This window comes from Povalibacter uvarum, assembly GCF_014202975.1.
Taxonomy (GTDB): domain Bacteria; phylum Pseudomonadota; class Gammaproteobacteria; order Steroidobacterales; family Steroidobacteraceae; genus Steroidobacter; species Steroidobacter uvarum.
Window position 1 is genome coordinate 631,494 of sequence record NZ_JACHHZ010000004.1, and the last position, 57,671, is coordinate 689,164.

At 61.5% G+C, this 57,671-nt stretch carries 51 protein-coding genes and 2 pseudogenes (2 of these 53 cut by a window edge); 37 read left to right on the top strand and 16 right to left on the bottom strand.

The features are described 5' to 3' along the window. Window positions 1-483: the 3' portion of a Cd(II)/Pb(II)-responsive transcriptional regulator gene (gene cadR / locus HNQ60_RS28355; protein WP_184334352.1), read on the top strand. The gene continues 3 nt to the left of window position 1, outside the view; only the last 483 of its 486 coding nucleotides appear in the window; its start codon lies off the left edge, out of view; the stop codon is at window positions 481-483. A 4-nt stretch (window positions 484-487) separates the two neighbouring features. Here the strand turns inward: cadR and HNQ60_RS19125 are convergent. After that, window positions 488-1,096, bottom strand: a pseudogene (locus tag HNQ60_RS19125) (class I SAM-dependent methyltransferase); the annotation flags it as partial. A 74-nt stretch (window positions 1,097-1,170) separates the two neighbouring features. Continuing rightward, entirely contained in the window at window positions 1,171-2,112 is a 942-nt protein-coding gene (locus tag HNQ60_RS28140; protein ID WP_184334354.1) for an AraC family transcriptional regulator, read from the bottom strand. A gap of 323 nt (window positions 2,113-2,435) precedes the next feature. On the opposite strand from HNQ60_RS28140, the gene HNQ60_RS19135 reads away from it, so the two are divergent. Next, window positions 2,436-3,218 (top strand): sterol desaturase family protein, encoded by a 783-nt coding sequence (locus HNQ60_RS19135; protein WP_184334355.1) that lies wholly within the window; start codon window positions 2,436-2,438, stop codon window positions 3,216-3,218. 39 nt (window positions 3,219-3,257) lie between these two features. On the opposite strand, the gene HNQ60_RS19140 is transcribed toward HNQ60_RS19135, so the two are convergent. The 8 genes from HNQ60_RS19140 to HNQ60_RS19175 form a co-directional block, all read right to left on the bottom strand. Continuing rightward, complete coding sequence (locus HNQ60_RS19140; RefSeq protein WP_184334356.1) at window positions 3,258-3,860, bottom strand: hypothetical protein; 603 nt, start codon at window positions 3,858-3,860, stop codon at window positions 3,258-3,260. Further along, window positions 3,763-4,488 (bottom strand): carboxymuconolactone decarboxylase family protein, encoded by a 726-nt coding sequence (locus HNQ60_RS19145; RefSeq protein WP_221304295.1) that lies wholly within the window; start codon window positions 4,486-4,488, stop codon window positions 3,763-3,765. Before HNQ60_RS19145 ends, HNQ60_RS19140 begins: the two co-directional genes overlap by 98 nt. Then, the gene (gene mddA, locus HNQ60_RS19150) at window positions 4,488-5,255 is read right to left on the bottom strand and encodes a methanethiol S-methyltransferase (RefSeq protein WP_184334357.1); all 768 of its coding nucleotides are present in this window, start codon (window positions 5,253-5,255) and stop codon (window positions 4,488-4,490) included. The genes HNQ60_RS19145 and mddA overlap by 1 nt, the downstream gene beginning before the upstream one ends. Before the next feature lie 95 nt (window positions 5,256-5,350). Further along, a complete protein-coding gene (locus HNQ60_RS19155; protein WP_184334358.1) occupies window positions 5,351-7,969 on the bottom strand; it encodes an ATP-binding protein in 2,619 nt (872 codons plus the stop codon). Between the two features lie 10 nt (window positions 7,970-7,979). Continuing rightward, the gene (locus HNQ60_RS19160; RefSeq protein WP_184334359.1) at window positions 7,980-9,101 is read right to left on the bottom strand and encodes a cysteine desulfurase family protein; all 1,122 of its coding nucleotides are present in this window, start codon (window positions 9,099-9,101) and stop codon (window positions 7,980-7,982) included. Then, window positions 9,098-10,348: an MFS transporter gene (locus HNQ60_RS19165; protein ID WP_221304296.1), complete on the bottom strand. Its 1,251-nt coding sequence runs from the start codon at window positions 10,346-10,348 to the stop codon at window positions 9,098-9,100. The genes HNQ60_RS19160 and HNQ60_RS19165 overlap by 4 nt, the downstream gene beginning before the upstream one ends. A 2-nt stretch (window positions 10,349-10,350) precedes the next feature. After that, a complete protein-coding gene (locus HNQ60_RS19170; protein WP_184334360.1) occupies window positions 10,351-11,085 on the bottom strand; it encodes an MBL fold metallo-hydrolase in 735 nt (244 codons plus the stop codon). Window positions 11,086-11,088: 3 nt separating this feature from the next. After that, on the bottom strand, window positions 11,089-11,763 hold the full coding sequence (locus tag HNQ60_RS19175; RefSeq protein ID WP_221304298.1) for an ArsR/SmtB family transcription factor: 675 nt from the start codon (window positions 11,761-11,763) through the stop codon (window positions 11,089-11,091). Between the two features lie 185 nt (window positions 11,764-11,948). On the opposite strand from HNQ60_RS19175, the gene cueR reads away from it, so the two are divergent. The 5 genes from cueR (at window position 11,949) to HNQ60_RS19200 (ending at window position 21,769) form a co-directional block, all read left to right on the top strand. Then, a complete protein-coding gene (gene cueR / locus HNQ60_RS19180) occupies window positions 11,949-12,401 on the top strand; it encodes a Cu(I)-responsive transcriptional regulator (RefSeq protein WP_184334446.1) in 453 nt (150 codons plus the stop codon). A 232-nt stretch (window positions 12,402-12,633) separates the two neighbouring features. After that, the gene (locus HNQ60_RS19185; protein WP_246433673.1) at window positions 12,634-14,913 is read left to right on the top strand and encodes a heavy metal translocating P-type ATPase; all 2,280 of its coding nucleotides are present in this window, start codon (window positions 12,634-12,636) and stop codon (window positions 14,911-14,913) included. Window positions 14,914-15,699: 786 nt separating this feature from the next. Next, window positions 15,700-17,073: a TolC family protein gene (locus HNQ60_RS19190; protein WP_184334362.1), complete on the top strand. Its 1,374-nt coding sequence runs from the start codon at window positions 15,700-15,702 to the stop codon at window positions 17,071-17,073. Further along, the gene (locus HNQ60_RS19195) at window positions 17,070-18,605 is read left to right on the top strand and encodes an efflux RND transporter periplasmic adaptor subunit (protein WP_184334363.1); all 1,536 of its coding nucleotides are present in this window, start codon (window positions 17,070-17,072) and stop codon (window positions 18,603-18,605) included. The genes HNQ60_RS19190 and HNQ60_RS19195 overlap by 4 nt, the downstream gene beginning before the upstream one ends. Beyond that, on the top strand, window positions 18,602-21,769 hold the full coding sequence (locus tag HNQ60_RS19200; RefSeq protein ID WP_184334364.1) for an efflux RND transporter permease subunit: 3,168 nt from the start codon (window positions 18,602-18,604) through the stop codon (window positions 21,767-21,769). The genes HNQ60_RS19195 and HNQ60_RS19200 overlap by 4 nt, the downstream gene beginning before the upstream one ends. 109 nt (window positions 21,770-21,878) lie before the next feature. Here the strand turns inward: HNQ60_RS19200 and HNQ60_RS19205 are convergent, their stop codons facing one another. From HNQ60_RS19205 to HNQ60_RS27270, 3 genes are all read right to left on the bottom strand, one after another. After that, complete coding sequence (locus HNQ60_RS19205) at window positions 21,879-22,847, bottom strand: arsenic resistance protein (RefSeq protein ID WP_184334447.1); 969 nt, start codon at window positions 22,845-22,847, stop codon at window positions 21,879-21,881. Further along, on the bottom strand, window positions 22,844-23,269 hold the full coding sequence (locus tag HNQ60_RS19210) for a MerR family transcriptional regulator (protein WP_184334365.1): 426 nt from the start codon (window positions 23,267-23,269) through the stop codon (window positions 22,844-22,846). Before HNQ60_RS19210 ends, HNQ60_RS19205 begins: the two co-directional genes overlap by 4 nt. A 168-nt stretch (window positions 23,270-23,437) precedes the next feature. Next, window positions 23,438-23,695: a hypothetical protein gene (locus tag HNQ60_RS27270; RefSeq protein WP_221304300.1), complete on the bottom strand. Its 258-nt coding sequence runs from the start codon at window positions 23,693-23,695 to the stop codon at window positions 23,438-23,440. On the opposite strand from HNQ60_RS27270, the gene HNQ60_RS19220 reads away from it, so the two are divergent. After that, window positions 23,694-24,110 carry a mercuric transporter MerT family protein gene (locus tag HNQ60_RS19220; protein ID WP_184334367.1) on the top strand — a complete coding sequence of 139 codons (417 nt, stop codon included), beginning with the start codon at window positions 23,694-23,696 and terminating at the stop codon, window positions 24,108-24,110. The genes HNQ60_RS27270 and HNQ60_RS19220 overlap by 2 nt on opposite strands. Before the next feature lie 1,132 nt (window positions 24,111-25,242). Here the strand turns inward: HNQ60_RS19220 and HNQ60_RS19225 are convergent. After that, window positions 25,243-25,473, bottom strand: coding sequence for a hypothetical protein (locus tag HNQ60_RS19225; RefSeq protein ID WP_184334368.1), 231 nt, complete (start codon window positions 25,471-25,473; stop codon window positions 25,243-25,245). On the opposite strand from HNQ60_RS19225, the gene HNQ60_RS19230 reads away from it, so the two are divergent. The 9 genes from HNQ60_RS19230 (at window position 25,472) to HNQ60_RS19270 (ending at window position 37,048) form a co-directional block, all read left to right on the top strand. After that, window positions 25,472-26,743, top strand: coding sequence for an efflux RND transporter periplasmic adaptor subunit (locus HNQ60_RS19230; RefSeq protein ID WP_184334369.1), 1,272 nt, complete (start codon window positions 25,472-25,474; stop codon window positions 26,741-26,743). The two genes, HNQ60_RS19225 and HNQ60_RS19230, sit on opposite strands and share 2 nt — an antisense overlap. A gap of 73 nt (window positions 26,744-26,816) precedes the next feature. Then, window positions 26,817-29,945, top strand: coding sequence for a CusA/CzcA family heavy metal efflux RND transporter (locus HNQ60_RS19235; protein WP_184334370.1), 3,129 nt, complete (start codon window positions 26,817-26,819; stop codon window positions 29,943-29,945). Between the two features lie 70 nt (window positions 29,946-30,015). After that, a complete protein-coding gene (locus HNQ60_RS19240) occupies window positions 30,016-30,297 on the top strand; it encodes an EF-hand domain-containing protein (protein WP_184334448.1) in 282 nt (93 codons plus the stop codon). A gap of 130 nt (window positions 30,298-30,427) precedes the next feature. Beyond that, entirely contained in the window at window positions 30,428-31,030 is a 603-nt protein-coding gene (locus HNQ60_RS19245) for a hypothetical protein (RefSeq protein ID WP_184334371.1), read from the top strand. Window position 31,031: 1 nt separating this feature from the next. Then, entirely contained in the window at window positions 31,032-31,718 is a 687-nt protein-coding gene (locus tag HNQ60_RS19250) for a HupE/UreJ family protein (protein WP_221304301.1), read from the top strand. A 41-nt stretch (window positions 31,719-31,759) separates the two neighbouring features. After that, window positions 31,760-32,824 carry a DMT family transporter gene (locus tag HNQ60_RS19255; RefSeq protein WP_246433674.1) on the top strand — a complete coding sequence of 355 codons (1,065 nt, stop codon included), beginning with the start codon at window positions 31,760-31,762 and terminating at the stop codon, window positions 32,822-32,824. Window positions 32,825-33,028: 204 nt separating this feature from the next. Then, window positions 33,029-34,228 (top strand): MFS transporter, encoded by a 1,200-nt coding sequence (locus tag HNQ60_RS19260; protein ID WP_184334373.1) that lies wholly within the window; start codon window positions 33,029-33,031, stop codon window positions 34,226-34,228. Window positions 34,229-35,702: 1,474 nt separating this feature from the next. Beyond that, on the top strand, window positions 35,703-36,104 hold the full coding sequence (locus tag HNQ60_RS19265) for a type IV toxin-antitoxin system AbiEi family antitoxin domain-containing protein (RefSeq protein ID WP_221304302.1): 402 nt from the start codon (window positions 35,703-35,705) through the stop codon (window positions 36,102-36,104). Continuing rightward, window positions 36,101-37,048 carry a nucleotidyl transferase AbiEii/AbiGii toxin family protein gene (locus HNQ60_RS19270; RefSeq protein WP_184334375.1) on the top strand — a complete coding sequence of 316 codons (948 nt, stop codon included), beginning with the start codon at window positions 36,101-36,103 and terminating at the stop codon, window positions 37,046-37,048. Before HNQ60_RS19265 ends, HNQ60_RS19270 begins: the two co-directional genes overlap by 4 nt. Window positions 37,049-37,134: 86 nt before the next feature. Here HNQ60_RS19270 and HNQ60_RS28360 read toward each other — a convergent pair whose 3' ends face one another. Then, window positions 37,135-37,905 (bottom strand): LuxR family transcriptional regulator, encoded by a 771-nt coding sequence (locus tag HNQ60_RS28360; protein ID WP_184334376.1) that lies wholly within the window; start codon window positions 37,903-37,905, stop codon window positions 37,135-37,137. Window positions 37,906-38,234: 329 nt separating this feature from the next. Next, window positions 38,235-38,372, bottom strand: a complete 138-nt coding sequence (locus HNQ60_RS27645) for a hypothetical protein (RefSeq protein WP_246433675.1) — start codon at window positions 38,370-38,372, stop codon at window positions 38,235-38,237. Between the two features lie 456 nt (window positions 38,373-38,828). Here HNQ60_RS27645 and HNQ60_RS19285 point away from each other — a divergent pair, with 456 nt between their 5' ends. The 20 genes and pseudogenes from HNQ60_RS19285 to HNQ60_RS19380 all read left to right on the top strand — a co-directional run. Beyond that, entirely contained in the window at window positions 38,829-39,497 is a 669-nt protein-coding gene (locus HNQ60_RS19285; RefSeq protein WP_184334378.1) for a hypothetical protein, read from the top strand. A gap of 189 nt (window positions 39,498-39,686) precedes the next feature. Then, window positions 39,687-39,980 carry a TrbC/VirB2 family protein gene (locus HNQ60_RS19290; protein WP_184334379.1) on the top strand — a complete coding sequence of 98 codons (294 nt, stop codon included), beginning with the start codon at window positions 39,687-39,689 and terminating at the stop codon, window positions 39,978-39,980. Between the two features lie 10 nt (window positions 39,981-39,990). Next, window positions 39,991-40,389, top strand: coding sequence for a type IV secretion system protein VirB3 (locus HNQ60_RS19295; RefSeq protein WP_184334380.1), 399 nt, complete (start codon window positions 39,991-39,993; stop codon window positions 40,387-40,389). Further along, complete coding sequence (locus HNQ60_RS19300; protein ID WP_184334381.1) at window positions 40,377-42,821, top strand: VirB4 family type IV secretion/conjugal transfer ATPase; 2,445 nt, start codon at window positions 40,377-40,379, stop codon at window positions 42,819-42,821. Before HNQ60_RS19295 ends, HNQ60_RS19300 begins: the two co-directional genes overlap by 13 nt. A gap of 40 nt (window positions 42,822-42,861) precedes the next feature. Continuing rightward, window positions 42,862-43,575, top strand: a complete 714-nt coding sequence (locus tag HNQ60_RS19305; RefSeq protein ID WP_184334382.1) for a type IV secretion system protein — start codon at window positions 42,862-42,864, stop codon at window positions 43,573-43,575. 1 nt (window position 43,576) lies between these two features. Next, window positions 43,577-43,963 (top strand): EexN family lipoprotein, encoded by a 387-nt coding sequence (locus tag HNQ60_RS19310; protein ID WP_184334383.1) that lies wholly within the window; start codon window positions 43,577-43,579, stop codon window positions 43,961-43,963. Window positions 43,964-43,978: 15 nt separating this feature from the next. Then, window positions 43,979-44,989: a type IV secretion system protein gene (locus tag HNQ60_RS19315; RefSeq protein WP_184334384.1), complete on the top strand. Its 1,011-nt coding sequence runs from the start codon at window positions 43,979-43,981 to the stop codon at window positions 44,987-44,989. A gap of 191 nt (window positions 44,990-45,180) precedes the next feature. Next, window positions 45,181-45,939 (top strand): virB8 family protein, encoded by a 759-nt coding sequence (locus tag HNQ60_RS19320; RefSeq protein WP_184334385.1) that lies wholly within the window; start codon window positions 45,181-45,183, stop codon window positions 45,937-45,939. Window positions 45,940-45,941: 2 nt separating this feature from the next. After that, window positions 45,942-46,760: a TrbG/VirB9 family P-type conjugative transfer protein gene (locus tag HNQ60_RS19325; RefSeq protein WP_246433724.1), complete on the top strand. Its 819-nt coding sequence runs from the start codon at window positions 45,942-45,944 to the stop codon at window positions 46,758-46,760. Between the two features lie 41 nt (window positions 46,761-46,801). Continuing rightward, a complete protein-coding gene (gene virB10 / locus HNQ60_RS19330; RefSeq protein ID WP_184334387.1) occupies window positions 46,802-48,046 on the top strand; it encodes a type IV secretion system protein VirB10 in 1,245 nt (414 codons plus the stop codon). Between the two features lie 127 nt (window positions 48,047-48,173). Next, on the top strand, window positions 48,174-49,124 hold the full coding sequence (virB11, locus tag HNQ60_RS19335; protein WP_322096888.1) for a P-type DNA transfer ATPase VirB11: 951 nt from the start codon (window positions 48,174-48,176) through the stop codon (window positions 49,122-49,124). Further along, entirely contained in the window at window positions 49,081-51,081 is a 2,001-nt protein-coding gene (locus tag HNQ60_RS19340) for a type IV secretory system conjugative DNA transfer family protein (protein WP_184334389.1), read from the top strand. Before virB11 ends, HNQ60_RS19340 begins: the two co-directional genes overlap by 44 nt. Window positions 51,082-51,389: 308 nt before the next feature. Continuing rightward, the gene (locus HNQ60_RS19345) at window positions 51,390-52,451 is read left to right on the top strand and encodes an LPD7 domain-containing protein (RefSeq protein ID WP_184334390.1); all 1,062 of its coding nucleotides are present in this window, start codon (window positions 51,390-51,392) and stop codon (window positions 52,449-52,451) included. A 24-nt stretch (window positions 52,452-52,475) separates the two neighbouring features. Beyond that, window positions 52,476-53,276 carry a hypothetical protein gene (locus HNQ60_RS19350; protein ID WP_184334391.1) on the top strand — a complete coding sequence of 267 codons (801 nt, stop codon included), beginning with the start codon at window positions 52,476-52,478 and terminating at the stop codon, window positions 53,274-53,276. Between the two features lie 667 nt (window positions 53,277-53,943). Continuing rightward, window positions 53,944-54,159, top strand: coding sequence for a hypothetical protein (locus tag HNQ60_RS19355; RefSeq protein WP_184334392.1), 216 nt, complete (start codon window positions 53,944-53,946; stop codon window positions 54,157-54,159). Then, entirely contained in the window at window positions 54,156-54,389 is a 234-nt protein-coding gene (locus HNQ60_RS19360; protein ID WP_184334393.1) for a hypothetical protein, read from the top strand. Before HNQ60_RS19355 ends, HNQ60_RS19360 begins: the two co-directional genes overlap by 4 nt. Before the next feature lie 382 nt (window positions 54,390-54,771). Then, a pseudogene (locus HNQ60_RS19365) lies at window positions 54,772-55,425 on the top strand (DNA methyltransferase); the annotation flags it as partial. Between the two features lie 429 nt (window positions 55,426-55,854). Continuing rightward, entirely contained in the window at window positions 55,855-56,184 is a 330-nt protein-coding gene (locus HNQ60_RS19370; protein ID WP_184334394.1) for a hypothetical protein, read from the top strand. A gap of 518 nt (window positions 56,185-56,702) precedes the next feature. After that, complete coding sequence (locus tag HNQ60_RS19375) at window positions 56,703-56,999, top strand: hypothetical protein (RefSeq protein ID WP_184334395.1); 297 nt, start codon at window positions 56,703-56,705, stop codon at window positions 56,997-56,999. Beyond that, on the top strand, window positions 56,980-57,671 hold the 5' portion of the coding sequence (locus HNQ60_RS19380) for a relaxase/mobilization nuclease domain-containing protein (protein WP_184334396.1). It continues 328 nt past the right edge of the window; the window shows 692 of its 1,020 coding nt (coding positions 1-692); its start codon is at window positions 56,980-56,982; its stop codon lies off the right edge, out of view. The genes HNQ60_RS19375 and HNQ60_RS19380 overlap by 20 nt, the downstream gene beginning before the upstream one ends.

Sequence of the window (57,671 nt, forward strand, 5' to 3'; positions counted from 1 at the left end):
AAAGGCAAGCAGATTGGAGTGCTGGCGCGTGAACTCGATGTGCCCATCGAGACCATTCGCTACTACGAGCGCTGCGGTCTGATGGACAAACCGGAGCGAACGGAAGGCAACTACCGGGTGTACGCAGGCGCCCAGATTGAACAGTTGCGCTTCATCATCAATTGCCGTCACCTCGACATGGAACACGAGGAGATTCGCGGCTTGCTGAAGCTTCGGGCTCAGCCGCCACGCGACTGCGGCGAGGTAAACGCGATCATCGATGGGCACATCGCGCACATCGACCAACGCATCGCCGAGCTGCGTAAGTTGTCCCGGCAACTGCATAAACTGCGCGAGTCGTGCAATGCCGTTAGCTCTCTCGATAGCTGTCGCATCATGGACGTCTTGGGGACAACCTCGACTGTCGAGAAGCGTTCAACTCGTACGGTCGGGCATCCTGCCGGCAAGGCTGCAACGCGTCGTCGCCTTCGTCGGGTTTCGTAGAAGCTGGCCGCGCACGACCTTCGTACATGAATGTCATCGCCTTTGGACCTCTCATGTAGCCCGTGTCGATCTTGGTGATCGTAAATCCACCCTGCTCGATGAGCGCAGGGATCGGGCGATTCAAATGGCAACCGCCGCCGATGCATTTCCATACTGGTGTGAGCCGGTCCTGCCACTTGCGAACGCGCTCCTCAGGCGCTTGCCCATGTTCGACGAACAACAACTGGCCGCCTGGCTTCAGCACACGATGCATCTCTCTCAGCGCTGTCGAGAGATCCGGAATTGAGCACATCGTCCAAGTAGTCACGACCGTGTCGACGCTGTGGTCTTCGAGTGGGATCGATTCGGCGGAAGCCTCGACGAAGTCCGTCGCGATCGACAAGCCCATCGCCGTACGCCGAGCCATCGCAGCCAAGCGCTGAGCAGGTTCCAGCCCAACGATCTCGCGAACTCGCGTTGGATATAGAGCCAAGTTGAGACCCGATCCGACGCCGATCTCGAGCACTCGTCCGGTGGCCGAAGAAAGTGCGCGCTGTCGATACGGCAGCAGATCGCGATTGCGCATCGACAGGTTGATGACATGCGGCAGGACGTGGTTCCCGTAGAAGCTCATGGTTAGATGCTCCGCTGCGAAATGAACCAAACACGGAGCGCCCACGCGTGCACTCGGGTACGCCGGAATAGGTTCTATGTGGGCGTCGCTTCGCTCAGTTGGTCGCGACGGGACCGATATCCTGATGGTGTGACGCTGTATCTCTCCTTGAATGCACGATTGAACGCCACAACCGATCCGAACCCCGCTTCGAGTGCGATCGTCAAGATCGGGATCTCGTCCTGCGCCGGGTCGCTGAGCCGCTGGCGAACTTCCTCGAGCCTGAAAGCATTCACGTACGCTGGAAAGTTCTTGAACCCGAGCCGCCCATTGATGACTTTGCGCAGTTTCTTTTCCGGTATGCCGAGTTTCGCTGCGAGCGGCGCAATCGCGATGCCGGCGTCGCGATAGGCGCCGTTTCGAGTCATGAGATCTTGCAACTTGGCAACCAGTTCCTGCTCTCGATCGCGCACCGAGAGCGGCGCCGGCTGTACCTCTGGCGACGTACTGGGTAGCCAGCCGAACGCCGATCGTGTTGAGGGCGACACGTCGAGCACAACGCAGGCCAATCCGAACAGCAGCGCCGCAAGCAAGATTGCATTCAAGAGCAGCAATCCTTGGCTTGCTGGGGTTGCGCGCAGGAACAGCTCGACGATCAGAACCGCCATGCTATACCCGCCGCAGAGCACGAGGATGACGAGCCGCAATCGCCGGCGCGCCTCGACGAGATCCTGGCGCCAGCCTCGCAGCACGTTCACCAACGCGGCCGCGACGAACCCGAGACCCAGCAGCGAGTGGACCGTCACGATCGCTGTGTGCCAGGTTGGGTCCGAGGTCGCTCCCCCAACGATCGTCACGCCAACCAAGGCAACGGCAGCGGCCAGGGCGAGCGGAGAAAGGGCGAACTCATCATCCATGATCGAGAGGGTCCAACCCCAGAAGAAGAAGGGTACGCCGCTTGCGAGCCACATGGCCGGACTGAGCCACGTTCCCGTGCAGATGCGGAAGGAGCCTGAGCAGCCAAGGTAAGTGGCCACGCCCACACAGAGCGCCGCACCAAATACTCTGCTGCGAACCGTCGCATGACTTGCTCGGAGCAGCGCGACAGCCAGGATCAAAGATGCTGTGGCCGCCACGGTCCGCACGATGAGTTCGATAGCTGTCATAGCGCCTGCATTCTGTCCCGCGTCGATAGCGAGCGCTGGTCGTTTTGCGTGCCGTCTCTGGTCGAATCCGGAAAGTTGAGCACTTCCGCCCGTTCAGAGCAGACGAACCCTGGGTAAGGGGTCATCGTCGGCCGCACCAAGGCCCTTCGGCCTCATCCGGGAGCACGCCTATGGATCTGATCTCTTCTTGTATCTTGGCCCTGGTCGCCCCGTGGCCGTCCATCTTCGCGTTCGATTTTGGACGCTACCTGGTCGCCGCCGCGATTGTCAGCGGCGTCATTGCCGCCATGCCGCAGCGGTTTCTCGATCTGCGTCGCATCCGAGCCCGACTTCCGAAGCTGAAGCAGCGTCGGCGCGAGTTCAGGCATTCGGTGAGCACCGCGCTGGTCTTCTCAATCATCGGCATGGGCATCTACTACGGCGTCGAGTTTGGAATATTTCGTGTCTACTCGGAGATTGCTGAATACGGCTGGCTCTACGGAATGGCGAGCCTTGTCCTGATCGTGGCCGCGCACGATGCGTACTTCTACTGGATGCACAGATGGATGCATCGCCCGTCGATGTTCCGGCGTGTTCACCGCACGCATCACTTGTCCGTGGCGCCTACTCAGTGGGCGGCCTACTCATTCTCCATCCGCGAGGCCCTTGCGCAGGCCGCATTCCTTCCGGCGTATCTATTGATCGTTCCGACGCACGAAATCGTGCTGTTCATGTGGATGGCGCATCAGATCCTGCGCAATGTCGTCGGCCATTGTGGAATCGAGCTCGTGCCCAAAGCATGGCTGGCCACCTGGTGGGGCCGTTGGATCACGACGACCTTGCATCACGACATGCACCACGAGCATGGACGGTGCAACTACGGCCTGTACTTCACGTGGTGGGATCACTGGTGCGGTACCGAGCATCCTGAGTACTCGCGGCGCATGAAGGAATTGATTGCGGTGCTCGACCGGGCTACGGATGTTCAGTCGTGGTGAGGGGAGGGGCGGCGACCGGAAGAGTCGCCGCCCCGTGGGTCACTTCGACGGTCCGTCGTGCGCGTCGCACGACACGTTCGCGTGCCAGTTGACGAACGTGCCGGTCGGGTTGTCCTTCCACGCCCACACGTGCAACGTGTAGAACGCGTCCAGCCCGTAGCGGTTGGGGGCCGAGTAGTAGTGGAATTTCTGGCCGTTCAGCTCGGGCGCCTCGTTGTGGTTCGCGTGCCATGCTTTGGCGTCGACGATGTAGTCCGCGCCAATCAGCCGTGGGCGACCGCCCGGTGTTGGTTCGTAGATCACGATTTCGGGTTGGTAGGCGTCGATCTTGCCGTCCCCGTACAGCGTCAGGTTCACATAGTGCAGGCCCATCGCTCCCGAGGAGTCGCCGCTGACGCAGCCGAACATCAACTCGTAGTGATCGCTCTCGGCGACCTCGACGTCGCGATATTTCGCGGTCACCTGGCGCACGATCTTGACCAGCTCGTTTGTCTTTCGGCGCTCGCCGCCCGAATGCTGCTGAGCCGTTGCAGCTTGCGCGTGCTCATCGTGAGCGAGAGCTGACGAAGGAACGGTTGCGGCGGCCGCGAGCAAGCCGAGCGCGCAGTACGGCAGATGCGATGCAAGTTGTCTGGGTTTCACTGTGAGTCTCCTGTTGTGGGGGAATCCGATGGCCTGACGGTGTTGATGAGCTGCACGGCTGCCGGTCGCCCGTAGGTACCTCGGCGCGTACCGGCGGCGGCGCTGCGGCAACGAGTTCGTGGTCTGGCAGCGTGCCGAGCGAACCACTGACGGTGGAGAAAGCGAGTCGGAATGCCACATGCACGGTTGCCTCGAAGATCTCGCGATCCGACAGCCCGACCATGCGCATCTGCTGTATGTCGGTCGCGTTCGTCGAATTGGGATCGCTGACGATGCGCTCGGCCCAGCGTCTGAGTGCGATCTCGCGCGCCGTCGATGCGGCTGGGTCCATACCTCGCAAGACCTCGGCAACTGCAGATGCACCGCGTAACCCTGCGAGCCTCGTACCCCAAGCGAGAGAACAGTAGGGGTCACCCAGCGCACGCGCCGTGGTACACACGAGCAGCGCAATCTCTCTCGGCGTGAGACTTGTGCCTGCGAGCAGCTGCTGCCGGACGAGCGCGAACGCCTCCGCCACATCGGGACGCCACGCCCATGCGCGTTCCAGGTTCATCACGTAGCCGGTCTGCGCGCGGTCGCGCTCGAGGTACGCCAGCGCGTCCGTGCTGGTTGGTTCGTTCAGAAACATCAGCGCTGTGCTCCGCGCGAAGGCGTCGTCGTGCGTCGAGCCGACCAAAGCCGAGGCATGAGCATCGGTGTGCTGCGGCGATAGGCGACATAGTCGTTGCCGAAGGCATCGACCAGATCGCGCTCTTCGAACCGAATTGCGATGAGGATGTACGCCGTCGTCATGACCGCGAAGACCAGGTGCGCAACTGTCATCGTGGGAGCCGCCCAGAAGATGATCAGCCAGCCGATGTAGAGCGGGTGACGCACGACCCGGTAGAGGCTCGGTGTCCGAAACTGCGGCGGCCGGTAGCTCCTGCCCGTGAAGTGGCGCCAGACCTGCGCGAGACCGAACAGATCGAAGTGATCGATGAGGAAGGTCGTATAGAGAAGCAACAGCCAACCGAACGCGTACAGACCGATGATGGCCGTGCGTCCCGAGCCCTCAGGAACGCTCCATAAGACGCCGCCGATCGGCTCCCAGAAAATGAATAGTGCGATCAGCGCGAGCGAGCTCGCCAGGACGTAAGTGCTGCGTTCCGCCGCTTCAGGAACGATGCGCGTCCACCAGTGCTTGAACGCGGGCCGCGCCATGATGCTGTGCTGAAGCGCGAAGGCCGCAAGCAGGCCGAGGTTGATCGCCAGCGCCTGACCCAGCGGGCGAGTGGGAGCGCCGTCGAGTAAGGTCGGCGTGGCGAACCCGCCGATGAAGCCGATCGCGTAAACGAACACGCCGAGGAACACGGCGTAGCAAAGAACACCGTAGAGAAAGATTCCGATGCGCGACATTGCCGTCTCCTTCGTGACTTCGACCTGCGAGACAGGATGAAGCGTCGGAGGCGGACCCACATCGGACGAGGCGCCTAATTCACATCGAGGGGCGCCTAATTTTCATGCTCGCCGAGCAGACCGCGCTGACGCGCTGCGGTTGCCGCTTCGTGGCGACTGGACGCACCGAACTGCGCGATGATGGCCGACACATGGTGTTGAGTCGTCTTCCGTGAAATGTACAGACGGTCGGCGATCACGGCGTTGCTGAGCCCTTGGCCCAGGAGCGAGAGCACCTGAGCTTGTCTGCGGGTGAGTCCGACCGGGTTCGCGCGCGTCTGCGCACTGGGTCCGCGGGGTATCGACCGCGCGCCGCGCGCTCGCATTCGACGGCGGAGCAGAGCCGCCGCGGGCGTTGCCCCAAGGCGATCGAATAGAGCCAGCGCCTCGACCTGCGCTACGTCATCACCCATCGAAAGAGCAATCGCCTGCTCGTAGGTGCAACCCATAGCTTCCCAGGCTGTGGCCGCGTCACGCCATCGTCCCTCGATGTGCGCGCGATGCGCAGGGCGCAGGCTGCGCATGATTTCAGCCGGGAGGTTGACCGGCTCACCCAGGATTCTCAACCACAATGCCGTATCCGCAAGCGCCCACCGTTGGCCCTGCGCACAGCATGCCGTTTCGAACGCGGCCCCGAGGCGATCGAGTGCATGAGGACGAGGTAGACCGAGCCACAGTGCTTCGGCATCCACCACGGCGAGGGGTGCGCGCCGCATGATGTCTCTTCCAGAAGTCGGCATGGCGCGTAGTTCGTCGAGCACACCATCTTCCGCGACGCCCGTTCTGATGCGCGCGCGCGCGAGGGCAATGATTGCGTTGAAGCGCGGTGTACCGTGCGGATAGGGCCCGCACAACACGAACTCTGCCTCGCACATAGCCTCTTGAATGCGTCCCAGGTCCACGAGTGCAATCGCACGAGTGCCCCGCATGTAGGCTTCGAGCGGCGCGTTATCCCGAGCTGCTGCGACCTTGATGCCCTCATCGAAGTAGTCAGAGAGCGCTTCATAACGGTGGTCGGCGGTCATCATGTAGGCGAGATTGGCGTACATCCGTGGCAACAGGTCGGGCGCACCGCGTTGCCGCGCTTCAGCTATCGCCGAAACCATGTGCGGAACACCGGCTGCCACGTTCGACGAGCATCGTGCAGTCGTGGCATTGGTGAGCGCGTGGAGGTAGATGTCCCAGCGTTCCAGTGCTTCCGCCCGCGCCATTGCTTCGAGCGCTCGCGGAATCGCCAGGTCGTTTCGATCCGCGAGCATGTCCAGCTGCGATTGTGTGCTCAGCGCCATCGCGTACTGCCATGTCTCGCGATGCTCACGCAGGATATCGAGCGCGTCCTGCACTTGCTGCTCGGCCCTTTCAGGGTGACCGAGATGCCAGAAAAGCCGAGCTGAGATTCGCAATGCATTGCCTAATCCGACTACGTCACCGGCGCGCTTGCGTGCGTCAATAGCCTTCGTTACGGCTGCAAGCGACATCTCGAAGCTTCCGCATTCGTCACCTGTCTCGGCCTGCCGCTCCAGCAGATCGGCACGCTCCTGATCGGAAAGCCAGTGTCCATGCTCAACTGCGCGGGCGAGATGCTGAACGCTTTCCCGATGCGCACCCAGCGCATCGGCCTCATCCGCTGCGCGGCGTGAGTAGAGGACAAGATCCTCGGCAGCACCGGCTTCTTGCGCATGATGTACGAGCTCCGCGGCCCGGATGCCCTCCCGCGCTTTAAGCAGATCGAGTGCAGCGGCATGCAGTTCGCGCCGGCGTAACGGAGCCATTGCTTCGTGGACCGAACGCCGCGCCAGCTCATGACGGAACGCGAGTGTCCTTCCAGAGCTGTTGAGCATGCCGGCGCGCATGCATTCCTCGACGCCGGCACACTCCTGGTCGCCGGCAAGCAAGCGCAGCATTTCCTGATCGATCTGGCGGGGGAAGATGGATGCACAATCGAGCGTACGCCGCGCAAGTGCACTCAGGCATAACGAGCGAGCCAAGGTTGCTTCTCGCACACTATGAGGGACTGCCGATCCATCCGTTGCCAGAAATTCCGTGACGTGGAAAGGATTCCCGCCGGTCAGCGCAAAAAGCTCGTGTGCATTGCGGCCAGTAGAGCCAGCCAGCAGAGCGATGGCGTCCGCGGACAGCGGCTCCAGCACGATCCGGTCTCGACAATCGCGCGGCATGTCGACCCACAGTGCGGCGAGGCGCGATTGCGACGCAGGCTCATCGTTCCGAAACGTCACAACAATCAGGATCGGTGCGGTGCGGACGCGGCGGCTGAGATAGCGCAATAGATCCAGGGTGGCGTCGTCTGCCCAGTGAATATCCTCAATCAGCAGCAGCCCGGGCGGGCGGCCAGAAGTCAGCAGGCGCAGCAGAGCCTCGAAGGTCGCGAGCGGACTGGTCGAGGAGAGAGCGAAGCGACCCTCGCTATCACGTGCGATATCACGAAGGGGCCCCAGTGGTTCGGGAGTGGTGAGATGCTCGCACCCGCCTACGTACACGCGTGCATCGCGCCGATGCGCGTCGAGGAATCCGACCGCGAGCGATGTTTTCCCGATCCCAGCCTCGCCCTCTATGGAAACAACCTGTCCGTATCCATTGCGCGCTGATGCGAGCCCCAGCTCGAGTCGAGACCGCGGCGCTTCGCGCTCCAGTAATGTCGTTTGATGGCCACGCATGTCGCATCCCTCATGGTTGCCCCACGATCTCCGTCATGCGGTCGATCGTGGTCTCGATTTCCTCGCGGGTCGTGCCTCGTCCGAGGCTAAAACGTATGGCCCCCATCCCGGCAGCGGCTCCGACGCCCATGGCGCGTAGGACTGGGGACAATTCAACCCGCCCTGAATGACACGCGGAACCTGTCGAGGCCGCCACGCCTTCCAGCGCGGCGAGCACCTCGGCGCCCGCGCGCCCGACGACGGACACATTCAGCGTGTTCGGCAGCCGATATTCGGCGTGACCGTTGAGCACGATTCGGTCGCCTAACCGCTCGCGCAGTGCGTTCCACATTCGATCGCGCAGTTCACGCGCGCGTTGTGTCCACGAGAGGTCCTCAGCCAGCGCACAGGCAGCGCCCAGGCCGGCGGCGAGCATCACGCTCTCCGTCCCCGCACGCCGTCCGCTCTCGTGCCCGTGCCCATGAATCACGGGTTCGAGACCAATGCCCGAGCGCACGTACAGAGCACCCACCCCCTTGGGCCCATAGAGCTTGTGACCTGCGACCGAGAGAAGGTCTGCACCCAGCTCATTCACGCGCGTTCGGATCTTGCCGACGGATTGGGCGGCGTCGGTGTGAAATAACACGCCGCGGCTGCGTGCTATGCGCGCACATTCTTCGATGGGCTGGATCGTGCCGACTTCGTTGTTTGCGTGCATGACGCTGACCAGAATCGTGTCGGGCGTGATGGCAGATTCCAGATCCGTCGGATCGATACGGCCCGTGAAGTCCACCGGCAAGTAGGTCACGCGCGCGCCCAGCCGTTCCAGAAATCTGCACGGCTCAAGGATCGCAGGATGCTCGACAGCGCTTGTGATGATGTGAGCCGCGCGATTCCCCTGCGCGAAGTACAGTCCCTTGAGAGCGAGATTGTTCGATTCGCTGCCGCCGCCCGTGAACACAATTTCCTGAGGCAAGCAGCCGAGGAGGGCGGCGACGTGGCCTCGACTCCGGTCGAGCCGCCGCTTGGCCGAAGCTCCCGCCCAATGTGCGCTCGACGGATTGCCGTAAGCCTCCGTCGCCGCCTGCATCGCCAGTGCGACGCTAGGTTCGACTGGTGTGCTTGCGTTGTAATCGAGATAGATACGAGTCATCGGGTGGTTACCTGCAGTCTTGCCGGAAGTGTCTCGCGCATGCGAAATGCGACTACTACGCCCGATGCGAAGGTCACAGCTGCAACCGCCGCTATGGCCGCCGAAAGTCCCAATGCATCGGCAATCGCACCTGAAAGGATGGCGCCGAACGCGTATCCAAGATCACGCCAGAGCCGATAGACGCCGACGGACGACGCCCGCCAGGACGGGTGCGTCACGTCGCTGATCGCCGCCAGCAGGGTCGGATAGACCATCGCTGTCCCGACTCCGAGAAGAGCGGTTCCGATGAGTGCGTGGGTCATGCCGTTGAAAACGAGAACGAACGCGATACCGACGGCCTGAACCCACATGCCCGAAGCAATGAGCCACTTACGCCCGACACGGTCTGACCACGCGCCGGTCACCAGTTGCACGATGCCCCAAATCGCGGGATACATCGCAGCGAGGATGCCGATCTGCTGGAGGCTCATCTGCTGCGCTGCGAACCACAGCGGAAAGAGTCCCCACGCCATTCCGTCATTGAGATTGTTGACGAGACCGGCTTGGGTCGCGCTCGACAGATTGGGATCCGTGAAGGTAGTACGCCGGAACACTTCTGCTTGAGACGGCGTTTGCTCCAAGCGTTTCGACGTGGAGGCTTCGAGCGCAACGTGGCCACGCGTTTCGCGCACTGCAAGGACGGATAGCAGAAGGCCCAACACCGCGTAGGCAATGCCGAGATAGAAGGGCTCTGGGCGTAACCCGAACCTCTCGGCAATCGTTGCTGTCGCCAAGGCGCTTGCCGCCAAGGCGACATACCCGGCGAACTCGTTCAACCCAAGTGCAAGTCCGCGTTGCTTCGGCCCTGCCAGATCAATCTTCATGATGACGGTCACGGACCAGGTAAGCCCCTGACTGACTCCGAGCAGCACGTTCGCCGCGACGATCCAGTCCCAGGTGGGACCGTGCATCAACAGCAGCGGCACCGGCAGGGCGACAAGCCAGCCGAGCACCAGGATGCGCTTGCGGCCGAATCGATCCGCGAGGCGTCCCGCGAGATAGTTCGTTGCGGCCTTTGTGATTCCGAATGCCACGATGAACGAGAGCAGAGCGGTCCGAGCGGCAATGCCAAACTCTTGCTGAGCGATAGCAGGCAGAATGCTGCGCTCCAGCCCGACCATCCCGCCGACGAACGCGTTCACAAGCACCAGAAGCGAGAACTGCACCCAGTTCTCGCGCAAGCCAAGCCGGATGCTTGTCGCGGCCACTGTTACACCGGAGGACTGCTGCGATTTCGGCGCAAGATGTCCTGCATCTGCGCAGGCTTCGGTGGCACGTCAGAGATGGCTTCGATGAAATCTTCCACTGAAGCGCGCAGGAGCGGATTCCACCGTTTCTCAAAGGCAATCGTGCTGGACGGTTTTCCGCTCATTCCCGCGCCACAGCTCGAGCCCGCGAAATGAGCCGGATAGATCTCGAGATCGTCCGGCAACGTCAGCAGCTTTGTGTGCAGGCTGGCAAAGAGATCCCGCGCGCTTTCACGCGCATGCCCCGGCAGGTCTGGTCTTCCGACCGCGCCGACGAACAGCGTGTCCCCAGTCAGGATGAACCACGGGTCAGGTCCGCGCCGCAAATCCTTTACGAGCAGGCAGATGCTCTCAGGCGAGTGGCCCGGTGTGTGGAGAACAAGGGCACGCGTGTTGCCGAGATCAATCTCCTCGCCATCCTGAAGAGGAGTGATGGGTATGTTTACATCGGCTGACTCATGCAAGCAGTACGAGGCGCCGATTCGGCGCGCGATGTCGGCGCCGCCGGAACGATGGTCGGCGTGCACGTGGGTGTCGATCGCATGCGTGATGCGCATGCCCTTGGCTGTCGCGAATTCGATGTATGCATCCACATCTCGTGCCTGCGGATCGACGACTGCACACTTGCCGAGCGTGGCGCAGCCGAAGACGTAGGAGGCGCAACCGGTATCGAAGTAATAGAAGGGCCGAAAGATCATGGTTCAGTCCTCCGACGCAGATTTCTCGATCTTCCATCCACGCGCGCGCCAATCCATGACGCCTTGTTCCAGCCGCTGCGCACGGAACCCTCGCTTGCGCAACAGTTCGACGGCCTCGATGGCCATGACGCACTGTGGGCCACGGCAATACGCGACGATCTCGCGATTCTTCGGAAGGTCGGCCAGCTGTCGTTTCAACTCACTCAAGGGAACGGATCGCGCGCCGGGAATGTGCCCGGCTCGATATTCCAGCTCTGGCCGGACATCGAGCACAGTGACTTCACCCTTGCGAACGCGCTGCATGAGTTCTTCCCCGGATACGCGCTCGAGTTTGCCGCGAGCCTTCAGGTAGGCCTGCATGATTGCGCCGACTTCGGCGAAGCGGGCTTCGGCCAGCTCACGCATGGCATGGACGAACCTGAGGACGCCCTCATCCGCGAGCCGGTACTCGACAAACAGGCCCTGCTTTTGCGCATCGACCAGCCGGCTGGCCAGAAGGACCTTCAGGTGTTGCGATGCATTAGCGACAGTGAGTGCGGCCTGATCGGCGAGGGCTTCTACGGTGCGAGGGCCCTGGCACAGCAGTTCGAGCAGCTCGATCCGCTTCGGGGCGGCCACAGCCTTGCCGATGCGCGCGAATTGCGTGTAAACGCCGTCCTTCATCTCGCGTGCTTTCACTTGGCAACCTGTATATTCAAGTAGTCGATTGAATACTAGAATATGTCGAGGTCAGATGTCGAGGCCCTCGATGGTTGCTCCCATGAAGGGGTGGGACTCTCGGTGGAGAGTACCTACGCATTACCCGGACTCTTGACCTTCCTACAGTGGCAAGGTTCATCATTGCCCTGCAACCGAGAGGCATCATGTCAGCGAAATCACTTCCGGAACTCGCCGCTGCAAAGCAACAAGGGCTCTACAGCATCGGCCGTGCTGCCGAAGTCTCAGGCGTTACGCCCAAGATGATCCGGCACTACGAGTCTCATGGATTGATCCCGAAGGCCGCTCGAACGTTGGGTGACTACCGGGTCTACAAGGAGTCTGAAGTACACGCGCTACGCTTCATCCGGCGTGCCCGAGGTCTGGGCTTCTCGATGAATGAGATTTCCGGCCTCCTCAGCCTGTGGCGTAACCAACGTCGTGCTAGTGCGGAGGTAAAGCGGCTTGCCACCAGGCACATCACCGAACTCGATGCGAAGATCGAGGAGCTGCGCTCAATGCGCGCCGCGCTCGCCGATCTCGCTTTGAATTGTCATGGGGACGACCGGCCCGAGTGTCCCATCCTCGACGATCTCAGTCGTCTTCCTCCCGTCGAATGAAATCGCAGGTCCGAATATGAAACATCAGCATCACCCGCACTCAGCTACCAACGAGACGAAGCCCGCGTCATGTGGTGCGTCGGCCGCAAAGACCGTATCGCGCGCGGAGCCGCAATCCAACCATTACGCGCACGAGGCGGCACATGCGTGCTGCAGCTCGACGAGCAAGGCCGAACGCGGTGCGCATGCGCCGGATGCTAAGGCGGAGACGACGATCGATCCCGTGTGCGGTATGACGGTCTCCATCGATTCGCCTCATGCGGCCAGTCACGCTGGCAAGGAGTACGCGTTCTGCTCGGCCGGATGCCGCGCAAAGTTCGTGGCTGATCCCGCGCGCTACCTGGACGCGACGAAGAATGATCAAGGACACATGCACCCCCCGCAGAAGACATCGCTCGACGCAGATGTTGCGCCTGGGACCATTTACACGTGCCCGATGCATCCCGAAGTGCAGCAAATGGGACCGGGCACATGCCCGAAATGCGGCATGGCGCTCGAGCCGCTGATGCCCGAGCTCGGTGAGGAAGACAACCCGGAGCTACGGGACTTCCGACGGCGGTTCTGGGCGACGCTGCCACTCACGATCATCGTGACGGTACTCGGGATGTTCGGTCATCGCCTGGGGTGGATGCCTATTGGAACTCAGACGTGGGTCGAACTCGCGCTGTCGGCGCCTATCGTGTTGTGGGCTGGATGGCCGTTCTTCCATCGAGGTGCAATGTCCCTCGTGAATCGTAGTCCGAACATGTGGACGTTGATCGGTCTTGGCACTGCAGCAGCGTTCCTCTACAGCGTCGTCGCCACCGTCGCGCCCGGTCTGTTTCCGGAAAGCTTCATGGCTCACGGACGAATCGGTGTCTATTACGAAGCAGCAGCCGTCATCATCTCGCTCACGCTGCTGGGACAGATCCTCGAGCTCAAGGCCCGCTCGCAAACATCTGCTGCGATCAAGGCCTTGCTGGGTCTGGCGCCAAAAACCGCCAGACGGATTGAGGCGGATGGAGGCGAAAGCGATGTGCTACTGACGCATGTGCACGTGGGCGACACATTGCGCGTCCGCCCGGGAGAAAAGGTGCCTGTCGATGGCGTTGTTATCGAAGGCACCAGCTCGGTGGATGAATCGATGCTCACAGGTGAGCCGGTGCCTGTGACGAAGCGCCCAGGGGACAAGCTGATCGGCGCGACCATCAACACGTCAGGAAGCCTGACAATGCGTTCGGAGCGAGTCGGATCGCAGACCGTCCTCTCGCAAATCGTGCAGATGGTGTCTCAAGCTCAGCGGTCGAAAGCGCCCATGCAGCGCATGGCTGATCGCGTCGCCGGCTATTTCGTCGTGACAGTCGTTGCTGTCGCCGTCGCTGCATTTTTCGCCTGGGGATTGCTCGGAGGCGAGCAGGGCTGGCAATACGGGCTCATCAATGCGGTCGCCGTTCTGATCATTGCCTGTCCTTGTGCGCTCGGGCTGGCGACGCCGATGTCGATCATGGTTGCCACAGGACGTGCTGCGACTCAGGGGATTCTGTTCCGGGATGCCGCCGCCATCGAGAACTTTCGACGCGTAGACACGATCATCGTGGACAAGACTGGAACACTCACCGAAGGCAAGCCGGCCTTCGACAAGGTCATTGCAGTGCACGGAGCATCCGAGTCGGAGGTACTGCGCCTGGCAGCCAGTCTGGATCAGGGCAGTGAGCATCCACTGGCTGCAGCGATCGTGGCCGCCGCGCGAGACAAAGGACTGAAACTGTCGAAGGCGGACACCTTCGAATCCTCCTCGGGAATCGGCGTGCGTGGCACGGTCGAGCATCGCAGTCTCGCGCTTGGGAATACAGCGCTCATGGATCAGGAAGGGGTGGACGTGAGTTCACTGAAGGATGCTGCGGAAACTGAGCGCAGAAATGGCGCGAGCGTCATGTACCTGGCAGTCGACAAGCAGTTGCTCGGTTTGCTCGCAGTCTCCGATCCAATCAAGGCAAGCACTCCCGAGGCGCTCCAGAGTCTGCATGCTGCCGGGATGCGCGTCGTCATGGCGACGGGAGACGGGCTGACAACAGCCCGTGCGGTTGCCGCGCAGCTCAAAATCGATGAGGTTCATGGAGAGGTGAAGCCGGCGGACAAGTTGCGACTCGTGGAGAAGCTGCAGAAATCCGGCAGCATCGTCGCGATGGCAGGAGACGGAATCAACGACGCCCCGGCGCTCGCGAAAGCCGATATTGGGGTGGCGATGGGCACAGGAACGGATGTTGCGATGAGCAGCGCCCAGGTCACGCTCGTCAAGGGCGATCTGCGCGGAATTGCACGGGCACGACTGATCTCGCTCGCGACTATCCAGAACATGCGTCAGAACCTCGGCTTTGCGTTCGTCTACAACGCGCTCGGAGTTCCGCTCGCTGCCGGTCTGCTTTACCCGTTCACCGGCTGGCTGCTGTCGCCCATGATTGCGGCACTCGCGATGAGCCTGTCGTCGTTCTCGGTGATCATGAATGCGCTTCGGTTGCGAGGGCAGACATGACACCCAGAAGCACTTGAGCGCCGAAAGATTCGGCTGCGCGGCGCAGAGATGGCTCCAGTGAGGCGTGTTAGTGGAAATAAAGGCCCATCTGCGGCGTTTGGTTGACAGCCATCCGCCAACCACGTGAGGACCTCCACATGCGACAAGACGCTGGACACCAGATGCAGGGATCGTACAAGGCGTTGCGCATCGAGCTCGCGAGGGAAGAGATTGCACAAATGCAGGCGATTCTGGCGCGTTACTAATCACTGCGATGGGACAGGGCCGGCCCGGATCGGAATGGATCGGAAATGGACGTACGTCACGGCTCGCAGCTGCCCCGGAACAGGCGCTACTTGTATGACGGCGGCCCCGTAGTAACATCCTCGCTCATGAGACGCGTCCTGCTATCGCTGCTGCTCGCCTGGGTGGCCCTCGCACCCGTGGTGGCGAATGCGTGCGCGGTTCAATGTGAAATGCACCCGGGAGCCATGCAGCACCAGCAAGAGGCCCGCGATGGCATGGACTGTCACGGTTCCGAAGCTCCCGACGAAGGATCCGGATCTTCCGGCACTTTCAACGGAATGATGGCTGCAGGATGCTTCCTTGCTGCGACCGCCTCCGTGCCGAGTTCGATCGTGGTGCTCTCAAACGTGGAGCCCGTTTCCGAGCGCCCGACTTCACTTTTCCTGCTCCCGTCCTCAGTCTCTTCCGCACCCCCTGACAAGCCTCCGCGAGCCTGAGTGTTCGTGATCGCGTCGGACTGCCCGGCGCATCGAACATCAGTGCTCAATCTGGAGGCCCAACATGCCCAGTTCATTCGGGCGAGCTGTCGTGCACGACAGCCGCGCCATATATCCATCGACTGCAACGCAACGACTTTCTTTCTTGCGCTGTTGCGTTCGCGCTTACACCGACGCGGCGATCCTGTTTGCCCTTCTGGTCGGCGTTGTCACTTCGCCATTGACGGTCGCTAATGCGGCCGAATCTCCGATACTCGAACTGACTGAGGCGTTGCGACTTGCTGCAGCGGATCAGCCACAGATCGAGACGCTTCATCTGCAAGAGCAGTCCGCGCGAGAAGCCGCAGAGGCCGAGCGTGAGTTACCGGATCCCAAGCTGGCCTTTGGCGTACAGAACCTTCCTGCAACGGGCCCGGATTCCTTTCGTCTGGATCGCGACGAGATGACGATGCTGAGTGTCGGTGTGATGCAGGATGTCGTTACTCGCGAGAAACGGTCGGCGTCATCGGCCCGGATGACGGCCGAGGCTGCAAGGCTCGCGGCTGAAGCCGATGTGAAAGGGCGGGAGATTCGCCGCGATGCCGGATTCGCATGGATCGATGCGTTCGAGGCGCAGCAGCGCGCGAATGCGCTGCGCAAGCTCGTTACCGAGTTGAGTTCCGAGCGTGCGGTGAGCGCCGAGCGACTGGCATCGAGCGGAGAGCGTTCGAGCACCGTCCTGGCGCTCGACATGGAGATCGCACGCACCCGCGATCAGCTCTTCGTCGCCCAACGGGACGAGTCTCGGGCACGTGCGTCGCTCGCGCGGTGGATTGGTGAACATGCCGTACGTCCGCTACCGGAGCACTTGCATCGCGATCTGATTGCTTCGGCGGACCCAGCGAAAGCGAAGCCGGCATCACTGGATGCTCATCCGCTCATCCAATCCACGGAGCATGCAATCGAGGTGACTCTTCGTGAGGCGGATCGCGCACGCGCCGACCGTCGCCCGGATTGGGGATGGCAGCTCATGTACGGGCACCGCCAGGACCTGGCGGACATGGTTTCCCTGCAGGTCACGATAGGTCTGCCGATCAATCGGGCCGACCGCCAGGATCGAAAGCTTGCCGAGAAGCTCGCGATGGCGACTGCAGCGCGAAGCGACCTCGCCGATCGCCGCAGAGAACTAGAAGCACAGCTCGCGAGCGCACGCGCAGACCTCACTGCCAGCATTGCCCGCCTGCGCGAACACCAGGAACGGCTGCTCCCCGCTGCCCGCGCGCGACTGGCCACCGCCGAGGCCGCCTACGCCGGTGGAAGTGGCCAGCTCCCGGACGTTTGGGCCGCCAGGCGAGAGATGGTCGATGTCCTGCTTCATCACGAAATGATCATGGCCGAAGGCGTTCGCGCACTGATGCAGCTCGAATGGCTCGTTGGTACCCCGGAGATGCAGTCATGAATACGCGCGTCGTACTCGGGGGTATTGCAGGGGCCATCATCATCATTGCGGCTACGGTGTATGTTTCGCGCCGAACTGACCACGACTCTCATGCGGCGAGCGGCGAAGTCATCGAGGGTGTAGTGCAAGACGGATCCGGAAGACGAGTGCTGTACTGGCACGACCCGATGGTTCAAGGACAGCGCTTCGACCGGCCAGGTAAATCGCCGTTCATGGACATGCAGCTCGTGCCGAAGTACGCAGAGGAGGGCAGCGACACGGGCGTCCAGATTTCTCCAGCACTGACCCAGAACCTTGGAATTCGGACGGCAGCCGTCGAACGGGCCGAGTTTGGTGACCGCGTCTCTGCACTTGGTCGCATCGAAGCAGATGAGCGGCGTCGCTATGCGATGCCTGCGCGCGTCGAGGGATACGTTGAGCGGCTGTTCGTGCGCGCTGTCGGAGATCCGGTGTCCAAGGGCGAGAAGGTCGCAGAGATCTATTCGCCGGACGTGCTTTCAGCACAGCAGGAATACCTTGCGTTGATGAGCGCATCGGGTCTGCCGAATTCGGAGTCATTGGTGCAGGCCGCGCGGCGGAGATTGGCTTTGTTCGGAATGGATGAGCGCGAGATCGACGCCATCTCGAAGAGCCGCACAGCGCAGGCGCGCTTCGGAGTGTATGCGCCCGCTACTGGTTTCGTGACCGATCTGAATGCGCGTGAAGGAGCGCAGATCGAAGCCGGCGCAAACCTGCTATCGATTGCAGATCTCTCGCAGGTTTGGTTGATAGTGGAAGTTCCCGAGGCCCAGAGCGGGCACTTGCGCGCAGGGGATGATGTGACCGCCACTCTTGGAAACGCACCGAACAGGGAGATCAAGGGGAAGATCGACTTTATCTATCCCGTGCTCGATCCGCAGACGCGTACAGCGCGCGTGCGCATCGTCGTGGCGAATGATTCTGGCGACCTCCGTCCGGGTATGTTGGCGACTGCTCACCTCGATGCGATGTCTCGCGAGACGCTTTCGGTGCCAAGTGAGGCTGTGATCTACACAGGGGAGCGCACGATAGTCATCGTGCGAAACGACAATTCGTTTCGGCCGGTCGAGGTTCGAATCGGCGCCGAGGCGAGAGGGCGGACCGAGGTCCTCAGTGGCCTCGAAGTGGGCGAGCAGGTCGTTGCATCGGGTCAGTTCCTGATCGATTCCGAAGCCAGCCTGAGCGGAGTGCTGGCGCGGCTATCTGACGACGGCACGCAGAACGCGCGGATGTCCGCTCGTGATGAGGCGGCGCAAGTATCTGCCCAACCCACTGACTTGATCTCTGCGACCGGGCGAGTAGTGAGCGTGGACCACGAGGCTGGCCGAGTGACGCTCCAGCACGGTCCCATTCCTCAACTGAACTGGCCAGAAATGACGATGGCCTTCCGGTTGGCGGATCCTCAGCTGGCGCACTCGCTTGGAGTCGGCGATGTCATTCGATTCTCGCTGCGCGCCAAGCCGGAAGACGGCGCATATGTCATCGAGACCGCAACGAAGGAAGCGCAGCGATGATTGCGCAACTCATTCTGTGGTCGGGAAGCAATCGCCTGCTGGTGCTGCTCGGCTGCGCATTGCTGTCCGCCTGGGGCATGTATGCGGTTTCGCAAACACCGGTGGATGCGATTCCGGATCTTTCGGATACGCAAGTGATCATCCGAACGAGTTGGCCGGGGCAGGCCCCGCAGATCGTGGAGGACCAGGTCACCTATCCACTCACGACGACGATGCTATCCGTACCAGGCGTGCGAACCGTACGGGGCTACTCGTTCTTCGGCGACTCATTCGTCTACGTGCTCTTTGATGACAGGACCGATTTGTATTGGGCGCGCTCACGCGTTCTGGAGTACCTCAATCAGGCTGCATCGAGGCTGCCACCCAATGCTCAGCCAACGCTCGGACCCGACGCCACGGGCGTAGGTTGGATTTACGAATATGCGCTCGTCGATCGTACGGGACAACACGACATCGGCGAGTTGCGGGCACTGCAAGATTGGTTTCTGCAGTTCGAGTTGAAGACGATTCCTCATGTCGCGGAGGCGGCGAGCATCGGCGGGATGGTGCGGCAGTTCCAGGTGCAGATCGACCCACAGAAGCTTCGCGCGTACGGCATGCCGCTCGCGCAGGTCGTCAGCGCCATCCAGGCGGCAAACAGTGAAACCGGCGGCGCCGTGATCGAGCTCGGCGAAGCCGAGTTCATGGTCCGGGCGCGCGGCTATCTGCAGTCACTCGAGGATTTCGCGCGGATTCCCTTGATGGCGACGGGCGAGGGCACACCCGTTCTCTTGTCGGATGTCGCTCGCGTGCAGATCGGTCCCGAGATGCGCCGCGGCATCGCCGAATTGAACGGTGAGGGCGAAGTCGTCGGGGGCGTGGTAGTTCTGCGCTCCGGTGAGAATGCGCGAGAAGTGATCGCAGCAGTGAAGCGAAAGCTCTCCGATCTCAGGTCGAGTCTGCCGAAAGGCGTCGAGGTCGTGACGGTCTATGACCGCTCACAGTTGATCGACCGAGCTGTACAGACGCTGTGGAGCCGGCTGATAGAGGAGTTCGTCGTCGTAGCGCTCGTCTGCGCCTTGTTCCTTTGGCACCTGCGTTCGGCATTGGTGGCCGTCGTTGCGCTGCCGCTCGGTGTGCTCACTGCGTTTATCGTCATGTATTACCAGGGGATCAACGCCAACATCATGTCGTTGGGGGGCATCGCGATTGCGATTGGTGCGATGGTCGACGCGGCGATCGTGATGATCGAGAACGCTCACAAACACTTGGAGCAGTGGCGCAAGCTACACGGGGCAGAGGCACAAGGAGAGCACCGCAGTCGGATCGTACTCGAGGCTGCAACGCAGGTGGGTCCTGCACTGTTCGTATCGCTCCTGATCATCACGTTGTCATTTGTGCCTGTATTCACGCTGCAAGCGCAGGAAGGCAGGCTGTTCGGGCCGCTCGCATACACGAAGACCTACGCGATGGCTGCGGCCGCGGGTCTGTCAGTAACGCTCGTTCCTGTTCTGATGACGCTGTTCATTCGGGGACGAATTCGAGATGAAGAGGAAAACCCGGTCAATCGAGGTCTGATGCGAGTCTATCGGCCGTTGCTCGAGCGTGTACTCAATGCGCCGATCGCTACGCTCATCATCGCCGGAATCGTCACTGTCACTACGTTGTGGCCGTTGTCGCGTCTCGGATCGGAGTTCATGCCGCCATTCGACGAGGGTGACTTGCTCTACATGCCGACCGCGTTGCCGGGCATTGCGCCGTCGAAAGTCGCCGAAGTGGTGCAACTCACCGATCGGCTTATCAAGACAGTTCCCGAAGTCGCCACGGTCTTTGGCAAAGCCGGACGAGCTGAAAGTGCAACCGACCCAGCGCCGTTGGAAATGCTCGAAACCACCATCCAGTTAAAGCCGCGTTCCGAGTGGCGCGAAGGAATGACACCCGAGCGGCTCATCGAGGAGTTTGACCGCGCGCTGGATATTCCAGGACTGGCCAACATCTGGGTGCAGCCGATTCGAAATCGGATCGACATGCTGGCAACGGGTATCAAGAGCCCGGTCGGTATCAAGATCTCCGGGAACGACCTGGCGGTACTCGAGAAGCTCGGCCAACGCATCGAGCAGGCCGTAAAGAGCGTTCCTGGGGCTTCCTCCGTGATCGCTGATCGAGTGACCGGTGGTCGATACATCGATGTGAAGATTGATCGGCTGGCTGCCGCACGCTATGGGCTCAGCATCGAGCAAGTACAGCAACTCGTCGCGTTCGGTGTGGGCGGTGAAAACATAGGGGAAGTCATTGACGGTCGCGCACGCTATCCGATCAACGTGCGATTTCCACGAGAGCTGCGGGATTCACCGCGCGACTTGGCCGCGCTGCCGTTGGTGACGCCGGCGGGCGCAGCGATATCTCTTGGAGCCGTGGCGGATGTCTCGATCGTGGATGGACCGCCCATGATCAAGAGCGAGAATGCGCGACTCTCCCTGTGGGTGTATGTGGACATCCGAGGACGCGATCTCGGCGGATTCGTGGAATCCGCGAGGCAAGCGGTCGCCGAACAGGTCGAAATGCCGGCCGGCTACTCGCTGGTGTGGTCTGGACAGTTCGAGTACCTCGAGCGTGCCACCGAGCGCCTGAAATGGGTTGTGCCGGCGACGGTCGCAATCATCTTCCTGCTGCTGTTCCTCATCTTTCGAAAGGTCATTCCGGCACTGCTTATTCTGGGAACGTTGCCTTTCGCGCTGGTGGGCGCGATCTGGTTCATGTTCCTGCTCGGTCACAACATGTCGATTGCAAGCGCTGTCGGAATGATTGCGCTTGCGGGGCTAGCCGCCGAGTTCGGGGTGGTCATGCTGGTCTATCTGAACAGTGCGATCGAGCGCCACGCCGCGGCAGGGGAGGCGTTGACCGAGGAGCGCCAGCGCGAAGCAATCGTGGAGGGTGCAGTGCTTCGGCTCCGCCCCAAAAGCATGACGGTTGCTGTGATTCTCGCGGGCTTGTTGCCCGCGATGATCGGCGGTGGCACTGGCTCGGAGATCATGAGCCGAATTGCAGCACCAATGGTCGGTGGCATGATCACCGCGCCATTGCTTTCGCTTTTCGTGCTGCCCGCTGCGTACGCCGCAATGCGCCGCAAGGGGCGGTTCCGACTGGATGGTGGCGCCGCTGACTCAGATTCGGGAACTCGTTAGGTGAGGAGCGGCCCCCCCTGCATAGGCGAATTGACTTCTGCGTCCCTTCCTCTAGCCCTCGTCCGGCTCTTCCTGATCGGAATCGCCATCCTCACACGGCAGCTTCATCTCACGTTTCAGCGTGGCGCCAGATCATCGCGGGAATCGCCCTCAGGTAGATCAGCTCCGCCACCAATTCGACCAACGTCTGCGCGATAACAGTTGCTGCAGCCAGGGTCCTCAAATCGGGCGGCAGCGCCAGGGCGAGCGGCAACACGACGAGCGAGTTACGCGTGGCGGAGCTGAAGGCCACGGCTCGAGCGGCCGCTGCAGGGAGAGCGAAAATCCGAGCGGCCAACGCACCGGCCGCAGGCGCAAGTACTACGAACAACGCGTAGATGGGAAGCACGGCCATCAACTTGGTTGCGTCTCGCGAGATCGAAGGCACTTGAGAAGCGATCACCAGCATCAGCACTGCAGCCATGGCCGGAACCGGCAGCCACAGCCAGATGTCACGCCAGGCGCGAACCGCGCGCGACCGGGCGGTCAGCGCTTCGGTCGCAACTGCCAGGATCAATGGCACCGCGATGAGGAACAGAAATGCCTCGATGAAGGGCGCGAAGGAGATCGAGAGAGCCTCATCACTGCCCAGCATCAAAGACAAATAGAGCGGCAAGAGTGCGAACTGAAGCAACAACAAAATGGGTGTCGCCGACAAGACCAGTCGGGAATCGCCTTTGCCCAGGTGAGTAAAGACAACCACGTAGTCTATGCACGGCGTGAGCAGCACAAGGAGCGCGCCGATCATTATTGCCTTGTCATCCGCGAGTTGAGCCGTCAGCGCCCAGACCACCAGCGGTATCAGAACGAAGTTCGCCAGGAGCAAGGCGGAAATGAAGCGTCGATTGCCCAACGCAGCGCGGAGACTCAGGAAGGGGATCTGCAGAAACATCACGTACATGAGCACCGCGATGGCGGGGGTGATTAGGACATCGAAACCGCGTGCAGTGCCCGGCGCAGCCACTCCCGCTATCGCTGCAAAGGCCACCGATCCGAAGTAAATCGCAATCTGATGCCGCTCAAGCCAAGCCCGCGTCACGAGCATCTCGATCCTCGGCACCCATCGTTCGCGTGGGAAACACTGCTCGGAGAGAGGGAGCATTCCTCGATGCGCACACAACCGCACTTGAGGCTTAGTTCGAGTGCAGAACGCATCCGCTGGATACGTTCTGCTTGCTCATCGAGCTCACGCAGCTTCGTATGCGCGAGGCGCTGCCAGCGCGTGCTCAAGGGCGTGTCTGTGCCGAAGCCGCGGAACAGAGTCTTGATCTCTTCGAGCGTAAATCCTGCTTGCTGCGCGAATCGCAGGATATCGATCCGGCGGATCACGTCGGGGTCATAGCTACGTCGACCTGCAACGCGGGCTGGTGCAGGCAAGATGCCCGCTTCCTCGTAATACCGAAGAGCCGACGTGCGAATCCCGGTGCGCTTCGCGACTTGGCCGATCGACAGGGGTTTCATCGAAACTCCTTGACTTCAAGTTGACTTGAATATGTACGCTGAGACACATGAAAGCAACATCGGGGTGAGGCTATGACTGCGGCGAAAACCACTTCTATTCCCATCGCTTGTGTGCCGGCAGCGATTCCCGCCGGTGAGCGCAGGGCTCACTTTGCATTGGCTGAACGCCTATTCGGCGAGCTGGCGCTTGGACGATTGCCCCTGGATGACGGATACCAGTTCCGCTTCCCCGCGACTGCGTTGTCGATAGTGACGAAATTCCTCACGAACGAGCGGTTGTGTTGTCCGTTCATGCGCTTTGCTTTGGAAATCGAGCCCGGAACCGATGCGATCGTGCTCAGAATGACTGGCCCGATCGGAACACGCGAGATCCTCGATGCCGAACTGAATCTCGACCACTGCAAATCCACCGGGTGTGGCTGCCATGTCTCGTGAACTCGCGCCCGACGCTGCCACGACAGTAGCCTTAGGCCGTTGCGGTGCGACCCGCTCGGCGGCTCGTTGGACCACTCTGGGTGGGATTCTGGCCGCGCTGGGCGTGTGTTCCGCCTGCTGCCTATTGCCCGCCGTTCTCATTGCTCTGGGTCTAACAGGCACCTGGGTCGGGTGGCTCGACAGCTTGGCGCCGTACAAGCTCTATTTCCTGGCCGGCACCATCGTCTTGCTCGGTGCCAGCTTCTATCTGATCTATCTGCGACGAAGCACTTGCACTGTCAGTCCCGCTTGTTCGACCTGCCGCCCGAGTCCCACAGTACGAATTGGTTTGTGGATCGGCGTATTGCTCGTTGTCGCAGGGCTCATCTTCGAAGCAATCGAACCGCTGTTAGAAGGCGCACCGTGAATCGGCAGCCCAACGCGCGAGGCATCGCAGGTCTGCTTGCAATTATCACTGCCTGTGCAGCCTGCTGTGCGCTTCCGCTTCTCGGCGTCGTGGGACTAGGAACTGGTATCGCGGCCGGTATTACGCCGACTAAAGTGGCCACAGTGTTCGCCATCACGAGCGTCGTTCTACTCATTGGCCTCGCAGCACTCAAGGTTCGAAGTCGCATGAAGCAGTCCGGGTGCTCGACCCAGTGTGCGGCCGATCGGTCGTGCTGCGAGGAGGGTGAAGAAGCAAAGAACGATCGGACTTGAAGATGGAGCCATCAAGGAAACGCTGCAGCTCCTGCGATACCTTCAGATAGGCGACAACTGATTGCGGCAGGAGGCCAGGACAATCTGACGCGAAGGCTTGGTGCACTGCAGCCATTCTCGTTGGTTGCGTTGCTCGGAACGCTGATGCTGCTCTTCGGTTTCTAGCGTGTGCCGATTCTCGCGCAACCGGCGGCGACCGCGGACGGGAACCCTGTCGCACGGCGGCATTGGCATATTTCCAGACTGCTGCGTACACTCATTACAATGTCCCCTCGTGCGACCATCGTGTGGCTCTTACTGCTCGGCATCGTGCTGACGCCATTCGGCACGTTGCATGCTCACGTCGCGACTGACCATCATGAAGGCGTTCTGCATGGAGGGCACCTGCACGGGGGCCATTCACACGAGTCGGCGGCCGATTCGCATGAACGCAGCGAAGGTCAGGTCGTCGATGTGCAGCTGGTTGCTTCCGGACCCGCGCAAGCGACTGACCGCAGCCACATCGATTTTCGTACCGATTGTTGGCCGCCGCTTGTTGTAGTCAGCCTGCTACTGTGGGACGCACCCCCTGCTCGGCTGAGTCTGCGACCGCCAACCGCCAATGCTCCGCCGATTTCCCGCCTCGAGCATTGGAAACCGCCCCTGCGCGGTCCACCCGCATAGCTCCATCGCCCTGTGAGTGTGCTCTCGGCCGTTGATACGGCCGATGGGCATTTGCCTGCTCATGCGCTCGGGAATCTCCGTGCGCCAGGATGGAGTTGCCAATGTCTCGCCTGTTTCTCTGCATGGCATGCCGATGTGCATGCGTATTGCTGTTTGCCCATACATCACTCGTCCATTCACAGGCATCCGAGCCACAGCTCGGGTTCGACGATGCCATTGCACGCAGCGTCGAACGTAGTCTCGATCTGAAGGTCTTCAAGTTCGATCTTGACGCGCAGCAAGCGCGCAGCCAGCAGGCGCGGGCACAGCCGGCCGTAGATGTCAGCCTGCTGCACATCGAAATTGAAAGGCTGACCGGCATCTCGCTCGGCAATCCCCTGGAACGATAAATCAGTGAGCGGACTCATGAACAAGCAACTGTTGTTGATCGCCCTGGTGGCGCTGAGCGCTTGCGGGTCGCGCGACGAATCAGGCGCAAAGGGCGGTGAGCATGCTGCCGTGGCGGCCGAAGCGGCCGAAGCGGCCGAAGCGGCCGAAGCGGCCGAAGCGGCTGTCCGGAAAGGCCCACACAACGGCCGTCTTCTGGCCGATGGTCCCTTTGCGTTGGAACTCGCCATTTTCGAAAGCGGCGTACCGCCCGAATACCATGCGTGGCCAACACTCGACAGCAAACCGGTGTCGCTGGCGGACGTGGAGCTCATCGTCGAGCTTACCCGGCTGGGCAACAAGGTCGATCGGTTCGAGTTCGCGCCGCAGGCGGACTATCTGCGAGGCAATGGCGTCGTCCGCGAGCCGCACTCCTTCGTCGTCAAGGTCACCGCCACGCATGCCGGCAAGACGTATCAGTGGAGCTTCGACAGCTTCGAGGGGCGCACCGCGATTGCCGCGGATATTGCGCAGAGCGCGGGGATCGAGACAGAGGTTGCCGGTCCGGCGAAGCTGGTCGACACGCTAACTTTGTACGGCAACATTGCGCCCGATCAGGCGCGTCAACGGCAGGTGAGCGCGCGCTATCCGGGTCTGATCCGCACCGTGCATAAGAAGCTGGGCGACCAGGTTCGTGCCGGCGAACCTTTGGTCGCCATCGAGAGCAACGAAAGCCTGCAGACATACACGGTGACCGCACCGGTGAATGGCATCGTCACGGCGCGCGATGCCAATCCCGGGGAGCAGTCGGGGGATCGCACGCTATTCACGATCGTCGATCCTTCTTCGGTCTGGGCGGAGCTGTCCGTCTTTACGCGCGACCGCGCACGCGTTCGTCCTGGCGCAGTGGTACGAGTCCGGGGTGCGGACTCCAGTACCGAAGTGCTGGGGAAGATCGAGCGCGTCGACGTTCAGGCCAGCGCCAATCAGGCCGTGATCGCACGTGCGACGCTCGACAACTCGAGCGGACTGTTCATCCCCGGCGGCTTTGTCACTGCGGAAGTCTCTGTTGGCGAACGTGAAGTGCCGCTGGCCGTCAGGACCAGCGGGCTGCAGCCGTTCCGCGACTTTACTGTCGTGTTCGAGAAGGTCGATGACACTTATGAAGTGCGCATGCTTGAGCTGGGCGAGCAGCGAGGCGAATGGGTTGAGGTGCTCGGCGGCCTGTCGCCGGGCGCGAGCTACGTGACCGAGAACAGTTATCTGATCAAGGCGGACGTCGAGAAGTCGGGCGCCTCACATGATCACTGATGACGCTCGAGGCTGATCGAACCGTCTTCTCGCGCCCCATTCAACACTCCGTGAACACAGCAAGGGCAACGCCGTGATCGAACGCATTCTCAAATTCGCCATCGAGCGACGCTGGCTGGTGCTGCTGGCAACGCTGGCGATCGCTGCGCTGGGCGTGTGGAACTTCACACGCCTGCCCATCGACGCCGTGCCGGACATCACCAATGTCCAGGTCATCGTCAACGTCGAGGCACCGGGCTATACACCGCTCGAAGCTGAGCAGCGCATTACCGTGCCGCTGGAAACGGCAATGGCGGGTCTTCCCCGGCTGTCCTACACCAGATCGCTGTCGCGCTATGGCCTGGCGCAAGTCACTGTGATCTTTGAGGACGGAACCGATATCTACTTCGCCCGTCAGGTGGTCGCCGAACGCATGCTCGCCGTTCGTGGCGATTTGCCGGAAGGACGTGAGCCGGTACTCGGCCCGATCGCGACCGGATTGGGCGAGATCTTTATGCTCACCGTCGACGCCGAGCCAGGCGCGAAGAACGTCGATGGCTCCGCCATCACGCCGATCGATCTGCGCACGGTGCACGACTGGATCATCCGGCCGCAGTTGCTGCGGGTGCCCGGTGTCGTCGAGGTCAACCCGATCGGTGGCTACAAGAAGGAAATTCTGATTGCGCCCGACCCAGCCAAGCTGCTCGCCTATGGGATCGCCCACCGAGATCTCATCGACGCGGTCGAAGCGAACAACAGCAATCGCGGGGCCGGATACATCGAACACAACGGCGCTCAATGGCTGCTACGCGTGCCGGGCCAGATCAATGAGATCGACAGACTCGGCAACATAGTCATTCGCCAGCGCAACGGCATACCGCTACGGATAAGCGATGTCGCAAGCGTGACGCTGGGAAAGGAGCTGCGCACCGGCGCGGCGACGCAGAACGGCCGCGAAGTCGTGATGAGTACGGTCTTCATGCTCATCGGCGAAAACAGCCGTGAAGTTTCCCACGCTGTCGCAGCGAAGCTCGAAGAGATCAAGCCGACGCTGCCGGCCGGTATCACTGCCACGGCGGTCTACGATCGCACACGCCTGGTCGACAAAACGCTGGCGACGGTGGAGAAGAATTTGGTCGAAGGTGCGCTGCTGGTCGTCGTAGTGCTGTTCGTGCTGCTGGGAAATATCCGTGCAGCGCTCCTCACCGCGGCCGTCATCCCGCTCACGATGCTGATGACGATCACGGGCATGGTGCACAGCGGCGTCACCGCGAACCTGATGAGCCTGGGAGCGCTCGATTTCGGTCTGATCGTCGATGGCGCGGTCATCATCGTCGAGAACTGCCTGCGCCGCCTGTCCGAATCGTCGCGGGACAACCGCGCACTGCCGCTTTCCGAGCGGCTGTCGGTGGTGTTCGATGCGACGCAAGAGGTGATTCGCCCGGCGCTGTTCGGCGTGTTCATCATCACCGCTGTGTATTTGCCCATCCTCGCCTTGACTGGCGTGGAGGGAAAGATGTTTCACCCGATGGCGATCACCGTGATCATCGCGCTGCTGAGCGCAATGCTGCTCTCGCTGACGCTGGTACCGGCGGGTGTAGCTTTCCTGTTCCGGAATCCAAAGCCGGAGAAGCACAACGTCGTGATGAGCATCGCGCATGCTGCGTATCAACCGGTGCTTGCATTCGCGCTGCGGTGGCGTTGGTCGGTGGTGCTTGGCGCTGCCGTGCTTGCGGTGCTTTGTGGATTGCTTGCGACCCGCCTCGGATCTGAGTTCATTCCGAACCTCGATGAAGGCGACATCGCCATGCACGCTCTGAGGATTCCCGGCACTTCCCTCGAACAGGCGATCCGGCAGCAACAGATGCTCGAGGCGAGGGTAAAGGAGCTGCCCGAAGTGGAGCGGGTGTTCGCCAAGATCGGTACAGCCGAGGTTGCGACTGAGGCGGCGCCGCCGAGCGTGGCCGACAACTTCATCATCATGAAGCCCCGCGATCAGTGGCCGGACCCGAACAAGCCCAAGGCTCAGTTCGTTGCGGAGCTGGAAGCGAAAGTTTCTCCGGTGCCCGGCAACCGTTACGAGTTTCTGCAACCGATCCAGATGCGTTTCAACGAGCTGATCGCTGGCGTGCGTGCCGAACTGGCCGTCAAAGTGTTCGGCGACGACTTCGATACGCTCGTTGCACTGGGCGCGCAGCTGCAGGCCGCGGTAGCTGGGGTCGACGGTGCTGCCGACGTCGCGGTCGAGCAGGCTACCGGCCTGCCAGTACTGAGCGTGGAGCCGAAGTACGAAACGCTGGGGCGTCTTGGTCTCAATGTCAGCGATCTGCAGGATCTGGTAGCGACTGCCGTTGGAGGCACGGTCGCGGGCAAGTTCTTCGAGGGTGACCGTCGGTCCGACATCGTGATTCGACTGCCGGAGTCGATGCGCGGCGATACCGCTGCGCTGACACGCCTGCCGGTGCCGCTCGGTGAAGGTGGCTATGTGCCGCTGGGCGAAGTTGCGGAGCTGCGGCTTGAAACAGGTTTGAATCAGATCAATCGCGAGAACGGAAAGCGGCGCGTGGTCGTCTCTGCCAATGTGCGCGGGCGCGACCTTGGTTCGTTCGTAGAGGACGTCAAGCAGGCAATCGGCACGCAGGTCGAAATCCCGGCAGGCTACTGGCTGGAGTTCGGCGGCACATTCCAGCAACTGGAGTCGGCGTCGCGACGCCTTGCCGTGGTGGTGCCGATTACGTTGCTGATCATCGCGGGCTTGCTGTTCGCGGCGCTGGGATCGGTCCGCGACGCGGCGGTGATCTTCTCCGGTGTGCCGCTCGCGTTGACGGGCGGGGTGTTGGCGCTATGGCTCAGGGATATTCCTTTCTCGATCTCAGCCGGCGTTGGCTTCATCGCGTTGTCCGGTATCGCGGTGCTTAACGGCCTGGTCATGGTGAGTTTCATTCGTGACCTGTATCGCAATGGCATCCCGCTGGAAGACGCGATCACCCAGGGTGCGCTCACCCGTCTGCGTCCGGTATTGATGACGGCACTGGTCGCCGCGCTGGGCTTCGTGCCAATGGCCTTCAATACAGGCATCGGCAGTGAGGTGCAGCGTCCGCTGGCGACCGTGGTGATCGGAGGGATCGTGTCTTCCACGCTGCTCACGCTGCTCGTACTTCCCGCGCTGTATCGGTTGTCGCACCGCCCTGGCCGAACCGTCGCCGCTGCGCCGGCTGCCTGACGATATGACTTTCAAGCATCCACTTTTCCGCGTTCCTGTTCCCGTCTCACAACTGTAAAGGAGTCTCGACATGACCGTGATTCGATTCTATTCGGCCGCTGTCCTTGCCTTGGTCGTTAGTTCGGCTTCCGCGCATGAAGGCATGCACGGTCCAGGCGCCGAGTTCGATGCCAACGAAGATGGAAAGCTGTCGGTCGCGGAGTACACCGCTTACTTGCAATCCAGCAAGCAGGACGTTGCCGCGGCAGCCGAGAAGTTTGCCAAGCTCGATCGCGACAAGGATGGCTTCCTTACCAGCAGCGAGTTCATTCTGGGTTTGCCGAAGGCTCCCGCTGCAAACAACAACCAATGATCGACAACAAGCAAGGGGGCGCCGATAGCGGCGCCTTTCCTCCCACCTATCGACGTGGAGTCAAAGCGTGTCAAAGCCAGTTTCGCCGTACGAATCCAATCCTCCATCAGGCAAAGGTATCCTGGTCAGTGTGGCCGTCGCGCTGGCCGGCGCCGCCGCCGTGCTGGTGACTATCATCCTTCCAGCCGAATACAACATCGATCCCACGCGCATAGGCGGTGCACTCGGCCTGACCGCCCTGAATGCGCCCGCTCGAACGGTGCAGGTCGCCAATGTGGTGGGCGGCAACGAAAAGTACCGTGAAGTGGCGATTCCGGATTTCGGCCAGCCGGTGCCGTTGCCGAATCCCGACGTCTTTCAGAAAAGGACCGCGGCAGCAAACTCCGAAACGCTGACGATCACGCTGCAACCCGGGCAGCAAACAGAACTCAAGACGCTCCTGAAGACCAGCCAGATGCTCCTGTTCTCGTGGCAGGCCGAGGGCGGACAGGTTTACACCGATTTCCACGGGCACGAACCCGGTGCTGGTGACGATTTCTGGGTTCGATACGAGGAGCAGCAGGCTGGAACCGAGGGCCGCGGTTCGCTGGTCGCGCCGTTCGAGGGTGAGCACGGCTGGTTCTGGCTGAATATCAGTGAGACGCCGGTAACCATCAAGCTCAGTGTCAACGGCTACTACGAGAAGATGATCAACTATGGCATATCCGGCGGAACACCCTCGGGGGGCAAGTGACATGTTCACGAAGCATGGCGTGTCAGCCACTGTTTCTTTGCTGCTCGTCCTTTTCGCACCGCTTGCCCTGGCGCACGGAGTCGCCGGTGGTGACGCGGCGTACCTGGAGCGCATCCAGGGTGTGCAGTTCATTCCGTTGATGTATTTGGGCGCGAAGCACATGGTCACGGGTTACGATCACTTGCTGTTTCTCGCGGGCGTCATCTTCTTCCTGTATCGAATCAAGGACGTCGCGCTGTATGTCACGCTGTTCGCTGTAGGACACAGCGTTACGCTCCTAACGGGGGTGCTCGCCGGAATCCATGCGAATCCCTATATCGTGGACGCGATCATTGGCTTGTCCGTCGTGTACAAGGCGTTCGAAAACATCGGAGGGTTCAAGCGCCTGGGGATTGCGATCGACACTCGGGCCGCGGTGTTACTTTTCGGCTTCGCCCACGGTTTTGGCCTGTCGACGAAGTTGCAGGACCTCAGCTTGTCGCAGGATGGACTCGTGCCGAACATGATTGCGTTCAACATCGGCGTCGAACTCGGTCAGTTTGCGGCTTTGGCGCTGATTCTGATTGCATTCAATCTCTGGCGCCGTGGCGATACGTTCGTGCGTGGCGCCTATGCTGCGAATGTGCTCATCATGGCCGCTGGGTTTGCCCTCTTCGGTTATCAGCTCACGGGCTATCTGGTGACATGAACTGTCTGTGATGGCGGTTCTCCTGCGATGGACGATTCACCTTGTCACGTTTTTACGCACTGCAGCGGCACGCCCTCTACGTCCTGATCGCGGCAGCGCTATTCGGAGCGAGTGCGCCGCTTGCGAAGCGCTTGCTTGAACAACAGAGCCCGCTCTCGCTCGCCGCGCTGGTGTACCTGGGCGGCGGCTTGGCGCTGGGTATCGCATGGCTGCTCCGGCGCAGGCACATGAAGGTGCCGCGGGCGCATGGCAGGTGGACGGCTTCCGAACTCGCGAACCTCGTGGGTGCGATTATCGCTGGCGGCGTGCTGGCGCCGATCATTCTCTTCTGGTCGCTCTCCAAAATGCCCGCCGCGAGCGCGTCGTTGCTGCTGAGCTTCGAGGGCTTGCTGACCGCCGTGTTTGCCGCCGTGATGTTTCACGAGGCCGTTGCCCGCCGCGTGTGGCTGGCGATGCTGATCATGATCATCGCTGGCGCCGTCCTGTCACTCGATCGCGGCGAGTTCGGCTTGCAACTCGTTCCTGCAGGGGGCGTGATTCTGGCGTGTGCGCTATGGGGGCTCGACAACAATCTGACACGCGCGGTGAGTCACAGAGACATCCTTGGAGTTGCGGCACTCAAGGGCCTTGTTGCAGGCGCGACCAATACAGCGGTTGCAGCGCTTCTCGGCCACAGCTTGCTGGTTTCCGTTCAAGGCACGCTGGGTGCACTCGCCATGGGTGCATTGAGTTTTGGGTTGAGTCTCGTGCTGTTCGTCAGCGCGCTTGCCCATTTGGGCAGCGCCCGAACGGCGGCTCATTTCGGGACCGCGCCCTTCATCGGCGCGGCGCTCGCGGTGCTACTCGGCGAGCCGCTCTCGCTTTCGTTGATCGCAGCAGTCGTCCTGACCGTGCTATCGACGTGGCTCGTGCTCACCGAGACCCACGAGCACGGACACACGCATGAGACCATCGACCATGAGCACGCGCATGTTCATGACGAGCACCATCAGCACGGGCATGAAGGCGATGAAGGGCCGGAGCCGCATCGCCATCGCCACAGACATGAACCGCTATCGCACAGCCACTCGCATTTGCCGGACTTGCATCATCGGCATCGGCATTGAATAAGGTGAAAGATCCTGCGCAATCTCACAAATGAAGTAGTGGGCGGCGGCGCCGATCAGTTGAAGTCCAGGCGCCGCTATCCGAATCCCGGATAGCGTCCGTTCTGAAGGTGTCTCGGGGAACTCCTCTGTGCCACAGGTGTTTGCGATGTCCTCAGCCTCACAATGCCAACTCATGTGAAGACAGAACGGGCATCCAGGTTAGTGAGCGATCGTGGCTGGCTCTACTTCGCCGTATTCGTGCGCTCGCTGGCGACGGGCATGATCGGCGTCCTTCTCGGGATCTACCTCTCCGAACTACACCTCGGCGCGGACGCGATCGGCGTCATTGTCGGCGTCGGATTGGGCGGGGCGGCTGTGGCGACGTTTCTCGTCACCCTCTATGCCGATCGCGCCGGGCATCGTGCAACGTTGCTTCTCATTACATTCTCAAGCTGTGTTGGCGCAGTGTTGCTTGCACTGAGTGCGCATCCGGTCGCCCTTGGATTCGCAGCGCTGGTCGGGATGGTCAATGGAATGGGCAGGGACCGCGGTGCCGCGCTGGTGGTGGAGCAGGCGGCATTGCCCGCGACCGCGTCGGATCGCGAGCGCACCATGGTATTTGCGAAGTACAACGTTCTTCAGGACATCGGCCACGCGCTGGGTGCGTTGCTGGCTGCGTTGCCAGCGATACTTCAGCAGAGCGGCGTTGCGGAGCTTCCGGCATTTCGCACATCCGTGGCGGTCTACGCTGCGCTGTCCTTCCTGCCCGTGTTGGCGTATTGGCGTCTCTCATCGAACGTTGAAGCGACGCATGTCGCTGCCGCGAAGCGTGTATCGCCCGAAACGCGCAGCATTCTGTGGAAGATCTCCTCGCTATTTGCCCTCGACAGTCTCGCGGGCGGGTTCTTGACGACGGCCCTTCTATCGTTTTTCTTCCACGAACGGTTTGGAGTCGGCATTGAGATGATCGGGTTGCTGTTCTTCGCGGCTCGGATCGCGAACGCGGCTTCGCACATCGCTGCTGCGTGGCTCGCCCAACGCATTGGTCTCGTGAACACCATGGTGTTCACGCACATTCCTTCGAGCCTGCTGCTCGCGACTGTTCCTTTCATGCCGAGTTTCCCAATAGCGGCGGCATTGTTCCTTCTGCGCGAGGGCTTCGTTGAAATGGATGTACCGACGCGGCAGTCATACGTGATGGCGATCGTCCGACCTGAAGAGCGAGCGTTTGCTTCAGGCGTCACTCACCTTGTGCGTCTCGCTGGTTGGGCAATCGCTCCGGCGCTCGCCGGTTACTTGATGGGCGGCGGCCATCTCGCGCTTCCGCTTCTGATTGGAGCTGGGATGAAAATTGCGTACGACCTGATGCTCTGGCGCTCATTCCGCCGGTTGCGACCGCCCGAGGAATGCGAGCCTGTGTGACGGGATGCGGCGAGATCATTGGTAGCTGACGTCATCGAACAACGTGAGCTATCCCCTTTGTCCAGAGTCTCACACCGCACCCGCGTCCGTCAGCGTCACTTCATTTTGGCCATGAGGTAAGTGTCGAAGGAGCAGCGCGTTGGCAGCTGCCGCGAAGAATGCAGCGACCGGCAGGAAATACCTCGGCCAAGTGGTATCGGGCTCCAGATCCTGGAAAACGCAGAGCAGCGACAGAGCCGCTGTGAACAACACGAGGATGGTGTAGGCATCGGTGAGTGGGTCTTCTCGCAAGTTCCGGGCAGCCCTGGGCATTGGGATCCACAGGACGGCGGCGAATCCCAATGAGGGCATGAAGACGGGCAGGCATTCATCAGCCAGACGTCAGCCAGTGGATCTGGGGGCTCAGCAGATACATCGAGCCCGCCATACAGCGCGACCAGCAGGCCGACAAACCGGCCAACGGCCCTGATCGTCCAGTGCAGGCAACTTCGATATGGCATGACATCGACGATCCCCTTTCCACCGCGGGATGCCGGCGGCACATGCTCGGCCGTCAGCTGTCCGCGGCCGAGGGCGGCGATATCGAGCTGTAGCTGGCATCGCAGGGGCCAGAAAGTAAAGGGTCTCCTTGCTCAGCACTGCTGACGCCTCAGGTCGTCGAGGAACTGCAGAAAACTCGGAAAAAAATGGAGGTGAGAAGAGCGTCTACGCACCTGTGGATTTCGCCCAGATGCTGGCGAAACATCAGGTGACCGATGACCGCTCGATGAATGCGTGGAGCCACAACCCGTTGAAGGTTAGGGGAGGGCGGGGTGACTATTGCGCGGATTGACTTCTCCACCGTCTTCAGGCCAATGTTTTGGGGACGGCACGAGGACATCATGAAGACTGCCAGTGATCGCTTTTCAGCGGAGGAAGAGGGACGCGTGGTCGCGGATGTACTTCGCGGCATGTTGAGGTTCGTATGGGGCGTCGTTCGCGTACCCACTCTGATAGTTCTGGCCTTCCTTGAGCCCTTCGTCCGGATACTGCTGATGGGAACCGCAATTGGGAGTCTGTTGACCGGACTGGTCTACAAGGGATCGAGTGTCGCGCCGCCCATACCGTTCTGGGTGATGCTCTGCGTATCGTTGGGCTGTGTGATGCTTGTTCGAGCCTATCACTGCGTGCTTCGATTGTTCTCTAGATAGATCCACGGCCCGCCACAGAGAGTGTGCCGACGTGTTCGCCAACGTCTCCGGCACCGAGTCATCTGGGCCCGTGCATTCCGCGCGATTGGGGAAGAAACCGATTTATTGGTCCATCACCTCGAGTGTCTGCCACTGAGGCGGCAGACTTACTCTGGATTCCAATAATTCCTTACAGATCAGATACATGGACTATCGCATAGTTTTGCAATCTGTCGGGTTTTTGCATACTATTGTGTCGGGTTTTTGCAAGGGTGTTTTGTATGCGCGACCGAAGCAGAAAGACCTTGCGTGACAAGGTAGAAGCATTGATTGCTCGAAGGAGCGACGATGTGTTTCTCACGCGCGAGTTTGCTCGCCTTGGAGGCGAGGATCAGGTCATTCGAGCCTTGCGGGAGTTGGTTCGCGAGGGGCGATTGATCCGGCTCGGCTACGGCGTTTACGCACGCGCCGAGCGGTCGAGGCTTTCGGGTCGCCCCGTTCTGACTGCACGTGACGGCTTCGTTGGCGCTTCGCGGGAAGCGTTGACGAAGCTTGGCGTCGAATGGGAGCCCACCGAAGCAGAGCGTGCGTACAATGAGGGGCGATCGACGCAGGTGCCAGCTAATGCGGTCGTCCGTGTCAAAGGCCGCTTCGCTCGTCGGCTAGGCTACGGGGGCAATAGCCTCGTGGTTGAGCGACGCACGTGACCTATGATCCGGCCGAGATTCGTGAGGCCCAAGCGTACTTCGGTTTCGCGCGCCCCGTACTCATTGAGAAAGACTGGCACATCATTCGCGCGATGAGCGCCATAGCTGCGACGGACGCTGCTCCATTTCAGCTGATATTTTCGGGCGGCACTTGTTTGGCGCGCGCCCACAAGCTGATCCGCCGTATGTCGGAAGATGTCGATTTCAAGATCGTGCCTATCGACGCAAGTGCGGTGAGCAAGTCACAGCGCCGCAGGCAGCTTGCGGATCTGCGCGACAAAATCACTGCGAGCCTTCACGCAGCTGGCTTTCCGATTGATCCCGCCGACGGTGCTCAACTTCAATCGCGTGACGACAACCGCTACACGGTTTATCAACTCCAATATGCGACGTCAGGCGAAGAGCAAGCTCCGCTCCGATCGACGATCCAGGTCGAATTGAACTACGCCACACTGAGGAAGGCGAGCGTCGAGCTTCCAGTTGCATCGTTCGTCGCCGAGGCGTTCGGTCGTGCTCCGGAAATATTCGCAATCCCCTGTGTCACTGTCGAGGAAACTGCGGCGGAGAAGCTGATATCGCTCACTCGTCGCACGGCAATGGAGATCGCGGGATTGAGCCGTACTCCAGACCCCACCCTTGTGCGACATGTCTACGACCTGCATATCACCCGGCAGCGCTATGACAACTCGTCGGTCGTAGCGTTAGCCAAAGAAATTATGTCGCAGGACGCTGAAGAGTTCCGCAACCAGTTTCCGGCCTATCGTGACGATCCGGTCCAAGAGACGCGACGCGCGTTAGCGGCGCTCGAGAAGGAAGACGTGTACGCGCACAGGTACGCTGAGTTCGTTCAGCTGATGGTCTATGGCGAACGACCCTCCTACGTTGATGCCATGCAGACGGTTGCGTCGCTAACGAAGGGTCTGCTCGCGTCGGTCTCGCCGTAGACGCGGGACGCCCTCCAATCGCAGGACGCACCGCAACTGACCTCGCCAGGCAGAGCGATCGGCTATTACGGTTTCGCCGTTCCCGTTCACCCGAAATCGGATACGGAATCTGCGCGGCTCACGTCTCCAACGGAGATTTCGCGAAGCTGAGATGCGCGAACGACGGCATGCGAGCGCGTAGTGACGCCAAGGCGACGCTTCGCATTCTCGACGTGGCGGTGAGCTGTGTGCTCGCTTATGCGCAAGATTTGCCCGATCGCCCAATCACTCTTTCCTTCTGCTACGAGCTCGAGACATTGACATTCCCGCGGCGTAAGCGAGATTGCTGGTCGCGGATCGTGCGCAAGCAGCAGGTCATCGAGCAATCTTTCGTAAAGGAACGTGCATACCAGCTGAGCGGCGAAGTAGTTGTAGGCGCTGATGGCGGACGAATCGGATATGACTGAGCAGGAGGCACCGCAAGTAGCGGTGCGTCGGCGGCGCATCGGAATGGTGTAACCACGAGACAGCCCAACGGATCGCGCTTCCGCGAGCATGTCGGATTGGGGGGTGGAGAGTGGAGAACGAAAGTCGGGTGCGTCCCAGCAGAAGGGGACTAAGGTGCGCTCAGCGTGAACCATGACGGGATCGATCTCATGCAGTCTCCGTTCGCTATAGGCGGTCACCCAGGACACGGGATAGTTGTACAGCATGACGGCATCGCTCGGAGGGCTGCACGGGTCGACATGTGAACAACAGGCAAAATATGGGAAGCCAAGATTCTCCAAAGTGACCCGAAAGGCCTCGCCCAGAGCGGTGGCCGGGAGGTCCTTCCTGCTGTTCTCAATGAATGATTGGGCTAGATCGAACGGTTCCATCGTTCCGCCAAGCAAGCGATTCCGTCAATGACTGCGGCTGTGCGAATGTCCCATGCACGGGTCGCCATCATATGGACCAGCGTTGCCCTCCTCAAATAGGGAATTCCGAAGTATGCGACGCGCGGGGGCAGTCTGATCTAAGGTCAGCGAGCAAGCCGACTGGGTTAGATCGTATCTGTGCGGCCGGTTGTCAATTGGCCTGATCAGGTAATTGTCGCGGTCGATTTCTCCGGATATTCCTGTATGCGTACCGCGCTGCCGCGCGGTTTACAAGGAATCGGGAGAGGAACGTGGATATACCCGTGAGGACGGAGCCTATCGATCAGGAGCTACGGCGGCGGCAACTCGCCCGTCGCCTGGTCGCTCATCGAGCGCGCACACAGACGATCTTCCTCCTTACGGGTCTTTCGCGGCACCAACTCGCGACGCTGCGGCAGCGTTGGCGCGTTACTGGCGAAATGCGTCATCGTGGACCACCGCCAACATCGTTCGCTGTGTTCCTATCTACGCTGCGTAAGCGCGAGGAAGCAGCCGCGCTAGCCGTACATTGGAGAGTGCTGGAGAGCGTAGGAATCGCGAACGACAAGGCGGTGCGAAAGATGACACCCGTCGAGCTAGGCGAGCGGCTGTGCGCAGCCTTCGAATCGTATCTCGCATGCTTTCCGAAGTCCGCGCTTGACCTCGAGCATCTGGTCCTGCTTGTTCGGGGCCTTGAGCAAGCCGACACCATTGCGCTTTCACGCTGCAACCACTGTGAAGCTGTAACTCTCGCGGATCTGCTTGAGGCACGCCGCCGCCTTTGCTCCCATTGTCAGGGTATGGCGGATGCGGCAGTGCCGACAGAGCCAAGAAATTCTTTCTCAGGAATAGGAGAGGCGTCTCAGCAGGAACTGTTCTGATGCATGGATGGATAGAGGCAAGTCATGTCGAACCCAATCCTTGATGAACCCCCATACACCCCAGGTCCGTCCGAGTTCGCGGGGAAGGCCGCGCAGGCGCTGACGCGAGTTTATGCGCTGAACGAACGATGCCTTGAACTATTCATTGAACTCGCGCGCCCGGAACGGCATCCCGCCACCACCGCCATCGTCAGTCAACACCGAAGCCTCTGGCGCAGCCTGACCGTGACCGCGCGGAAGCGTGCGGCGCGCGCACCATTCCTGCTGCTGGATGTAGAGTTCCAAGACGCTGATTGGTGGCGATCGGCCAGGGATCTTCGCTCGAATCATCGGAGAAAGATGGTTCTGCACGCGGCCTTCCCTGGAAAGATCGCTGGCGAACTCATGCGCGAGACGCTGATGCTTGCCTGGAGTACCGTCGCGTTCGACCGTGGCGCGGCAAGCATCCTGCTCGGCATGACGCCCTCGGTGAGCGCGGTCATCGCCGGGCTCGGTCCTCAGGATGTAGAGCGCATCGCCACTCGGCACAGCCCCCACCTACGGCCACGTTGGGAGGATTTTCCGGCGTTCTGGGGCAAGCTCCTGGCAGCGGCGCACGACAGCGACGAGGAAGCGCTGCACGAGATCCATCTGCATGGTGCGCAACTGATCGGCGGCGAATTGCTTCCACTGCTCAACGGCAGATTCGTATGACTCGGTCAGCGAACAGCCGAGGCGTTGTCTGGCCGTTTATCCGAGCGGCAAGTTTCGCCGAAAAATCGGCTGAACAGATCCAATTTTTCCCAAAGTATCGGCCGAATTTTCCGCGAAACCGTGCTCTCACCAAGAGTCGCTGCGATGTTTCTCTAGCGTCCCCCAGAAAAAACCGAATGGGATGCGAACGTGAGACAGATCGATACAGCGATGGTGCGAAAGGCGGCGGTTGTCGTCCTCGTCGCAGTTCCGATGCTCGCCTTTGCGCAGCAGTCACCCTTCGACACGGGAGCGAACTCGCTCGTCACGTTCGCGCTGGCGATTGCTACGCCCATCGCCATTCTCGTCGTGATCGGCGCCGCCATTGCCGCAGCAGTGGGGCGTATCAGCTGGGGTTGGGTGGTCGGCGCCATCGTCGGAATCGCCGCGATCTTCGGCTCACCGCAGATCGTTGCGTGGATTCGCGGGATGTTCGGGGTATAGGAGCGCTGACATGAGCGAGCGGAACACAGGGCTCACGGCTGATCCATTGTTCGTCGGTATCACGCGCCCGCCGATGCGTTGGGGTGTGGCCTACGAGGCGCTGCTCTTGAACCTGGTCGTCACGATGGAAGTGTTTGTGATGACCAAGAATCTCCTGACGCTGCTGATCGCGATTCCTATTCACGGCGTCTGCGCATTGCTCTGTGCACGTGACGCCCGCTTCTTTCATCTGATGCTGCTCTGGGTTCGGACCCGCCTGCCAGCCTATCTGGGCACCGCGAGGCTCTGGCATGCCGCGAGCCATAGCCCGCTGGTACTGGACTTACCCGACATCTACGGCAGGCGCAGGGCGGTGGTCACGGTGCGTGTACAGATAAACGCAATCGGAGCACGGCGATGGCGGGTCTAAATCGTCTGGCGGCGAGCCGCCGCGAATTGCCCGCTGCACGACAGATTCCTTACACGGCGCACGTGTCCGAGAGCCTCGTGCAGACACAAGCTGGCGACTACGCGCAGGTGTTTCGTCTCGCTGGCGCGAGCTTCGAGAGTGCGGACGACGAGGAGCTCAATAATTGGCACGAGCGGCTCAATGTGACGTGGCGGAACATCGCGAGTCCGAACGTCGCGCTTTGGATGCACGTGCTCCGCCGCCGCGGGCGCAGCGCTTCCGGCGAAACGACCGCTACCGGTTTCGCTGGAACGCTCGCGCGAAAGTACCGCGAGCGCCTCGCCGGTGAGACTCTCATGGTTAACGAGCTGTACCTATCCGTCGTATATCGCCCCGTCACGGGAGCGACCACTGGGGCAGCCGCAAAACTCCTGTCCCGCACGGCGTGCGGCGGAGAGAACGTCGGTCTTGCCGATGCGATCGATGCCTGCGAGAAGCTCGGCCAGACCGTCGCCGCGTCGCTCGCTCGCTATGAGCCCGAGCGCCTGAGTGTCTACAACTCCAATGAGCGATGCTTCTCGAGGCTGCTGGAGTTCTTCGGTGTGCTCGTCAACGGTGAGTGGCAGGCCATGCCCTTGCCGCGCGCCCCCCTGAATGAAGTGCTCGCCACTACCCGACCGCTCTTCGGCAGCGAGGTGATCGAGTATCGCCTCCCCAGCGAGACGCGGCTGGGAGCGTTCCTCGGCATCAAGGAATACCCGACGCCGACCAGTGTCGGCATGTGCAACGCCTTGCTGTCGGCACCGTTCGAATTCGTGTTCACACAATCCTTCTCATTCCTGACAAAAGGTACCGCACAGGGATTGCTGCAACGGCAGTACAACCGCATGGCGAATGCCGGCGATTTCGCGGTCAGCCAGGCGGAGGAACTCAAGGAGGCGCTCGATGCGCTGACCGCCAATGAATTCGTGGTGGGGGATCATCACTTCACGTTGCAGGTCCTCACACCGGTGTCGGCGGCGCGCTCGGGTGCGGACACGAGCCTCCTGAAACGTCTCAACGACGACGTCGCACTTGCCCGAGCCATGCTCGCGGACTGCGGCATGGCCATCGCACGTGAGGACCTTGCCCTTGAGGCTGCATTCTGGGCTCAGCTACCCGGTTGCTTCAATTTACGGCCACGCAAGGCGCCAATCAGCTCGCGCAACTTCGCGGCGATGACCCCGTTCCACAACTATCCCGTCGGTCGCGCCACGGGCAATCACTGGGGTGATGCGCTCGCGCTTCTGGTCACGAGCGCACGATCACCGTACTACTTCAGCCTCCATGCGTCAGATCCGCGGGATCCCGAGGGCGGCAGTCGCAAAGATACGGGCCACACATTCGTTTGCGGTCCGACGGGATCAGGCAAGACCGTGTTTATCGGGTTCATGATCTCGATGCTTGCGGGGCAAGGCACGACGCAGGTCGTGTTCGATAAGGATCAAGGACTGAAGATCCTCGTGTGCGCCCTCGGTGGTGTCTATTTCCCGCTCAAGCCCGGTGAGCCGACGGGATTCAACCCTCTGCAGCTCGACCCTACAGCGGCTAATGTCGAATTCCTGAAAGCATGGCTTCGCATGCTTGCGCGCGGCTCCGCTCCGCTTACCACACGCGAACAGGCCGATCTCGATCAGGCGCTGCGCGGGACACTGGCGCTTGAGCGGTCGGCACGACGGTTGTCCCGGCTGATCGAATTTACGGATCCGACGCGAGCCGACGGTATCCACGCGCGCCTTGCGCGTTGGTGTCACAGTGCCGGTGGCGAATACGCCTGGGTGTTCGACAACTCGATGGATTCTGTCGTGCCGCAGTTGGCCGGCAACACCACGATCGGGTTCGACGTGACGCACTTTCTGACGCACGAGCTGATCCGCGGACCTCTCAACCGTTATCTCTTCCATCTTGTCGAACAGCTACTCGATGGTCGTCGTCTCGTGTGCTGGGTGGACGAGTTCTCGAACGCGCTCGCCGATGCCGATTTCGAGAATTTCGCGGACAACGCGCCGAAGACCTGGCGCAAGTTGAACGGCGTGCTGTGCGCGGCTACGCAAACGGCGCGTGGTGTCCTCGAAAGCCGCATCGCGCGAACCATCGTCGAGCAGACGGCGACTAAGGTGTTCTTTCCGAATCCGGACGCCGACACGCGGGACTACATCGAGGGCTTCGGCCTCACCGAGCGCGAGTTCAAACTGCTCAAAGAGCAGCTCGAGCCCGGGTCGCGGATGTTCCTTGTGAAGCAGGGGCATTACAGCATCGTCTGCGCGCTTGATCTTAAGGGATTCGATGGCGAGCTCGCGGTGATCTCGGGTCGCCGCAGTACGGTCGAACAGATGCATCAGATCATGCAGACCGTGGGGACTGAGCCGGCACAGTGGTTGCCCGTCTTTCTGCAACGGTTTGAACGGCGCTGAAGAGGTTGCTTGGGTTAACGAGATGATGGAGGTACTTGCCATGACATTGCTCAAGGTCCGCCAGTTACTCATATCCATAGTGTTAAGTCTCGGCATCACACCCGTGGCGAACGCGCAGTGGGCTGTGGTCGACGTGGGCGCCATCGCGCAGCTCGTCCAGCAGGTCAATACGATGCGACAGCAGCTCGAGACGACGCGCGATCAGCTGCAGCAGGCGCGAGTAACACTCGACTCAATGCGTGGCGGGCGCGGTATGGAGCAGCTGCTCGCCGGAACGGCACGCAACTACCTGCCATCCGATTGGCAAGAGCTGGCAGCAGTGCTCGATGAGGCCAGCGCGAGCTACAGCACACTCGCCACGGAGCTGCAGCGGCTCATCAACGCCAACGCGATCCTCACGCCGCAGCAGATAGGAGCGCTGTCACCAGCGGAGCGCTCGCAACTGGAGGCCGCACGGCGCTCGGCCGCGATGCTGCAGGCGCTGACGCGAGAGGCGCTGTCCGCAACCAGCCGCCGATTCGGATCGATCCAGCAGCTCATCGATGCCATTCCGCAAGCAGGCGACCAGAAAGCGATTCTCGATCTGCAGGCGCGCATCCAGGCGGAGCAAGGAATGCTGCAGAACGAGGCGACGAAACTTGGCGTGCTGTATCAGGCGGCGCAGGCCGAAGAGTGGGCACGCAAGCAGCGCGTACGCGAGCAGGCCATCGCCTCGATTGGTTCTCTCCGTGACCTTCCTCCAATGGGGCTCTGACATGACTACCAATCAACAGTCGACTCGACGCATTCGGCACGGCGCACAAGGCGTACGGTGGTGTTTAGGGATCGTTGTCACGATCAGTGCCGCCGCCTGTGCGCCGTCGCCGGAGCCGACGCACCAGACGGTCGAGTACTACCGCGCCAATCGGGAGGCGCGGGAGGCAAGAGTAGCTGAATGCGCCAATGATCCCGGTGCACTGGGCAAGACGCCCGATTGCATCAATGCGAAGCAGGCGGCGCAGATTGAAGACATCGGGAACCTTCGCGACCTGCCGCCAATGGGCTTGTTGAAGGACGCGGAAGAAGGGTCGGCGAAAACCGATTCATCCACCGGCTCATCCCGCCCCCAAGGCACCGACCGCCCGCCTCGTGAGGCGAGGTAAGCAGGAGACATACCAGTGGGCTTCTTCGCCGAGTTCAATGCCTGGCTGACCAGGATCCTTGCCACCTATATCAGTGACAACACGGCGAGGATGGCCGCGGTGCTTGAGCCCACGATCGTGACGCTCGCCATCCTGTACGTCGTGATCTGGGGATACCTGCACCTCGTCGGGAAGATCGAAGAGCCCTTCATTACCGGGGTGAAACGCCTTGTCGTGCTTGCCGTGATTCTCGGCGCGAGCCTGTCTCTGTGGCTCTACAACCCAGTCATCGTCGATACTTTTTTCAACGCCCCCACCCAGCTCGCGGCGGCAGCGATCGGCGGTTACGACTCGGTCTCAGCGGTGGATGGCATCCTCCTTCGGGGTGGCGACGCCGGCTACTTGCTAATTCAGAAGGGCGGGATCCTCGATGGCAACTTCTCGTACTACCTAGCCGGATTCGCCGTCCATCTGATCGTCGGACTGACCGTCATCTACACGGTCTTCCTGCTGACGTTATCGAGAATCGCATTATCAGTCCTGCTCGCGCTCGGGCCGCTCTTCATTGCGCTCCTCTTCTTTGAGACAACGAAGCGTTTCTTCGAGTCCTGGATTGCGCAGATGGCGAACTACGCATTCATTAGCATTCTGACCGTGCTCGTCGCAGCACTCATGCTGAACGTTCTGTCGTCCGCTGCTCAGCAAGCGGCGAGCGCGGGTGGCGGAATCCAGATCGCGCACGCGGTCAGACTGTGCTTGGCCGCGGGGCTCACATTCCTTGTGATGAGACAGGTCATGCCTATGGCGGCCGGCCTCGCCAGCGGACTTGCGCTCTCGACCTTCGGCGCTATGAGTGCAGCAATCGCATGGGGGTTCGGTACCGCGACACGCGGTGGCGGGCAGTTCTTGCGCGGCCTGGCGGACCGTGAGACGACGCGGTGGGATTCGTTGAGCAGGAAGGCCGGCCACTACGCTCGTCGTGGTGTCGGCGCCGGCGTCGGGCGTCTCACGCGCGGTTGGCGCGAGAACACGATTCGTCCTCGGTGATGCGCAAGCGGGGTACAGCATGAGAGCGTTTGTCGTGGCGTATGTGATCGTGACGCTTTCGGGCTGCGCGTCGCACGGCGATCTTGTTGGATGTGACGGAGGACTGGAACCGATCAACACACCTATGCATCGTGCGGTGCAAGCGGTCGTACCGGTCGCCAGCAGGGAGTCCGATGCAACGAGGTCGGATCGTGAGTAGAGACACCGCACTTGATGCCTACTTCGCCGAGGCGGCGTCCTGGGATGCCGATCGATCGGCCCAGGCGAAGCGAACGCTGCGTGTGGCCTGGTCCGTTGCGGGCGCCGGCTGGCTCTGCGCGATCATGATCGCAGCGGCTCTGATGTTTCTGATGCCCTTAAAGCGCGTCGAGCCGTTCCTCATCCGTGTCGACAACACGTCCGGGCTTGTAGACGTCGTGCCGGTGTTCGTCGGCCGGGCGGACATGCCCGAAGCGGTGACGCGCTATTTCCTCGATCACTACGTCAGCGTGTGCGAGCGCTTTACTCATGCGACCGCCGAGAGCGACTACGAGGAGTGCGGCGGGTTTCACACGCCGCAGCGGAATCAGGCGTGGTATGCGCAGTGGAATCGCAGCAACCCAGCCTCGCCGCTGAATGTGTACAAGGATGGAACCACGATCCGCGCGCAAGTCACATCGATCAGCTTTTTTACACGCGCGGGCGGCACCACGGATCTTGCTCAAGTCCGCTATATCAAAGCCAAGCGGGCCGCGGATGGGGCGGAAGAACAGAAGAGCTATTGGATCGCAACGATTCAGTACGCCTACGGTGACCCGTCGAAGGATCCCAAGCTGCGCCGCTGGAATCCGCTCGGATTTCGGATCATCGACTTTCGTCCAGAGCCGGAGGTTGTGACTGAACCAGGACCGAAGACCACACCCACGATCATGTCGACCGCCGCTTCCGCGCTGCCAGGGAGAACGCCGTGAGCATGAGGCGCTCACTCGCGTGCTGTGCGCTCGCACTGCTGCTGTTCGGCGGCGCCAATGTGACGCGCGCGGAAAGCGTACCGGCCCCGGGCTTGATCGATCCCCGCATCCGCACGACCACCTACCGCGATGAGGAGGTCTATCACCTCCAAGGCTTCGTAGGTTACGGCCTTGAACTGGTTTTCCAGGAGGGCGAACAGTTCGTCGGCCACGCGGGCGGCGATCTGGACGCCATCATGTTCGGCGCGCACGAGAACCATGTAGTCCTGAAGCCCCGCGCTGCCAATGTCGGGACCAATTTCGTCGTGTACACGAACCGGCGTGCTTACCGCTTCGATTACACCGTCGCGGACCGCCGGCCGGATCCGCTGAATGACGAAGTGATCTACGCGGTGCGGTTCACCTACCCGCCATCGCCCGCGATCCCTGCCGGTCCGACACCCGCCGAACAAGTCGAGTCGAATCTTGCAGCTGCACGCGAGATCCGTCCGCGCAATATCGACTACTGGTTCTGTGGTCATCCAGCCGTGAAGCCCGTTGCGGCATTCGATGACGGTGTTCATACGCGGCTCACGTTCGACAGCAAGACGGAGCTGCCCGCGATCTTCGTGCGCGGTGAGGATGAGTCCGAGTCTCTGCTCAACTTCAGCGTCGATGACGGCGATATCGTCATTCACCGCGTTGCTCGGGAGTTCATCATCCGCCGCGGTCGGTTGACAGGCTGCGTCGTCAACAAGGGCTTTGTTGGCACGGGAGAGCGCTTGGAGTCCGGCACGGTTGCGCCGAGTGTTTGGCGTGAGCGTAAAGGAGCGCGCCCGTGAGCTTCTGGGACCGCTTTCACTTGAACCGTGCCGGAGAGGCGATGCAAAGCGCTGGCTCGATTGACGCGAACGCGGAGACAGCACGAGCGGATGCGGGGCGGGAGAACGAAGCGGACACCGTACCGGGCGAGCGCGGGGTCGCATCGATTCATCGCACGCGCTCGCTTCAAAGTCGCATCAGCAGCGTACTCGCGGCGGGACTCATGGCAGTGCTCGCACTGGGCTTCCTCGCTTGGTACTACACGCAGACATTCGCACGCCAGTCACGTGCAGAGGCGGTGCAGGTCTCGAGGTCGCGGCAGCAGACGCAAGGCGAGATGGCGTTGCCCCCGCTCGGTCGCGTCGACCCGCCGGTCGTGGAGAAGGTGCTCGGTCCGCCGCCGGATGTGCCCCCGACCTCAACCTTCGCGCTCGATCGCTTCCATCAGCATGAAACCCCGCCATACGCCGCGTCGTCGGGTTACGTCCAAGCCCCATCGATCACGCCTGAGCACCGTGCGGTGGATCGCCGCTTGTCGGGACCTGTCCTTGTGACCGCATCCAGAAATGCGGCGCCGGCGGGTGAGCAGAGCGGCGTTGATACCGCATACGCGGGCGATAGCAGAAGGCTGCGCGCGGACGTTCCGTCCGCCGGGCGTGGCGGCAGTGCCCTTGCTGCACTACTGCAGCCCACGGCCACCCCAGCCGTGCAAGCCAAGGTGCTTCCGACGCAGCGCCTGCTGCTTCCCAAAGGTGCGTTTCTCGATTGCACACTCGAGACAGCAGTCGACTCATCGCTTCCCGGCATGACGACGTGCGTTACCGCGACCGACACATTCGGCGCCGACGGCAGCGTCGTGCTAATGGAACGCGGCACCAAGCTCGTCGGCGAGACGCGCGGCGACGTTCGGCACGGCAGCGCGCGGGTGTACGTGCTCTGGACGGAAGCGAGGACGCCCGAAGGCGTTGTGGTGCCGCTCGCGTCTCCTGGTACAGATGAGCTCGGACGCGCGGGACTGCCGGGCGAAGTCAACCGTCATTTCTGGGAGCGGTTTGGCGCCGCGATCCTCGTCTCCGTCATCGACGGTGCCGTACAGGCAGCCGTCCAGCGATCGAGCAACGGCGACGACACCGTGATCGTGAACCCCTCGACCTCGAGCGACATCATGACGGAGGTACTCAGAAGCACGATCAATATTCCACCCACTGTGACCAAGCCGCACGGCGACCGAATCGCCGTGCTGGTCGCGCGCGATCTCGACTTCAGGAGCGTCTATGAGTTGCGTCCTGCCGCACTCAGCTACTGAGCCATTCTTGCAGGTGGCAGCGCCGGCTTCCGGAGTCGGCGGCACGGCTCGTGCGAATGCCGGTGCCGACTCGTCGGCGCTCGAGCTGACCTTGCGCGCGCTGCGCCCAATCCTCACACGATCCGACGTGACTGAACTGTGCATCAACCGGCCGGGTGAGGCTTTCATCGAAACGCGTCGCGGCTGGCAGCGCGAGGCCTTGCCGTTCGCCGATCTCGACTGGTGCCGCCGGCTCGCCAAGCTGGTCGCGAACTCGACCGCGCAGCGAATCGACGAAGAGTCGCCACTCCTGTCTGCCTCCCTCCCGAGCGGCGAGCGCATCCAGATAATACTTCCGCCCGCGACGACGCCGGGCACGGTTGCGATCACGATTCGTCGGCCATCGGACGGCGTCTGGAGCGTGCACGAACTCGCGCAGAGTGGATTATTCAGACGCTGCGTTCCGGCATCCGGCGAGCTGGATGAGATCGAACGGAAGCTTTTGCAGCTGCATCAGGCGCGTGAATTCGAAGAGTTCTTGCGTGTCGCCGTGTGTGCGCGCAAGAACATCATCGTGAGCGGCGCCACCGGAAGCGGCAAGACGACCTTCACGAAGGGTCTCATCCTCGAAATCCCATCCGATGAGCGAATCGTGACGATCGAAGATGCGAAGGAACTCGTGCTCGATCGGCACGCGAACAGCGTGCGGCTCTACTACTCGAAGGACGGGCAGGGCCAGGCACGTGTCACGCCGAAGCAGTTGCTCGAAAGTTGTCTGCGCATACGACCCGACCGCATTCTGCTGGCGGAGCTGCGCAGTGACGAGGCGTACTACTACCTGCGCAACGTGAACTCTGGGCACCCGGGCAGCATCACGAGCGTGCACGCATCGAGTGCGCAGCTCGCCTTCGAGCAGCTGATGTTGCTCGTCAAGGAAAGCCCCGGAGGACGAGACCTCGCACGCGAGGACATCAAGAGCCTGCTTTACATGCTCGTGGACGTGGTCGTGCAGTTCGGTGTTGAACGGCACGAGCGCTACGTGCGGGAAGTCTGGTATGACCCAGCTCGAAAGCGCAGCCACCTGGCAGCCGCGCACTAAATCGGGCGCCGTCCGCCGCCTCGCGAAAGCCGTCGGCATCGGCGTGGCGGCACTTGTCTTGTCGCAGTATCTCGCAGGCTACGCATTTCTATGGTCGATCGGCGCGGATCCGCGCTCGGCGACGCCGCTCACGATCGCCCGCTATTCGTACTACTTCGGCGACCGTTCCGGTGTAGACGTGCGGCTCAAGGTCGCTTCTGCCGCGGGTGTCGCCGTCCTATTATTGGTGGCGCTCCCGGTCGCCTTGCCAAGAAGGCGCTCGCTGCACGGTGATGCGCGCTTCGCGAGCAGGCGCGAGATCGGGCGCGCCGGGCTCTTTTCGGAGAGCGGGTTTTATCTCGGCCGCATCGGACGTCGCGATCTGATTCTCGGAGGACAACAGGGTGTGCTGTTGTCGGCCCCGCCACGCTCCGATAAGGGCACCGCCATCGTCATTCCGAACCTGCTGACGTGGCCGGGATCGGTCGTCTGCCTCGATCTGAAGCTCGAGAACTGGACGATCACCGCCGGCTACCGCCAGCGCTGCGGACAAGACGTGTTCCTGTTTGATCCGCTGAACGAAGCCGGCAACACGGCGTGTTGGAACTGCCTGAGCTACGTCTCTCAGGACCCGAACTTGCGGATCAATGATGTCCAACACATCGCGGCGATCCTTTACCCGGACATCCCGGGTACGGACCCGTTCTGGTCAGCCGGTGCCCGATCGCTCTTTCTTGGCGTCACGCTCTACGTACTCGAGACGCCATCGTTGCCGCCGACGCTCGGCGAGGTTCTGCGGCAGGGTATGGCCTCCGACAGCGAAGGGTTCAGTCATCACTGGAAACGGATTATCGAAGGCCGGCAGGGAGGACGCTTTCCATTGTCGCCCCCATGCGCACGCGCCTTGTCGGATGTCATCGATCTGGCGCCGGTGACGGCCTCGAGCATCCGCAAGACCTTCACGTCGCGTCTCGACCTGCTCGCCAACCCGCTGCTTGATCGTGCCACCTCGCGCAATGACTTCGACCTGCGCGAGTTGCGGCGGCGGCCCATGTCCATCTACATCGGTATTCGTCCGGCGGACCTGCATCGGCTGAAGCCGCTGCTGAATCTGTTCATCGAGCAGGCGATCGGACTTCAAACCAAGATCCTGCCGGAGCACGATCCGTCGCTGACGCATCAGGTTGCGATGATCCTGGACGAGGCGCCGGCGATTGGTCGGATTCCGATCCTCGCCGAGTCCATCGCCTACTTGCCGGGCTTCAATGTCCGAATCCTGCTCGTCGTCCAGGCGCTCTCTCAGCTGCGCGATGTCTACGGCGCGCAGACGGCCGAGACGATGATGAAGAGCCTGGCCGTGCGAATCGCGTATGCGCCGAAGGACTTCGGCGAAGCGAATGAGCTTTCGCAAGAGCTGGGCAATACGACAGTGCGCGTCAAGAGCTTATCGAAGCCGCTGTTCGGCCTGTTCGACCGACACGGCAGCCGATCGCGAAGCGTGAACATCAGCGAACAGAAGCGCCCACTGCTGTTGCCCCAGGAGATCAAAGAACTCGGGCGCGACCGGGAGATCCTCATGTACGAGGGGCTTCGGCCCATCCTCGCGAAGAAGAATCGCTATTTCCAGGACAGGCGGCTTCGCGCGCGGCTGCTGCCGCCGCCGGCTCGAGCGAGCCCACAGCCGGCGCCGCCGCAGACGCCGCCCTTCGCGGGCGCCGCCGTGCGCATGTCTGGGGGCGAGGTTTCGGCTTCCATCGAGCAGTCCATTGCCCCGAGTGAGCCGCATCAGCCGCGGAAGCCGCGCACGCGCAAAGCAACGATGGAAGATCTCGAACGGATCGATTCGCTGACGATCGATGACTTCGCCGTGGATTGGAGCCGAGTGCAGATCCCGGACAAGCCGGAGGGTGAGCGCCTGACGAGTGAGGAACTGCACCGGGCAGTGGACAGCTTTCTGGCGACCATGCGGGAGCGTTGAGAGGTTCTATGGCTAAGACACCGAAAGACGCGAACGGGAGCACTCCGATCACGCCATCGGATAACGATGCTCGCGCCGCCGAAAACCGGCGACGCATGCGGGCGCGGAACTCCGTCGAGCCGAGTCCCTCTCTAGCGCGGGAGGAACGCAACGGCACGACGCAGGAACCGCACCGCGACTCGGTGAACTCGATTCGACCCACGCCGCGACGGCTTCGGTCGGACCCTCGAGCCGAGGACCGCATTCGCGTCGCCGAACCGAGCCGCACGCGCTCAGGGGTTCAAGAGCCTGCAAGAGATCCCCACGTCGTGCCGGACGAGATCAAGCAACGTTTCGTCCAGGTGGGCAACAAATATCACTTCCCGGACGGTGCCCGCGCATTCACCGATCACGGCAATCGCCTCACTTCGCCGAGCGAGAACTCCGAAGTCATCAAGAGCCTGATCACGATCGCCCAGGCCCGCGCATGGTCCGACGTGACCCTCTCCGGAAGCGACCGCTTCAAGAAGGAAGCGTGGTTTGCCGCGCGGCTTGCAAACTTGGATGTTCGGGGTTACTCACCGACCGAGTTCGAGCAGGGGCGCCTTGTCCGCGCGTTGGCGCGCGCGCAAGCGCCCGCTAGGCAATCAGCGGCGCCCGATCAACCGCCCAGTTCATTGCTGTCGCGCGACGGGGGCGCGCACATTGCGCCCCGTGACGGCGATGCTCGAGCAAAAGAGAGTCCTGCGCCTCGCGAGCGGCAGCGAACGTTGCAGATCGGACGGTTCGTGGATCACGGCGCGGCACCTTATCTTCATGATCCTCGCAACGCGACATCGTATTTCGTTCGCATCGAGACACCGGACGGCGAACGCGACATCTGGGGCGTTGATCTGCAGCGCGCACTCAAGGACTCGCTCACCCGCCCGCAGATTGGCGATGAGATCGGCGTGCGCGCTCTGCGTCGCGATACGGTGAAGGTCTATCGGCCGGAGCATGATGCTGAAGGCCGAGTCGTCGGCGAGAAGGCGCACGACGCACATCGAAACGCCTGGATCGTCGAGAAGCGCGACTTCTTTCGTGAGCGTGTGCAGGCCGCTCGCGTGCTACGCGACCCGAATGTCGATCGGCAGGCGGCCGTGAAACAGCACCCCGAGCTACTCGGGACCTACCTGCAGTTGCATGCTGCCGAACTCGCGGCGAAAACCCTGCGCGATCCCGAGGACCAGCGCCGGTTCGTCGCATCCGTACGCACGGCGCTTGCCGACTCCGTCGCACGCGGTGAACCGCTCGCGACGGTTCCACTGAAGGAAACGGCCGTACAGCGTCGGCAGCCGCGCGCACGTAGCGCGCCGGCGGCTCCCGAGCGCGATGCTGCGCCGACGCGCTGACCGAGACAACGGCGAGAACATCGAATGGCGGAACGACCTGACACGCCCAAGAACCCCCCGCTGGTTCGTGATGAATCGAATCGTGGCGATCAGGCCGGCCGACGCTCAGAAACCAGCGACCCTCGCACCCAAGCTTCGGGAAACGGCGCGGGCGCCGGGCAACCGACTCGCAGCACGCAACGTTCCGTCGGACGGCGCGCCAGTCAGCTCATCATCGGCCGACTGCAGGAGCATGGTCGCGCTCCTTACCAATTCCGGCCCGATCAAGACCTCTCGTACTACGCCAAACTGGTGACGACTGCGGGCGTGAAAGTTCTCTGGGGCAAGGATCTGGAGCGCGCGATCCACGCTGGCGAAACGATCCCCAAGGCAGGGGACCTCGTCGGTGCTCGACGCACTGGCCGCGAAGCTGTCACCCTGGTCGATCGGAAGCGCGATGCTCAAGGAAACGTCGTCGCCCAGAGCGAGCATCATGCGCATCGCACCAGATGGGAAGTCGAAAAGCTGCAGTTCTTGGCGGAGCGTGCCCGGCGTGCTCGCCTGGCACGCGATGCGCACCTCGATACACGCGAGGCTGTGCGGCAGCGACCGGAGCTGCGATCTGCATTTCTGAGCCTGCGCGCCGCGGAGCAACTCGCTGCTCAGCGGATTGCGAACCCTGAGGATCGTGTACGCTTCCTCCAGATGGTACGCGAAGCGATCACCGCCTCTGTTCAGCGAGGCGAGCCGCTGCCGGATATCAATCTACGCCAGAAGTCGCCAGCTGCTACTGCGCCGTCTGTCGCGCCGATCTCGAAGCGGCGTCGGGATGAACCGACCCGATGAGTTCGAACGAGTAAGAGTCACCAGCGACTAGAGAGCGCAGGTAAGTGCCTTTTCCGACTCGCACACGTGTGATTCATCGAAGAGGCGTTGCACGAGACCCAAGTGCATGTCTTCTGTCAGTTGAGGAAACCAAACTTCACCTTGCCGACGTGCCCTTTACGTCTTGTGGCACACCATTTTCAGAACTACGACGAGTCGCTTGAAGTGATCTGCATCCGCTGCGCCAGGTTGATCTGAGAATTCTCCCTTCAAGGGCAACTGTACTCGACCGCATACGTGTCCCAGCGCGTGATCCCGTGAAAGACCAAAATGCGCGCTTCGCTGAGCACGAGCGATAGATCGACTTTCTGCACGTTTTCCAGATAGCTGAAGACACTCGGTCAGTCATCGCTGTGTCCACTCCGCACTTTTTTTCCGCGGTCGTTTTCTGTGGCTCAGTAGTGGTACGAGCAGCCAAGGCAGAGAGGGCGGTTTGCCTAGCCTTGCCAGCGTATCACGCCGTGCTCGCCGTCAAGCGAGAGGCAACGGGCTTTCGCGGCATAAACGGCGCCTCCCCGCGAAGACGCGGGTCCCCTCCATTTATTCCACGGTCCCGTTGACTCTCGCTTGACCGCTGCGCGCGTCGTGATGCCGCAGGCGCGGGCAATCCCGCCCTAGGAGATCCACCATGACTACTTCTACAACACCTCGGTTCCCGGATGTACACGTCCAGCTTTCCGGCGAGGACGGCAATGTGTTTTCCATCATCGGGCGCGTTCGCAGGGCTCTTATGAAGGCAGGGGCGACCCAAGAGCAACTCAACGGCTTCATGAAGGAGGTGACGAGTGCAGGCTCGTATGACGAGGCACTGCTCGTTGTTATGCGGTGGGTGAATGTGTCATGAGCAACAACATATCGCCGGAGGTAAAGGTCAATGCAATCGCGGCGAACCTCAAGGCTCTGCATGCGCTACTCACCGTAGCCGCCGCACGCAGCGCGGAAGGTCACCAACTCATCGAGAGCGGTGAGTGCAACGGCGCGATCGGCACCGTACTGGAGGTGGACGCCATCCTGGATGACGCCAAGGCACTCTACGGTGCTGCGATTGCACTTCACCGTTTGAGATCGATGTGATGTGAGGCAAGGGGCTGCGGCATCCAAAGCTGCAGCCTCTTCCTTTTTGTTGTTCAGCACAGGTTCACTGGATCGACCTCGGGTGGATCACTGGGCGGCGGCGAACAGGGCTCGGCGGAAGCATGAAAGAGGTGGAAGAGAAGAAGATGAATAGAAGAGGGGGCGGCTTACCTCTGCAGTGCCAGCGTATCACGCCGTGCTCGCCGTCAATCGAAACGGGACGGGCTTTCGCGGCATAAACGGCCGCCACCCCGCGAAGACGCGGGTCCCCTCCATTTATTCCACGATCCCGTCCCGTTTCGATTGACCGCTGCGCGCGCCGTGATCGGGAGCACGCGTCGGCAAGCCGCCGATGCCCAATGGAGAATCTGCCATGTTCCCGATCAACGAAATCCTGCAAGGTGATTGCACACGTGTACTGCGACAGCTGCCGGATGCACACGTCGACCTTATCGTTACCGATCCACCATACGGCGTCCGTTATCAGGATCGCATCGGTCGCACCGTCGCGAATGATGATGATCCGAGCCGCATACTTGGCGCATTCACGGACCTGTATCGTGTCCTGAAGCCCGACACCTTCTGCATCTCCTTCTACGGATGGGGACTGGTGGATGAATTCTTTCGCGCCTGGCGCCGAGCGGGGTTCAAACCCGTCGGGCACATCGTCTGGGTCAAGGAGTACGCGTCGCGGGCGCGCTTCCTGCGGTACCGTCACGAGCAAGCGTTCCTGTTGGCGAAAGGCCGACCGCCGATCCCGAACGAGCCGCTCGATGACATCCAGCCGTGGGTGTACTCGGGCAACACCGATCATCCGACGCAGAAGGCGGTACGCATCCTCACGCCACTGATCGAGGCGTTTACGCAACGCGGGCAGCTCGTTCTAGATCCCTTCGCAGGCTCCGGCAGCACGCTGATCGCGGCGGCCATCACAGGGCGGCGCTATCTCGGCATCGAACTCGAACAGAAATACTGCACGTTGGTGCGGGAGCGGCTCGCGAACCTTGAGCGCAATCCTTCTTGGCCCAGATCGTCCGTAGCGGGCGTCGCGCAAGCGAGTCTCAGTGAACCTCCGGCGGTCGCGCTGGACAGCCTCTTTCAGTGGCTTAGGGATCGGGACTACCACGGTCTCGCCAGCACGGTGCGATCAGCGATGGAACGCTACCGACAGTGATCGAGCGACGCAGGTCGCGTGGCACGCCGGAGTGTCGCGCGATCTGCGTCTGTCGCAGTTTCGATGCCAGAAGAACGACTGGACCTGCCTGCTATTCCAGCGTGCCACACCGTACTCGCCGTCAACCGAACGCAGACGGGCTTTCGCGGCATAAACGGCCGCCTCCCCGCGAAGCGCGGGTCCCCTCCATTTATTCCACGATCCCGTCAGCGTTCGGTTGACCGCTCCGTGCGGTGCGGCGGCCCGTGACCGCAGGCAAGTCCGCCTGCATCAGATCGGAAGGAGAGAGTCATGAGTCGCCATTTCTTCGATTGCGATCTTCGATGCGCCGTACGCGTCCGGTTGGGTTACGACCGACCGCTGAATGAGTTCTTCCTCCAAGTGGAGCGGATCGGAGCGGATCTCGGCCAAGGGCATTCACCATTCCTGTACGCCTCGATAGATGACCCCTTCAATACCGGCGACGACCTCGACTACTACCGGGAGAAGATCGAGAAGCTCGGCTTGGTCGTACCTCAGAGCCTGTTCCAGGCCGTGGAAGAGGACGCTGCCCGTAGCGTCGGCAACCGCTGCGCACAGCACTTCGCAGATGGGCGGATCGTTGAAGGCGTTCCGAACTGAGGGAGGTAGCTGAATCGTGAGAGCTTCCCGCGGTGCCGTGGCCGCGGGAAGTTCGCTTTGAATGGTCGCGGGGCCGAGCAGATGGCGGATGGGGTGTGGGTCGGCTCCGGCGGAATCAACGGAATGTGGCGCGCAGTTTGCAAGAAATCCGATAGAGCGAACGTCGAGTTTCGGCCTAATTTTCCGCGAAAGGCAGGATAGCCTCGCGGCGGTTAATGGGCCACATTTGTGGCCTGATGAACGCGACGCAGTTTCTGAAAACTCGTGTGCCCGCGGAGACGAAGGCACTCATCCGCGCCGCAGCGGAGCGCGAATACGTCACCGAGTCGATATGGTTCCGCCGCGCGATCGAGCGCGCACTGCTTGCGCAATCGGGAGCGAGCGCGAGTCCACAGCCACAACCATTCCGAGACCGCAGGGATCACTACAACAAAAAGTATGGAGGCAGAGCGCGCCTCTACGTCCGGCTCAGACCGGACGATCGTTTGCTGCTTCGTGAACGCGCGGCTGCGCGAGGAATGCCATCAGCCACATACGTATCCGTGCTTTTACGCGCGCACCTTCGTAACCTCGCGCCGATACCCAAGGACGAGCTACTGGCCCTGAAGCGAAGCGTCGCGGAGTTGGGTGCAATCGGCCGCAACCTCTACCAGATTGCAAGGGCGGCGAATACTGGTGACCGAATCGTTGGCCCTGCGCGAGAGGATCTGCGGGCGATCCTGAAGGTCTGCGAAGCGCTGCGTGACAACGTGAAGGGGCTGATCCGGGCGAACGTCAACACATGGGAGATCGGTCATGTCGAAACTGAACGTTAGCCTGCTCGAAGGCCGGCCGATCCTGGACTTACGTAGCTACGCTCGGCGCGGGCCGGGACATCGCGATAGGCTCTCGCCAGCAGAGATCGCGCAGATTTCGCGTACAGTCCATTGCGCTCCCGAGGTGGTCGTCAAGGCGCTCTCGAAGGGGTCCAACAACCTGACATCGGTGGGGAAGCATTTTGGCTACATCGGCCGCTACGGCGATCTTGCGGTCGAGACCGACGAGGGTCAACTCCGGCAAGGCCGTGATGTGGGTGCGACGTTGCTGGAAGACTGGGATCTCGATCTCGATGAACATCGCTACACGTCGGACCTGACGCCGGGGCAGGGACGAGTGGCGCCCAAGCTCGTTCACAAGCTGATGCTCTCGATGCCCGCGGGCACTTCACCTGATGCTGTGTTTGCGGCGGCCAGGAGCTTTCTGCGTGAGCAGTTTGCGTTCAAGCATCGCTATGCGTTCGTCCTGCACACGGACGAGCCTCACCCGCATGTGCATGCAGTGATCAAAGCCGTTAGCGAGCAGGGCGAACGGCTGCACATCAAGAAGGCGACCTTGAGGGAGTGGCGGCAGGAATTCGCGCGGCACCTGCGTGTGTTCGGCGTAGAAGCCAATGCAACGGAACGTGCTGTGCGCGGCCAGAGTCGATGCGCGCTGAAGGATGGTATCTA

Coding starts and splice junctions, on each gene's coding strand:
- HNQ60_RS19145 (WP_221304295.1), bottom strand. CDS start 4,488: ATGTTTCTGAACGAACCAACCAGCACGGACGCGCTGGCGTACCTCGAG.
- mddA (WP_184334357.1), bottom strand. CDS start 5,255: ATGTCGCGCATCGGAATCTTTCTCTACGGTGTTCTTTGCTACGCCGTG.
- HNQ60_RS19155 (WP_184334358.1), bottom strand. CDS start 7,969: ATGCGTGGCCATCAAACGACATTACTGGAGCGCGAAGCGCCGCGGTCT.
- HNQ60_RS19160 (WP_184334359.1), bottom strand. CDS start 9,101: ATGACTCGTATCTATCTCGATTACAACGCAAGCACACCAGTCGAACCT.
- HNQ60_RS19170 (WP_184334360.1), bottom strand. CDS start 11,085: ATGATCTTTCGGCCCTTCTATTACTTCGATACCGGTTGCGCCTCCTAC.
- cueR (WP_184334446.1), top strand. CDS start 11,949: ATGTCAGCGAAATCACTTCCGGAACTCGCCGCTGCAAAGCAACAAGGG.
- HNQ60_RS19185 (WP_246433673.1), top strand. CDS start 12,634: ATGACGGTCTCCATCGATTCGCCTCATGCGGCCAGTCACGCTGGCAAG.
- HNQ60_RS19190 (WP_184334362.1), top strand. CDS start 15,700: ATGCCCAGTTCATTCGGGCGAGCTGTCGTGCACGACAGCCGCGCCATA.
- HNQ60_RS19195 (WP_184334363.1), top strand. CDS start 17,070: ATGAATACGCGCGTCGTACTCGGGGGTATTGCAGGGGCCATCATCATC.
- HNQ60_RS19200 (WP_184334364.1), top strand. CDS start 18,602: ATGATTGCGCAACTCATTCTGTGGTCGGGAAGCAATCGCCTGCTGGTG.
- HNQ60_RS19210 (WP_184334365.1), bottom strand. CDS start 23,269: ATGAAACCCCTGTCGATCGGCCAAGTCGCGAAGCGCACCGGGATTCGC.
- HNQ60_RS19220 (WP_184334367.1), top strand. CDS start 23,694: ATGTCTCGTGAACTCGCGCCCGACGCTGCCACGACAGTAGCCTTAGGC.
- HNQ60_RS27270 (WP_221304300.1), bottom strand. CDS start 23,695: ATGGCAGCCACACCCGGTGGATTTGCAGTGGTCGAGATTCAGTTCGGC.
- HNQ60_RS19230 (WP_184334369.1), top strand. CDS start 25,472: ATGAACAAGCAACTGTTGTTGATCGCCCTGGTGGCGCTGAGCGCTTGC.
- HNQ60_RS19225 (WP_184334368.1), bottom strand. CDS start 25,473: ATGAGTCCGCTCACTGATTTATCGTTCCAGGGGATTGCCGAGCGAGAT.
- HNQ60_RS19240 (WP_184334448.1), top strand. CDS start 30,016: ATGACCGTGATTCGATTCTATTCGGCCGCTGTCCTTGCCTTGGTCGTT.
- HNQ60_RS19250 (WP_221304301.1), top strand. CDS start 31,032: ATGTTCACGAAGCATGGCGTGTCAGCCACTGTTTCTTTGCTGCTCGTC.
- HNQ60_RS28360 (WP_184334376.1), bottom strand. CDS start 37,905: ATGGAACCGTTCGATCTAGCCCAATCATTCATTGAGAACAGCAGGAAG.
- HNQ60_RS27645 (WP_246433675.1), bottom strand. CDS start 38,372: ATGACGCATTTCGCCAGTAACGCGCCAACGCTGCCGCAGCGTCGCGAG.
- HNQ60_RS19285 (WP_184334378.1), top strand. CDS start 38,829: ATGTCGAACCCAATCCTTGATGAACCCCCATACACCCCAGGTCCGTCC.
- HNQ60_RS19295 (WP_184334380.1), top strand. CDS start 39,991: ATGAGCGAGCGGAACACAGGGCTCACGGCTGATCCATTGTTCGTCGGT.
- HNQ60_RS19300 (WP_184334381.1), top strand. CDS start 40,377: ATGGCGGGTCTAAATCGTCTGGCGGCGAGCCGCCGCGAATTGCCCGCT.
- HNQ60_RS19305 (WP_184334382.1), top strand. CDS start 42,862: ATGACATTGCTCAAGGTCCGCCAGTTACTCATATCCATAGTGTTAAGT.
- HNQ60_RS19310 (WP_184334383.1), top strand. CDS start 43,577: ATGACTACCAATCAACAGTCGACTCGACGCATTCGGCACGGCGCACAA.
- HNQ60_RS19325 (WP_246433724.1), top strand. CDS start 45,942: ATGAGGCGCTCACTCGCGTGCTGTGCGCTCGCACTGCTGCTGTTCGGC.
- virB10 (WP_184334387.1), top strand. CDS start 46,802: ATGCAAAGCGCTGGCTCGATTGACGCGAACGCGGAGACAGCACGAGCG.
- HNQ60_RS19340 (WP_184334389.1), top strand. CDS start 49,081: ATGACCCAGCTCGAAAGCGCAGCCACCTGGCAGCCGCGCACTAAATCG.
- HNQ60_RS19350 (WP_184334391.1), top strand. CDS start 52,476: ATGGCGGAACGACCTGACACGCCCAAGAACCCCCCGCTGGTTCGTGAT.
- HNQ60_RS19355 (WP_184334392.1), top strand. CDS start 53,944: ATGACTACTTCTACAACACCTCGGTTCCCGGATGTACACGTCCAGCTT.
- HNQ60_RS19360 (WP_184334393.1), top strand. CDS start 54,156: ATGAGCAACAACATATCGCCGGAGGTAAAGGTCAATGCAATCGCGGCG.
- HNQ60_RS19370 (WP_184334394.1), top strand. CDS start 55,855: ATGAGTCGCCATTTCTTCGATTGCGATCTTCGATGCGCCGTACGCGTC.
- HNQ60_RS19375 (WP_184334395.1), top strand. CDS start 56,703: ATGCCATCAGCCACATACGTATCCGTGCTTTTACGCGCGCACCTTCGT.